Annotated in this window: 54 protein-coding genes (1 of these 54 cut by a window edge); 38 read left to right on the forward strand and 16 right to left on the reverse strand. The window is 65.4% G+C overall.

Going from position 1 to position 56350, the window contains the following annotated elements; translation table 11 throughout:
- The coding region (locus tag E8F06_RS07350) for a malate synthase G (protein ID WP_280365667.1) at positions 1-1874 on the reverse strand (1874 nt) is incomplete at its 3' end.
- A 308-nt stretch (positions 1875-2182) separates the two neighbouring features.
- Between E8F06_RS07350 and E8F06_RS07355 the strand changes: the two genes are divergently transcribed.
- Both E8F06_RS07355 and E8F06_RS07360 read left to right on the forward strand, forming a co-directional pair.
- Positions 2183-2629 carry a GNAT family N-acetyltransferase gene (locus E8F06_RS07355; RefSeq protein ID WP_280365670.1) on the forward strand — a complete coding sequence of 149 codons (447 nt, stop codon included), beginning with the start codon at positions 2183-2185 and terminating at the stop codon, positions 2627-2629.
- Positions 2630-2666: 37 nt separating this feature from the next.
- Complete coding sequence (locus E8F06_RS07360) at positions 2667-3185, forward strand: glycine cleavage system protein R (protein ID WP_280365671.1); 519 nt, start codon at positions 2667-2669, stop codon at positions 3183-3185.
- Positions 3186-3255: 70 nt separating this feature from the next.
- On the opposite strand, the gene rarD is transcribed toward E8F06_RS07360, so the two are convergent.
- The 6 genes from rarD to E8F06_RS07390 all read right to left on the reverse strand — a co-directional run bounded on the left by rarD (position 3256) and on the right by E8F06_RS07390 (position 8282).
- Entirely contained in the window at positions 3256-4143 is an 888-nt protein-coding gene (gene rarD, locus E8F06_RS07365) for an EamA family transporter RarD (RefSeq protein ID WP_280365674.1), read from the reverse strand.
- A gap of 242 nt (positions 4144-4385) precedes the next feature.
- The gene (locus tag E8F06_RS07370; RefSeq protein ID WP_280365677.1) at positions 4386-5360 is read right to left on the reverse strand and encodes a serine/threonine protein kinase; all 975 of its coding nucleotides are present in this window, start codon (positions 5358-5360) and stop codon (positions 4386-4388) included.
- A 69-nt stretch (positions 5361-5429) separates the two neighbouring features.
- Positions 5430-6194, reverse strand: coding sequence for a TOBE domain-containing protein (locus E8F06_RS07375; protein ID WP_280365679.1), 765 nt, complete (start codon positions 6192-6194; stop codon positions 5430-5432).
- A 65-nt stretch (positions 6195-6259) separates the two neighbouring features.
- The gene (locus tag E8F06_RS07380) at positions 6260-6988 is read right to left on the reverse strand and encodes a ComF family protein (RefSeq protein WP_280365682.1); all 729 of its coding nucleotides are present in this window, start codon (positions 6986-6988) and stop codon (positions 6260-6262) included.
- 24 nt (positions 6989-7012) lie between these two features.
- The gene (locus E8F06_RS07385) at positions 7013-7306 is read right to left on the reverse strand and encodes a hypothetical protein (RefSeq protein WP_190834269.1); all 294 of its coding nucleotides are present in this window, start codon (positions 7304-7306) and stop codon (positions 7013-7015) included.
- Positions 7307-7364: 58 nt separating this feature from the next.
- Positions 7365-8282, reverse strand: coding sequence for a LysR family transcriptional regulator (locus tag E8F06_RS07390; RefSeq protein WP_280365685.1), 918 nt, complete (start codon positions 8280-8282; stop codon positions 7365-7367).
- A 126-nt stretch (positions 8283-8408) separates the two neighbouring features.
- On the opposite strand from E8F06_RS07390, the gene E8F06_RS07395 reads away from it, so the two are divergent.
- The 18 genes from E8F06_RS07395 (at position 8409) to E8F06_RS07480 (ending at position 28545) form a co-directional block, all read left to right on the forward strand.
- A complete protein-coding gene (locus tag E8F06_RS07395; RefSeq protein ID WP_280365687.1) occupies positions 8409-9167 on the forward strand; it encodes a 5-oxoprolinase subunit PxpA in 759 nt (252 codons plus the stop codon).
- 76 nt (positions 9168-9243) lie between these two features.
- Positions 9244-9492, forward strand: a complete 249-nt coding sequence (locus E8F06_RS07400; RefSeq protein ID WP_280365689.1) for an acetyl-CoA carboxylase — start codon at positions 9244-9246, stop codon at positions 9490-9492.
- Positions 9493-9503: 11 nt separating this feature from the next.
- On the forward strand, positions 9504-10898 hold the full coding sequence (locus E8F06_RS07405) for an acetyl-CoA carboxylase biotin carboxylase subunit (RefSeq protein WP_280365691.1): 1395 nt from the start codon (positions 9504-9506) through the stop codon (positions 10896-10898).
- 1 nt (position 10899) lies between these two features.
- On the forward strand, positions 10900-11781 hold the full coding sequence (locus E8F06_RS07410) for an allophanate hydrolase subunit 1 (protein ID WP_280365694.1): 882 nt from the start codon (positions 10900-10902) through the stop codon (positions 11779-11781).
- A complete protein-coding gene (locus tag E8F06_RS07415; RefSeq protein ID WP_280365696.1) occupies positions 11771-12748 on the forward strand; it encodes a biotin-dependent carboxyltransferase family protein in 978 nt (325 codons plus the stop codon). Before E8F06_RS07410 ends, E8F06_RS07415 begins: the two co-directional genes overlap by 11 nt.
- 98 nt (positions 12749-12846) lie before the next feature.
- Positions 12847-14181 (forward strand): allantoin permease, encoded by a 1335-nt coding sequence (locus tag E8F06_RS07420; RefSeq protein WP_280365698.1) that lies wholly within the window; start codon positions 12847-12849, stop codon positions 14179-14181.
- A gap of 254 nt (positions 14182-14435) precedes the next feature.
- Entirely contained in the window at positions 14436-15494 is a 1059-nt protein-coding gene (bioB, locus tag E8F06_RS07425; protein WP_271470954.1) for a biotin synthase BioB, read from the forward strand.
- A 98-nt stretch (positions 15495-15592) separates the two neighbouring features.
- A complete protein-coding gene (gene bioF / locus E8F06_RS07430) occupies positions 15593-16774 on the forward strand; it encodes an 8-amino-7-oxononanoate synthase (RefSeq protein ID WP_280365705.1) in 1182 nt (393 codons plus the stop codon).
- Positions 16767-17492: an alpha/beta fold hydrolase gene (locus E8F06_RS07435; RefSeq protein WP_280365707.1), complete on the forward strand. Its 726-nt coding sequence runs from the start codon at positions 16767-16769 to the stop codon at positions 17490-17492. Before bioF ends, E8F06_RS07435 begins: the two co-directional genes overlap by 8 nt.
- Positions 17485-18300 (forward strand): malonyl-ACP O-methyltransferase BioC, encoded by an 816-nt coding sequence (gene bioC / locus E8F06_RS07440; protein WP_280365710.1) that lies wholly within the window; start codon positions 17485-17487, stop codon positions 18298-18300. The genes E8F06_RS07435 and bioC overlap by 8 nt, the downstream gene beginning before the upstream one ends.
- A gap of 1 nt (position 18301) precedes the next feature.
- On the forward strand, positions 18302-19006 hold the full coding sequence (gene bioD / locus E8F06_RS07445; protein WP_280365712.1) for a dethiobiotin synthase: 705 nt from the start codon (positions 18302-18304) through the stop codon (positions 19004-19006).
- Positions 19007-19069: 63 nt separating this feature from the next.
- Positions 19070-19315, forward strand: a complete 246-nt coding sequence (locus tag E8F06_RS07450) for a hypothetical protein (protein ID WP_280365713.1) — start codon at positions 19070-19072, stop codon at positions 19313-19315.
- Between the two features lie 280 nt (positions 19316-19595).
- Positions 19596-21401 (forward strand): phenylacyl-CoA dehydrogenase, encoded by a 1806-nt coding sequence (locus E8F06_RS07455; RefSeq protein WP_280365717.1) that lies wholly within the window; start codon positions 19596-19598, stop codon positions 21399-21401.
- Between the two features lie 164 nt (positions 21402-21565).
- Positions 21566-22861 (forward strand): GGDEF domain-containing protein, encoded by a 1296-nt coding sequence (locus E8F06_RS07460; protein ID WP_280365719.1) that lies wholly within the window; start codon positions 21566-21568, stop codon positions 22859-22861.
- Positions 22862-22969: 108 nt separating this feature from the next.
- Complete coding sequence (locus E8F06_RS07465; RefSeq protein WP_280365722.1) at positions 22970-24763, forward strand: acyl-CoA dehydrogenase C-terminal domain-containing protein; 1794 nt, start codon at positions 22970-22972, stop codon at positions 24761-24763.
- A gap of 185 nt (positions 24764-24948) precedes the next feature.
- Complete coding sequence (locus E8F06_RS07470; protein WP_280365724.1) at positions 24949-26727, forward strand: acyl-CoA dehydrogenase C-terminal domain-containing protein; 1779 nt, start codon at positions 24949-24951, stop codon at positions 26725-26727.
- 226 nt (positions 26728-26953) lie between these two features.
- On the forward strand, positions 26954-28078 hold the full coding sequence (locus E8F06_RS07475) for a saccharopine dehydrogenase NADP-binding domain-containing protein (RefSeq protein WP_280365726.1): 1125 nt from the start codon (positions 26954-26956) through the stop codon (positions 28076-28078).
- The gene (locus tag E8F06_RS07480) at positions 28075-28545 is read left to right on the forward strand and encodes a DUF2269 domain-containing protein (RefSeq protein WP_280365729.1); all 471 of its coding nucleotides are present in this window, start codon (positions 28075-28077) and stop codon (positions 28543-28545) included. Before E8F06_RS07475 ends, E8F06_RS07480 begins: the two co-directional genes overlap by 4 nt.
- A 409-nt stretch (positions 28546-28954) precedes the next feature.
- Here E8F06_RS07480 and E8F06_RS07485 read toward each other — a convergent pair whose 3' ends face one another.
- Positions 28955-29605, reverse strand: a complete 651-nt coding sequence (locus E8F06_RS07485; RefSeq protein ID WP_280365731.1) for an endonuclease — start codon at positions 29603-29605, stop codon at positions 28955-28957.
- Between the two features lie 369 nt (positions 29606-29974).
- Entirely contained in the window at positions 29975-30874 is a 900-nt protein-coding gene (locus tag E8F06_RS07490; RefSeq protein ID WP_280365734.1) for a LysR substrate-binding domain-containing protein, read from the reverse strand.
- 103 nt (positions 30875-30977) lie between these two features.
- Between E8F06_RS07490 and E8F06_RS07495 the strand changes: the two genes are divergently transcribed.
- Genes E8F06_RS07495 through E8F06_RS07510 form a run of 4 tightly spaced genes read left to right on the forward strand, consistent with a single transcriptional unit; the run spans position 30978 to position 33807 of the window.
- Positions 30978-31676: an MOSC domain-containing protein gene (locus tag E8F06_RS07495; protein ID WP_280365736.1), complete on the forward strand. Its 699-nt coding sequence runs from the start codon at positions 30978-30980 to the stop codon at positions 31674-31676.
- A complete protein-coding gene (locus tag E8F06_RS07500; protein WP_280365738.1) occupies positions 31673-31912 on the forward strand; it encodes a hypothetical protein in 240 nt (79 codons plus the stop codon). The genes E8F06_RS07495 and E8F06_RS07500 overlap by 4 nt, the downstream gene beginning before the upstream one ends.
- A complete protein-coding gene (locus E8F06_RS07505) occupies positions 31905-33101 on the forward strand; it encodes an aminotransferase class III-fold pyridoxal phosphate-dependent enzyme (RefSeq protein ID WP_280365739.1) in 1197 nt (398 codons plus the stop codon). The genes E8F06_RS07500 and E8F06_RS07505 overlap by 8 nt, the downstream gene beginning before the upstream one ends.
- A gap of 1 nt (position 33102) precedes the next feature.
- Complete coding sequence (locus E8F06_RS07510; RefSeq protein ID WP_280365742.1) at positions 33103-33807, forward strand: type 1 glutamine amidotransferase; 705 nt, start codon at positions 33103-33105, stop codon at positions 33805-33807.
- Positions 33808-33981: 174 nt separating this feature from the next.
- On the opposite strand, the gene E8F06_RS07515 is transcribed toward E8F06_RS07510, so the two are convergent.
- The 3 genes from E8F06_RS07515 to E8F06_RS07525 all read right to left on the reverse strand — a co-directional run bounded on the left by E8F06_RS07515 (position 33982) and on the right by E8F06_RS07525 (position 37486).
- Positions 33982-34776 (reverse strand): carbon-nitrogen hydrolase family protein, encoded by a 795-nt coding sequence (locus tag E8F06_RS07515; protein ID WP_280365745.1) that lies wholly within the window; start codon positions 34774-34776, stop codon positions 33982-33984.
- A gap of 14 nt (positions 34777-34790) precedes the next feature.
- A complete protein-coding gene (locus tag E8F06_RS07520; RefSeq protein WP_280365748.1) occupies positions 34791-36473 on the reverse strand; it encodes an NAD(P)/FAD-dependent oxidoreductase in 1683 nt (560 codons plus the stop codon).
- A gap of 242 nt (positions 36474-36715) precedes the next feature.
- The gene (locus E8F06_RS07525) at positions 36716-37486 is read right to left on the reverse strand and encodes an AraC family transcriptional regulator (protein WP_280365750.1); all 771 of its coding nucleotides are present in this window, start codon (positions 37484-37486) and stop codon (positions 36716-36718) included.
- 301 nt (positions 37487-37787) lie between these two features.
- On the opposite strand from E8F06_RS07525, the gene E8F06_RS07530 reads away from it, so the two are divergent.
- From E8F06_RS07530 to E8F06_RS07555, 6 genes are all read left to right on the forward strand, one after another.
- On the forward strand, positions 37788-39416 hold the full coding sequence (locus tag E8F06_RS07530) for an APC family permease (RefSeq protein ID WP_280365752.1): 1629 nt from the start codon (positions 37788-37790) through the stop codon (positions 39414-39416).
- 23 nt (positions 39417-39439) lie between these two features.
- Positions 39440-40453, forward strand: coding sequence for an Ldh family oxidoreductase (locus E8F06_RS07535; protein ID WP_280365754.1), 1014 nt, complete (start codon positions 39440-39442; stop codon positions 40451-40453).
- A 41-nt stretch (positions 40454-40494) separates the two neighbouring features.
- Positions 40495-41421, forward strand: coding sequence for a 4-hydroxyproline epimerase (locus E8F06_RS07540; protein WP_280365756.1), 927 nt, complete (start codon positions 40495-40497; stop codon positions 41419-41421).
- 43 nt (positions 41422-41464) lie between these two features.
- Positions 41465-42412 (forward strand): dihydrodipicolinate synthase family protein, encoded by a 948-nt coding sequence (locus E8F06_RS07545; RefSeq protein ID WP_179058067.1) that lies wholly within the window; start codon positions 41465-41467, stop codon positions 42410-42412.
- A 63-nt stretch (positions 42413-42475) separates the two neighbouring features.
- Positions 42476-44053 (forward strand): aldehyde dehydrogenase (NADP(+)), encoded by a 1578-nt coding sequence (locus E8F06_RS07550; protein WP_280365760.1) that lies wholly within the window; start codon positions 42476-42478, stop codon positions 44051-44053.
- 4 nt (positions 44054-44057) lie between these two features.
- Positions 44058-45341, forward strand: a complete 1284-nt coding sequence (locus tag E8F06_RS07555; protein WP_280365768.1) for an FAD-dependent oxidoreductase — start codon at positions 44058-44060, stop codon at positions 45339-45341.
- Positions 45342-45362: 21 nt separating this feature from the next.
- Here E8F06_RS07555 and E8F06_RS07560 read toward each other — a convergent pair whose 3' ends face one another.
- Positions 45363-45830: an Lrp/AsnC family transcriptional regulator gene (locus E8F06_RS07560; RefSeq protein WP_280365769.1), complete on the reverse strand. Its 468-nt coding sequence runs from the start codon at positions 45828-45830 to the stop codon at positions 45363-45365.
- A gap of 179 nt (positions 45831-46009) precedes the next feature.
- On the opposite strand from E8F06_RS07560, the gene E8F06_RS07565 reads away from it, so the two are divergent.
- Complete coding sequence (locus E8F06_RS07565) at positions 46010-46462, forward strand: YMGG-like glycine zipper-containing protein (RefSeq protein WP_280365906.1); 453 nt, start codon at positions 46010-46012, stop codon at positions 46460-46462.
- Here the strand turns inward: E8F06_RS07565 and E8F06_RS07570 are convergent.
- Positions 46459-47187: a tellurite resistance TerB family protein gene (locus E8F06_RS07570; protein ID WP_280365770.1), complete on the reverse strand. Its 729-nt coding sequence runs from the start codon at positions 47185-47187 to the stop codon at positions 46459-46461. The genes E8F06_RS07565 and E8F06_RS07570 overlap by 4 nt on opposite strands.
- Positions 47188-47411: 224 nt before the next feature.
- Between E8F06_RS07570 and E8F06_RS07575 the strand changes: the two genes are divergently transcribed.
- The gene (locus E8F06_RS07575) at positions 47412-47669 is read left to right on the forward strand and encodes a DUF2790 domain-containing protein (protein ID WP_280365771.1); all 258 of its coding nucleotides are present in this window, start codon (positions 47412-47414) and stop codon (positions 47667-47669) included.
- A 225-nt stretch (positions 47670-47894) separates the two neighbouring features.
- On the opposite strand, the gene E8F06_RS07580 is transcribed toward E8F06_RS07575, so the two are convergent.
- Positions 47895-48767, reverse strand: coding sequence for an NmrA family NAD(P)-binding protein (locus tag E8F06_RS07580; protein WP_280365772.1), 873 nt, complete (start codon positions 48765-48767; stop codon positions 47895-47897).
- A gap of 103 nt (positions 48768-48870) precedes the next feature.
- Here E8F06_RS07580 and E8F06_RS07585 point away from each other — a divergent pair, with 103 nt between their 5' ends.
- A complete protein-coding gene (locus tag E8F06_RS07585; RefSeq protein ID WP_280365773.1) occupies positions 48871-49896 on the forward strand; it encodes an AraC family transcriptional regulator in 1026 nt (341 codons plus the stop codon).
- Between the two features lie 81 nt (positions 49897-49977).
- Positions 49978-52149, forward strand: coding sequence for a TonB-dependent siderophore receptor (locus E8F06_RS07590; RefSeq protein ID WP_280365774.1), 2172 nt, complete (start codon positions 49978-49980; stop codon positions 52147-52149).
- A 294-nt stretch (positions 52150-52443) separates the two neighbouring features.
- Here the strand turns inward: E8F06_RS07590 and E8F06_RS07595 are convergent, their stop codons facing one another.
- The gene (locus E8F06_RS07595; protein ID WP_280365775.1) at positions 52444-53013 is read right to left on the reverse strand and encodes a sel1 repeat family protein; all 570 of its coding nucleotides are present in this window, start codon (positions 53011-53013) and stop codon (positions 52444-52446) included.
- A 206-nt stretch (positions 53014-53219) separates the two neighbouring features.
- Between E8F06_RS07595 and E8F06_RS07600 the strand changes: the two genes are divergently transcribed.
- The 4 genes from E8F06_RS07600 to E8F06_RS07615 all read left to right on the forward strand — a co-directional run.
- Entirely contained in the window at positions 53220-54128 is a 909-nt protein-coding gene (locus tag E8F06_RS07600) for a LysR family transcriptional regulator (RefSeq protein WP_280365776.1), read from the forward strand.
- 252 nt (positions 54129-54380) lie between these two features.
- Positions 54381-55670 (forward strand): FAD-binding oxidoreductase, encoded by a 1290-nt coding sequence (locus E8F06_RS07605; protein WP_280365778.1) that lies wholly within the window; start codon positions 54381-54383, stop codon positions 55668-55670.
- Between the two features lie 37 nt (positions 55671-55707).
- Positions 55708-56265, forward strand: coding sequence for an XRE family transcriptional regulator (locus tag E8F06_RS07610; RefSeq protein ID WP_280365780.1), 558 nt, complete (start codon positions 55708-55710; stop codon positions 56263-56265).
- Positions 56266-56290: 25 nt separating this feature from the next.
- Positions 56291-56350 carry the 5' portion of a glutamine synthetase family protein gene (locus E8F06_RS07615; protein WP_280365781.1) on the forward strand. It continues 1293 nt past the right edge of the window, so only the first 60 of its 1353 coding nucleotides appear in the window; its start codon is at positions 56291-56293; its stop codon lies beyond the right edge, outside the window.

The following is a 56350-nucleotide window of genomic DNA, read 5'->3' on the forward strand; positions in this document are numbered from 1 at the left end:
TCGTTGATGTCCGGCACCTTGGAGCAGCCGACGCCCTGGTCGATCCAGCGCACGACATAACCGAGGATGCCCTGGGCGTTGTTGTCCAGTTCGTTCTGGATCTCGTCCGCGCTCCAGTTGGTGTTCGGCGCCAGCGGAATGGTCAGGATGTCGTCCACCGACGCCGGGGCACGCTTGGCCAGTTCGGCCTGGCGGGCGAACACGTCGACCTTGTGGTAGTGCAGCGCGTGCAGGGTGGCGGCGGTCGGCGACGGCACCCAGGCGGTGTTGGCGCCGGCCAGCGGGTGGCCGATCTTCTGCTCGAGCATGGCGGCCATCAGGTCCGGCATGGCCCACATGCCTTTGCCGATCTGCGCTTTGCCTTGCAGGCCGGTAGCCAGGCCGATGTCCACGTTGCTGTTCTCGTAGGCGCCGATCCACTTCTCGTTCTTCATGGCGCCCTTGCGCACCACGGCGCCGGCTTCCATCGAGGTGTGGATTTCGTCACCGGTGCGGTCGAGGAAGCCGGTGTTGATGAACACCACGCGCTCGGCAGCGGCCTTGATGCAGGCCTTCAGGTTGACGGTGGTGCGGCGCTCCTCATCCATGATGCCGACCTTCAGGGTGTTGCGCGGCAGGCCCAGCACGTCTTCTACGCGGCCGAAGATTTCGGTGGCGAAGGCCACCTCGATCGGGCCGTGCATCTTCGGCTTCACGATGTACATGGAGCCGGTGCGGGTGTTCTTGCGGCTGGTGTTGCCCTTCAGGTTGTGCAGCGCGATCAGGCCGGTGAACAGGCCGTCCTGGATGCCTTCCGGTACTTCGTTGCCCGCGGCGTCGAGGATGGCCGGGTTGGTCATCAGGTGACCGACGTTGCGCACGAACAGCAGGGAACGGCCGTGCAGAGTCAGCTCGGAGCCATCGGCCTTGCTGTAGACGCGGTCCGGATTCATGGTGCGGGTGAAGGTCTGGCCGCCCTTGCTGACGGATTCAGCCAGGTCGCCCTTCATCAGGCCGAGCCAGTTGCGGTAGACCACGACCTTGTCGTCGGCATCGACGGCGGCGACGGAGTCTTCGCAGTCCATGATGGTGGTCAGCGCGGATTCCATCAGCACGTCTTTCACGCCGGCGGCGTCGGTCTGGCCGATCGGGCTGGTCGGGTCGATCTGGATTTCGAAGTGCAGGCCGTTGTGCTTCAGCAGCACGGCGGCCGGCTTGGCGGCCTCGCCCTGCAAGGCGATGAACTGGTCGGCGTTTTTCAGGCCGACTTCGCTACCGTTCTTCAGGGTCACGGCCAACTGGCCGTTCTTCACGGCGTAGGCGGTGGCGTCGACGTGGGAAGCACCCTCCAGCGGCGCGGCTTCGTCGAGGAAGGCGCGGGCGAAGGCGATCACCTTGTCACCGCGAACCTTGTTGTAGCCCTTGCCCTTCTCGGCGCCACCGTCTTCGCTGATGGCGTCGGTGCCGTAGAGCGCATCGTAGAGCGAACCCCAGCGCGCGTTGGCGGCGTTCAGGGCGAAACGTGCGTTCATCACCGGCACGACCAGCTGCGGGCCGGCCATGGTGGCGATTTCTTCGTCGACATTCTGGGTCGTGGCCTGGAAGTCGGCCGGTTCCGGCAGCAGGTAGCCGATCTCCTGGAGGAACGCCTTGTAGGCCACGGCGTCGTGGGCCTGGCCGGCACGGGCCTGGTGCCAGGCGTCGATCTTGGCCTGCAGTTCATCGCGTTTGGCGAGGAGGGCTTTGTTCTTCGGAGCCAGGTCATTGATGACGGCTTCCACACCGGCCCAGAACTGCTCGGCCGCAATGCCGGTTCCGGGGATGGCTTCGTTGTTCACGAAGTCGAACAGGACTCTGGCGACCTGAAGGCCACCGACTTGAACGCGCTCAGTCATTGCTTGCCTCACTCTGCTCAATATCCGCTCGGACCGGGGGTTTCCCTTCTTGTAGTCCGAAGCGCGGCATACTACATGAAGCCGTCGTGAAAATCAGTGGGGTCGCGTCGCTATGCGACTAAAAGCTGCTTTACGGTCACAACGGCGGGCAGAATGTTCTCAAAAAACTGGCGCTTTGTTCCAGTTAAATCTGAAAAATGTACACGATTTGTTTTTCAGAGAAACTGCGACAGGCCGTCGCACGCGATTCTGCGCGGGTTCTCGGGGGCTTTCCTATACTCCTGCGAATTCGTCCCTGGAGTCGTCTCATGCCTGTAAATGCCGTCACGTTCAGCGATCTTGATGATCTGTCCGCACTTTTCGCCGGCTACCTGGAGTTCTATCAGGTCCCCCGGCCCCTGGCGGAAATCCGTTCCTTCCTCGAACAGCGCCTGGATCGCGGCGACTCGACCCTGTTCATCGCCCGTGACAGTGACGGAACGCCCCTGGGCTTCACCCAGCTCTATCCCTTTCTCTCATCGCTGGCGCTGGCACCGGCCTGGTTGTTGAGCGATCTTTATGTAGTGCCTGCCGCCCGGCGCCAGGGCGTCGGTGAGGACCTGATGAACGCCGCCCGCGCTCACGCCGAACGCACCGGCGCCTGCGGCATCCAGTTGGAAACCGCGAAGACCAACCTTGCCGGTCAGGCGTTGTACGAGCGACTGGGTTATGTGCGGGATGAGGTTTTCTTCACCTACTGGCTGAGCCTGGCCTGACGCCCGGCGCCGGTTGCCTACAGAGAAGGAGTCGAGCGTGGATCATCTGGTACTTACGGTCATAGCGGCGGACCAGCCGGGTCTGGTGGAACGCGTCGCGCAGTGCATCGCCGCCCACGGCGGCAACTGGCTGGAAAGCCGCATGTCGCGCATGGCCGGGCAATTCGCCGGGATATTGCGCGTAGCGGTCCCGGCCGAAGGCTACGACGAGCTGGTAGAGGGATTGCAGGGCCTCAGCGCCCACGGCATCCGGGTGATGCTGGCGCAGAGCGGCATCGAACCGGCCTGCACCTGGAAGCCAATCCTGCTGGATCTGGTGGGTAACGATCGACCGGGCATCGTCCGGGACATCACGCGCCTACTGGCGGAACTGGGGGTGAACCTGGAAAGCCTGATCACCGAGGTGATGCCGGCACCCATGAGCAGCGAGCCGCTGTTCCATGCCGAAGCCGTGCTGGCGGTTCCGCTGACCCTGTCGCTGGACGTGTTGCAGGCCAAGCTGGAGGGGTTGGCGGACGAGCTGATGGTGGAGCTGAACCTGCATCAGGAGAAGTGAGCGCGCGGGTGGAAATTCACTTGGCGGATTTCCACCCCACGCCCGAAGCCGGCCTTGCCACCGGCGAGGTTCAGAAATTACGCCGCAGGGTGAGCCAGGCGTCGACGCTGTAGATGGCCAGGCCCGCCCAGATGAAGAAGAAGGCCAGCAGCTTGCTCGGGTCGAAATGCTCGTCGAAGAGGAAGATCGCCTGAAGCATCACCAGGGTCGGCGCCAGGTACTGGAGGAAGCCGAGGGTGGTGTAAGGCAGGTTGCGAGCGGCGGCGTTGAAGCACACCAGTGGCACCAGCGTGATCGGGCCGGCCGCCATGAGCCAGAGGGCTTCGGGGCTGCCCCAGAAACTGGCCTGCGCCGAGGCGGCAGTCGGATTCAGCAGCAGCCAGCCAACCGCCAGCGGCAAGAGCAACCAGGTTTCCACCACCAGGCCGGGCAGGGCCGCCACCGGTGCCTGCTTGCGGATCAGCCCGTAGAATCCGAAGGTCAGCGCCAGGGTGAGGGAAACCCAGGGCAGCGCGCCCACCTGCCAGATCTGCTGGGCAACGCCCGCCGCTGCCAATAGCACCGCCAGCCACTGCAACCGACGCAGGCGCTCGCCGAGAATCAGCATCCCCAGCAGCACATTCACCAGCGGGTTGATGTAGTAGCCCAGGCTGGCTTCCAGCATCCGACCGTTGTTTACCGCCCAGACATACACCAGCCAGTTGGCGGCGATGAGCATGCCGCTGGCGGCCAGCACGCCGAAGCGTTTGGGATTCTCCCGCAGTTCGCGGAACCAGCCGGGGTGCTTCCACACCAGCAGTAGCGCTGCGCCGAACAGGGCGGACCAGATGGCCCGGTGAACGATGATTTCCAGTGCAGGAACGCTCTGGATGGCTTTGAAGTAGAGCGGAAAGAGTCCCCAGATGATGTAGGCGGAGAGCCCCAGGATGTACCCGCGGCGCGGGTCGGCGGTGGCCATGAAGGTTCCTTGCTTAGGCAGCTAACGAGTGGTGCGACATTCTAGTTGGCGCCGTCGGGGCTTGTCTGTGTGCTCAGGTTTTTTCCGTGGGGATGGGCAAGCGGAAAGCGTAAGGGGTTCTTTACGGCGGGAGCAGCTTGCCCTGTGGGTGGTGGGGGCAGTCAGTAGGGTGGGCTTCAGCCCACCATCGGAGGTCAGCGTGGGCTGAAGCCCACCCTACCGGCTCCGGAGCTGGAATTTGCTCAGAACAGCTTCAACGGCTCTTCGTCCAGCGCCGCCAGTTGTTCGCGCAGGGTGAGGATCTGGTCGCCCCAGTAGCGCTCGCTGCCGAACCAGGAGAAATGCATGGGGAAGGCCGGGTCGTCCCAGCGGCGGGCGATCCAGGCGCTGTGGTGCATGAGGCGCAGGGTGCGCAGGCCTTCGATCAGCGGGAGCTCGCGCGGGTCGAAGTCGTGGAACTCCTGGTAGCCGTCCACCAGCTCGGCGAGTTGGCCGAGGCGTTCGTGGCGCTCGCCGGCGAGCATCATCCACAGGTCCTGAACCGCCGGGCCCATGCGGCAGTCGTCCAGGTCCACCATATGGAAGATTTCGTCGCGGCACAGCAGGTTGCCGGGGTGGCAGTCGCCGTGCAGGCGGATGGGCTGGTAACGCACGTGCGCGAACACGGCATCCAGGCGCTTGAGCAGGTCGCGGGCGACCGACTCATAGGCCGGCAACAGGCTGCGAGGAATGAAGCCGCCTTCCAGCAGCGTGGCCAGGGACTGATGGCCGAAGTTATCCACCGCCAGGGTTTCCCGATGCTCGAAGGGACGGGTCGCGCCCACCGCATGAAGGCGGCCGAGGAGCTGACCGAGGCGGAAAAGCTGGTCCAGGTTGCCGGGCTCGGGCGCACGCCCGCCACGGCGAGGGAAGAGGGCGAAGCGGAATCCGGCGTGTTCGAACAGACTTTCACCATCGCGCAGCAGTGGTGCCACGACGGGCACTTCGCATTCCGCCAATTCGGCGCTGAAGCTGTGCTCCTCGCGGATCGCGGCGTCGCTCCAGCGCTGCGGTCGATAGAACTTGGCGATCAGCGGCTCAGCGTCTTCGATGCCCACTTGGTACACGCGGTTCTCGTAGCTGTTCAGCGCGAGGATGCGTGCGTCGCTGAGGAAGCCGAGGCTTTCAACGGCATCCAGTACCAGGTCGGGGGTGAGGTCATCGAAGGGGTGGGACATGAGTGGCTCCGGCAGTCAGGCGCCCAGTCTATCCCTGCCGGCGATTTGCTGCGCGTTGGAATAAGGGCCTCAGAGCGCGGTGCCGAGCAGTACCTGGCCAGGGGCGAACTGTGCGCGGACTTCGTCGCCGGGCTTGAGGCCGGGCTGTGCCAGGCGCTCGGGTTCGACCAGGGCACAGAGGGTCTGGCCGCTGGCCAGGGCGATGCGGACTTCGCTGGGGCCGTCGGCGGCGTCGAGGATTTCCTCGATCCGGCCCTGCAACTGGTTCAGTGATTCGTCGCCCGGTTCGGAAAGCGGCTGCAGGCGCAGCCAGCCGGCCTTGATCAGCGCCACCACGCCGCGGCCCGGGGCCAGTTCCAGCTTTTCGGTGCTGTCGCGGGTGATCTGTGCCAGCAGGCGGGCGCCTCCGGCCAGTTCGATCTTCACCAGGTCATTGCGGCCCTTGGGCTGGATGTCGAGCACTCGGCCGCTCAGTTGATTGCGAGCGCTGGTGCGCAGCATGAGGCGGCCCAGCAGCTCAAGGTCCTGTTCGCTTTCGGCACTTTCCAGCAGGCGCGCTTGCAGGCTTTCCAGGCGCTTGTAGAGCGCCAGCAGGCGCTCGCCCTCGGCGGACAGTCGTGCACCGCCACCACCCTTGCCCCCCACCGAGCGTTCCACCAGGGGCCGCTCGGCGAGGTTGTTCAGCTCGTCGATGGCGTCCCACGCGGCCTTGTAGCTCAGCCCGGCGGCCTTGGCAGCGCGGGTGATCGAACCTTGCACGGCGATCTGCTCCAGCAGCGCCAGACGCTGCGGGCGGCGGGTGAGTTGCTGGGTGAGGGCGCTGGTCAGGCTCATGGGCAGGCCGATCGTCAGGGGTTCTGGCGCGCAGGCTGCGCCCGCGGGCCCATCGCGTCAAGCCTTCAACGGTCGCCAGGGCGGGGCGTGCGCGCCAGGCAGTAGACGTCCACCCGCGTCGCGCCGGCCCGCTTGAGCAAGCGGGCGAGGAAATGCGCGGTGGTGCCTGTTGTCAGCGCATCGTCCACCAGCGCGACATGCAGGCCCTTCACATCTGCTCGCGGCGCCAGGGCGAAGGCGTGGCGCAGGTTACGGCGCCGTGCGGCGGCGTCCAGTCCCTGCTGGGGCGGCCCGTCCTCGACTCGCCGCAACCAGTCATCCTGCAACCTGATGTCCAACCCTTTGCCCAGCCAGCGCGCCAGCATCTGTGCCTGGTTGAAGCCGCGCTTGCGCAGGCGTGGTGGGGCCAGCGGAACCGGCAGAAGCGCTGATGGGCGCGGCAAACCGTCGTTGAAGGCATGTTCCAGATGGCGCGCGAGCAGCTCTCCGAGGAGACGACCTTGGGGCCAGTTGCCCTGATGCTTGAAGCGGGTGATCAGGCTGTCCACCGGAAAGCCGTAGCGCCAGACGGCCTCCACCCGGCTGAAGGGCGGCGGCCGTTTCAGGCATTCGCCGCACGGCAGTCCATGGGTGGGCAAGGGCAGGGCGCACACCGAGCAATGCCCGGCGAGCCAGGGGAGTTCGGCCTCACAACCGCTGCAGATGGGCAGGCTACCGCCCGGCGCGCGGCAGAGCAGGCAGGTGGGCGTGTGACGAAGCCAGTCCGGCCGCAGCCGGGCGAGCAGAGCGAACATGGTCCCCTCCGTGGGACATGGGATTCAGACGATCAGCCAGCTCATCACCACCAGGCCAAGGAAGGTGAGCACCAGGCCGCCAATGATGGACTTGCGAATGAAGGCGCGGATGCCGCTGTAGAGCAGGAGCAGACCGATAACCAGCAGGAACAGGCTGAAGAAAGACACGTCCATGCCGATGGCCCGCGCCAGCCCGTTGAAAAAGTCGTCGATGGCCTGGCCAATGCCGCCCAGCACGCCTGAGAGCAGGTCGACGAAGAAGCGGATGACGGTGCCGATCATCCGGCCGAGCCATTCGAAAAATCCTTCGGTGCGCATCGCGGTGGGGCTCCTTGGGGTTGTTATGCGCGATTTGAGCGCCGTGGTGGTTCAGGGTTCAGCGGCGTGAGCTGCTCAATTGCGGGGCGAGGAAAGAGTGCCGGAAGTACTCGCGGAAGGCTTTCATCGGCTCGCTGAACTCGCGGTCGCGACGCCAGGCCAGGCCGACGCTCATCGGCGGTACCGGGTCAGTCAGCGAGAGGGTCTCGATGCGACGGCCCTCCAGCGACCAGGGTCGGTACACCAGGTCAGAGAGGATGGCGACGCCCGAACCGTTGGCAACCATGCTGCGCACTGCCTCCACCGAGCTGGTGCGGAGTATCACATTGGGCCTGAAGTCGGTCGACTCCCAGTAGCGCAGGGCAGTCTGGTCCGCTTCGTCCACGGTCAGGAGGATGAAGGGTTCCCGGGCGACGTCAGCCAGGCCGACAGCGGGGCGCTCGCTCAGCGGATGTCGATTCGGCAGCCAGAGCCGGCGCTCCGAACTGAACAGCGATTCGGCAGCAATGTCCGGGTGGCGAAGATTGGCCGTGAGCACCACGGCCATGTCTAGCGAGCCATCGACGAGGCCGGCTTCGATGGCTTCGCGCTCCTGTTCGAACAGGTTCAGCTGGATACCTGGATACCACTGAGCCATGCGTTGCAGGTGATAGGGCAGGAAGTAGCCCATCACCGTGTAGCTGGCCGCCACCTTCAGGCTGCCCTCGATGCTGGTATCCGGCAGCGGGCTCTTCAGGGCGTCCTCGACACTGCGCAGGATCGAGTAAGCGTGGTTGAGGAAGTGCCGACCGCTGTCGGTCAGGGTCATGCCCTGAGGCGAGCGGATGAACAGGCTCACCCCCAGCAGACCTTCCAGTTCCTGGATGGCGCTGGTGACCGCCGACTGCGAGATGTTCAGGTGGATGGCGGCCTGGGAGATCTGCCCGACCTCGGCGGTGGCGACGAAATAGCGGACCTGGCGAAGGGTGAATGCCATGGGAAACCTGTCGGTGGGGGTATCGATTTTTCAGAAACCAGTCTATCGAATAATAAATCTTCCCAATACCTCGGGCCGCTTTTAACGTTTTGTCATCGACATCCAACAACACGAGGCAAGCAGGCGATGACCGAGGTCGACCTCAATTCCGACATGGGCGAAGGGTTCGGTCCATGGACCATTGGCGATGGCGTCGACGCCCAGATCATGCCCCTGATCAGCAGCGCCAACATCGCCACCGGTTTCCATGCCGGTGACCCCAACATCATGTTGCGCACCATCGAGATGGCGCAGCAGCACGGCGTCGGCATCGGCGCTCACCCGGGCTTTCGCGACCTGGTCGGCTTTGGCCGCCGGCACATCAATGCGCCGGCCCAGGAGCTGGTCAACGACATGCTCTACCAGCTCGGCGCGCTGCGTGAGTTCGCCCGCCTGCAGGGTGTGCCGATGCAGCACATCAAGCCCCACGGCGCGCTTTACATGCACCTGGCCCGTGACGAGGAGGCTGCTCGCCTGTTCGTCTCCACCCTGCGCCGCCTCGACCCCGAGCTGCTGTTGTTCTGCATGGACGGCTCGGCCACCTGCCGTGTCGCCGAGGAACTGGGCCAGCCGGTGGTGCGCGAGTTTTACGCCGATCGCGAATACGACGCCTCCGGCTCCATCGTGTTCATCCGCCGGGTGACCGCCTGGGACCCGGACCAGGTCGCCGACAAGGTCCTGCGGGCCTGCCAGGAAGGCGTGGTTCGCACAGTGGACGGCCAGGACATCCCGATCCGCTTCGATTCCGTGTGCATCCACAGCGACACCCCCGGTGCGCTTGCCCTGGTCCAGCGTACCCGTTCGCGGTTGGAGGCATCCGGTATCGCCATCAGAGCGCCACGTTGAACCGATGACGCCTGGACTACATCGGCAGTAACCCATTCCAACGCCTGCCCAGACAACGACTACAAGAGGAACAGACATGGCTGAACATCAGGTGCTTTCGCCGCTCCCGGGGACTTTCTATCGCAAGCCCAGCCCGGACGCCGCCAACTACGCCAGCGAGGGTGACCTGGTCGCCCCTGGCGCGGCGATCGGGTTGGTCGAAGTGATGAAGCAATTCTCCGAGCTGACCACCGACCTGGGCGGTCGGATCCTGGCCTTCCATGCAGAAGATGGTGACCCGGTGGAGCCGGGGCAGTTGCTGGCCGTTATCCAGACAGACGCGTGAGGAGACGGGCAATGAGCGGGTCCATCTACAAATTGCTGGTGGCCAACCGGGGCGAGATCGCCGTGCGTATCATCCGCGCGGCTCAGGCCCTGGGCATTCCAACCGTGGCGGCGTGCAGCGAGGCGGACGTCGATTCGCTGCCGGCGCGACTGGCGGACGAAGTGCGGGTCATCGGTCCTGCCCGTGCCGACAAGAGCTACCTGAATGGCGAAGCGCTGCTTCAGGCGGCACTCGACTGCGGCGCCAATGCGATTCATCCGGGCTACGGCTTCCTGTCCGAGAACGCCGCCTTCGCCGAAGCGGTCGCCAATGCCGGGCTTATTTTCGTCGGCCCCGACGCCGACACCATCCGCCGCATGGGCGACAAGGCCGAAGCGCGGCGCACCGCCCAGGCCGCTGGTGTGCCGGTGGTGCCGGGTTCGCCCGGTGAGCTGGAAGACCTCGATGCAGCCCTGACCTGTGCCGAACAGGTCGGCTATCCGTTGCTGATCAAAGCCTCGGCGGGTGGTGGTGGCCGCGGTATCCGCATCGCCCGGGATGCCGAAGAGCTCGCCCGCGAGTTTCCCCTGGCGCAACGTGAGGCCCAGGCTGCCTTCGGCTCCGGCGCGGTGTATCTGGAACGCTTCATCCGTCAGGCACGGCACATCGAAGTGCAGGTGCTGGGCGATGGCCAGCACGCAGTGCACCTGTTCGAGCGCGAATGCTCGCTGCAGCGCCGACGCCAGAAGGTATTCGAGGAAGCGCCATCGCCCGTGCTCAGTGCGGAGCAACGCGCCACCCTGTGCGACAGCGCGGTGCGCCTTGCTCGTGATATCGGCTATCGCGGTGCAGGAACCCTGGAGTACCTCTTCGACGCCGTGAGTGGTGAGTTCTTCTTCATTGAAATGAATACCCGCATCCAGGTGGAGCATCCGGTGACCGAGATGGTGACCGGGATCGATCTCGTGCAATGGATGCTGCGCATCGCCGGTGGTGAGCCGCTGTCGCTGGCACAGGAGGACATCCGCCTGCAGGGCGCAGCTCTGGAAATGCGCATCAATGCAGAGGATCCGGCGCGCAATTTCTTCCCCAGCCCGGGCCTGGTGGAGTCGCTGGCATGGCCGAGCGGGGAGGGCATCCGCGTGGAGAGTCACCTGTTCGAGGGCTATCGCGTACCGGCCTACTACGACTCGCTGCTGGCCAAGCTGGTGGTGCATGGGCGTGATCGCGCCGAGGCCTTCGCCCGTGCCGAGGCAGCCCTGCAGGACACGCGTCTCACCGGCATGGCCACGACCCTGCCGCTGCATCGCCTGTTGCTGACCGACCCGGCGGTACGCGATGGCCAGTTCGACACTGGAACCCTGGAACCCTGGCTTGCCGAGCGGGCCGAGCGGGCCGAGCTGCTGGCTGTCGCCCCGGAGGCCTGACATGAACCCTGAATCCGTGCGTTACAGCTTCGGCGGCGACGAGCACCTGTTCGCCGAAGTCTCCGAGTCCATGTCGCTGGAAGCCTTTTTCCGGGGCATGGCCATCACTCGCGCCCTGGAGGAGGCGGCGCTGCCCGGCGTCCTCGACATCTGCCTGGCCAATGCGTCCTTCCAGGTCCGCTTCAACCCGGACCTGATCGCCCCAGAGACGCTGCTGGAGACCGTGCGCCAACTGGAAGATCGTGCGACCGCTGAGCGTCGTCTGGAGACCCGGATCATCGAGATCCCGGTGCTCTACAACGACCCCTGGACCCATGAAACGCTGATGCGCTTCCGCGACCGCCACCAGGACCCGGAGTCCACCGACCTGGAGTACGCCGCACGCATCAACGGCCATGCCGACGTGCAGGCGTTCATCGATGCACACAGTGGGTCGCCCTGGTTCGTTTCCATGGTGGGCTTCGTTGCCGGCCTGCCGTTCATGTACCAGATGGTCGAGCGCGAGCGGCAGATCCAGGTGCCCAAGTACCTGCGGCCACGCACCGACACGCCAAAGCTCACCCTGGGCCATGGCGGCTGCTTCGGCTGCATCTATTCAGTACGCGGTGCGGGGGGATACCAGATGTTTGGCGTCACCCCGGCACCGATCTACGACCCCGAGCAGCGCCTGGCCTACCTCGCGGACTCCATGGTGTTCTTCCGTTCCGGCGACATCGTGCAGTTCAAACCCATCGACCGTGCTGCCTACGACCAGGCCGTCGCCGAGGTCGAGGCGGGGACCTTCCAGTTGCGCATCCGCCCGGTCACCTTCGACCTCGATGCGTTCATCCAGGATTCTCAAGGCTGCAAGCAGCGCCTGCAGGAGGTGCTCAATGACGATTAAGGTGCTGAAACCGGGCCTGTCGACTTCGGTCCAGGATGCCGGGCGCGAAGGCTACTACCACTTGGGCATCCCGCCCTCCGGTGCCCTCGACCAGTTCGCCCTGCGCGCGGCCAACCTGCTGGTGGGCAACGCACCCACCGCCGCGGTGCTGGAGTGCACCCTGCTGGGACCGCAGCTGGAGTTCCGGCGCGATGCTCTGGTAGCGGTCTGTGGCGCGCGCATGACGCCACGCCTGGATGGTGCGGAGATGCCTCAGGACGCCGCCTTCCGCGTGCGTGCCGGGCAGGTGCTGGGCTTCGACTACATCAAGGCCGGTGCTCGCGGCTATGTCGCCATCGACGGCGGCCTGGACGTGCCTGAGGTACTCGACAGCCGCTCCACCTACGGCCTTGGTGCCATCGGTGGCTTCCAGGGCAGGCGCCTGGCCGCCGGCGACGAGCTGCCGCTCGGCACGCCCTCCGGCCAGGGCCGCGAAGGGTTGGCGCTGCCGCGTTCGTTGCAGATCGAGGTGGGCGGCGAAGTCACCCTGCGCGTCGTGCCGGGACTCTACGTACATCGCCTGACCCCGCGCGCTGTGGAGCAGTTTTTCGCTGACACCTGGACCGTGGGCTCGGAGGCGGATCGCACTGGCTACCGCTTCAAGGGCGGCACGCCGCTGGAGTTCGAGCCGCGCGAGCAACCTTTCGGCGCGGGTTCCGACCCGTCCAACATCGTGGATGCCTGCTACCCCATCGGCTCGATCCAGGTTCCCGGCGGTCTGGAGCCGATCATCCTGCATCGCGACGCAGTATCCGGCGGCGGCTACGCCACCATCGGCACGGTGATCAGCCCCGACCTCGACCGCATGGCGCAGATGCAGCCGAACCAGAAGGCGCGATTCGTCGCCATCAGCCTGGAGGAAGGGCTGGCTGCGCGGCGCCAGTACAACCAGCAACTGGAGCGCTTGCAGCGCTTCTTCCTCGCCTGATCCAACCACGCGGCCGACACGTCTTCCGGCGGCCCCTGTACGGGGCCGTCGCGGCCCCGTGCGGCTGAAATACCTGCCTCCCTTGCCGGAGAACCCTCATGGCTAGCCTGTCGAAACAAGAACAAGATATCGACCTGTCCACCCACCCCGTTCCACCCGATGCCCGCATGGGCAAGCTGTCGCTGACCATGGCCTGGTGGGCCGTGTGCAGCGCCATGTTCTACATCGTTGTCGGTGCTTCCCTGGCACTGGCATACGGCGCGCGCAACGCGATCATCGGCATGCTGCTGTCGGTGGTCTGCTACGGCGTGATCAACGCGGTAATCAGCCGCTTCGCGGTGCGCAGCGGACTGTCCGTGGCGCTGTTCTCGCGGCTGCTGTTCGGCCGCCTCGGAGCATCCCTGGCGACCCTGATCTTCTTTTCCACTGCTATCTACTACGCGGTGTTCGAAGGTTCGGTGATCGCGGTCGCCTTGAACCACCTTTACCCGTCGCTGTCCTACCCACTGGCCGCGCTACTGGTGGTGCTCTACAGCGTGCCGCTGATCTTCGGCAGCGTGCAGAACTGGCTGGACAAGTTCAACGGCGTGCTCCTGCCGTTCTACCTGTTCGGCCTGCTCGCCGCCGTGGCGCTGTCCATCAGCGAATACGGCTACCAGCCGCAGTGGCTCGACTTCGGCCCGGTGGAGCCTTCCGCCACTGGCTGGTGGGACTGCTTCACTGCCTACATGGGCGTTTGGGTGCTGATGATGTTCACCTTCGACTATGCCCGCTTCGGCAAGCCGGAAGACGCCCGCTACCACGGCCGCTGGAACTTCGGCATGCCGTTCTACCTGGTGACCTTCCTGCTCAATGGCGTGGCCGGCATCTACCTGGCCGCCAGCATGCCGCGCGAGGGCGAGCTGAGCGAAGTCACCGTGGTGATGGCCATCCTCCAACTGATGGGCATCTGGGGTCTGCTGTTCGTCTGGGTGACCCAGACCCGCATCAACACCGCCAACTACTACCTGGCCACGGTAAACATGCAGGCCTTCTTCGGCGACTTGTGCCAACTGCGCCAGTCGCGCGTGGTCTGGGCGCTGGTGGTCGGGGCGCTGGTTTATGGGCTGATGCTGGCGGACGTGTTCAGTTGGCTGCTCAAGGCGTTGGCCTGGCAGGGCATCTTCGTCGTCGCCTGGGTGGCTGTGGCGTTGGCACACATCCTCTCGCACGCCGCCGCGAACCCTGACGCCGGGCACGAACTACCGGCCTTCAGTGCCCGTGGCCTGGTGGCATGGTGCGGCGCTTCGATGCTCGGCCTCGGCCTGCTGCAGGTGGGCGAACCGACGGTGGCCAGCTTCTCGGCGCCGCTCAGCTTCCTGGTGGCATTCGGCACCTACTGGTTTATGGCGGTCGGCAAGCACCAGGCGGCGCTCAAGTCCGGGGCTGTCTGAATCCTGGGCACGCGGCCTCGCAGAGAGTTTCGGCATCAAGCCGCGCTCTCTGCGGGACTGTCGTTCCGGAAATCAGCAGGGAATGCCACTTCGAGATTGATCGAATAGATCAAAAAACAATCAGATGTAAACCATAAGTAAAAACATGGTTGACAGCGCTTTGGCTCCACATATGATGCCCTAAGCCTGAATTCCCGGACTCCCGGTCCGGGTATCCCCGACAAAGGCGCCCTACAGCGTCGAAGGAAACCTCCATGAGTGCAACCGCATCCATCGCTACCCGTCACGACTGGTCCCTCGCCGAGGTGAAGGCGCTGTTCGAACAGCCGTTCAATGACCTGCTGTTCCACGCCCAGACCGTCCACCGCGCGAACTTCGACCCGAACCGGGTACAGGTTTCCACCCTGCTGTCGATCAAGACCGGCGCCTGCCCGGAAGACTGCAAGTATTGCCCCCAGTCCGGCCACTACAACACCGGCCTGGACAAGGAAAAGCTGATGGAAGTGCAGAAGGTGCTCGAAGCCGCTGCCGAAGCCAAGGCCATCGGTTCCACCCGCTTCTGCATGGGCGCCGCCTGGAAGCACCCGTCCGCCAAGGACATGCCCTACGTGCTGGAAATGGTGAAGGGCGTGAAGAAACTCGGCCTGGAAACCTGCATGACCCTTGGTCGCCTGGATCAGGAGCAGACCAAGGCCCTCGCCGATGCCGGCCTGGACTACTACAACCACAACCTGGATACCTCGCCGGAGTTCTACGGCAACATCATCACCACCCGCACCTACAGCGAGCGTCTGCAGACCCTGGCCTACGTGCGCGAGGCGGGGATGAAGATCTGCTCCGGCGGCATCCTCGGCATGGGCGAGTCGGTGGAAGACCGCGCCGGCCTGCTGATCCAGCTGGCCAACCTGCCCGAGCACCCGGAATCGGTGCCGATCAACATGCTGGTGAAAGTGAAGGGCACTCCGCTGGCTGAAGAGAAAGACGTCGATCCGTTCGACTTCATCCGCACCCTGGCGGTCGCCCGGATCATGATGCCGAAGTCCCACGTGCGCCTGTCCGCCGGCCGCGAGCAGATGAACGAGCAGATGCAGGCCCTGGCCTTCATGGCGGGCGCCAACTCGATCTTCTACGGCGAGAAGCTGCTGACCACCAAGAACCCGCAGGCTGAGAAAGACATGCAGCTGTTCGCCCGTCTCGGTATCAAGCCGGAAGAGCGCGAAGAGCACGCCGACGAAGTGCACCAGGCCGCCATCGAGCAGGCCCTGGTCGAACAGCGCGACTCGCAGCTGTTCTACGACGCCGCTTCCGCCTGATATCGCACTATCGAACCCTGTAGGAGCGAGCTTGCTCGCGAAGGGCGGCTCCTGCAGGTTCGCCAGCAAGCTGGCTCCTACGAAAAACCGAACCGCCCATGCCTTTTGATCTCGCCTCGCGCCTTGCCGCCCGCCATGCGGAAAACCTCTATCGCCAGCGCCCGTTGCTGGAAAGCCCTCAAGGGCCCGAGGTGGTGGTGGATGGCCGACCCATGCTGGCTTTCTGCTCCAACGATTACCTGGGCCTGGCCGATCACCCCGAGGTGAAGGCCGCCCTGCAACGTGGCGTAGAGCGCTGGGGCGCCGGTGGTGGCGCTTCGCACCTGGTGATCGGTCATAGCGGCCCGCACCATGATCTGGAACTGGCCCTCGCCGAATTCACCGGGCGCCCCCGCGCACTGCTGTTTTCCACCGGCTACATGGCCAACCTGGGCGCTGTCACCGCGCTGCTGGGCAAGGGCGACACCGTGCTGGAAGACCGCCTCAATCACGCGTCCTTGCTGGACGCCGGGCTGCTCTCCGGCGCGCGTTTCTCACGCTACCTGCATAACGATGCCGATAGCCTCGCCAGCCGCCTGGAAAAGGCGGAAGGCAACACCCTGGTGGTCACCGACGGCGTATTCAGCATGGACGGCGACCTCGCCGAACTGCCCGCCGTCTGCGCTGCTGCAAAGGCCCGTGGCGCCTGGGTGATGGTGGATGATGCCCACGGTTTCGGTCCGCTGGGCGCCACTGGCGGCGGCATCGTCGAACACTTCGGCCTGAGCCAGGACGATGTGCCCGTGCTGGTGGGCACCCTGGGCAAGGCCTTTGGCACCGCCGGCGCCTTCGTCGCCGGTAGCGAAGAGCTGATCGAGACGCTGATCCAGTTCGCCCGCCCCTACATCTACACCACCAGCCAGCCTCCGGCCGTAGCCTGCGCCACCCTGAAGAGCCTGGAGCTGCTGCAGCGCGAAAGCTGGCGCCGTGAGCACCTGAACAAGCTGATCCAGCGCTTCCGCGAGGGGGCAGCCGAAATCGGCCTGACCCTGATGGACAGCCCGACGCCGATCCAGCCGATCCTGATCGGCGACAGCGCCCGCGCCCTGAAGCTGTCCGCCCTCTTGCGAGATCGCGGCATCCTGGTCGGCGCGATCCGCCCGCCGACCGTGCCGGCCGGCAGTGCGCGACTGCGCGTCACTTTCTCCGCCGCTCACAGCGAAGAGCAGCTTGAATCCTTGCTGAATGCCCTGGCCGAGTGCTGGGCAACCCTGGCGAAGGAGGAAGCCCCCGATGCGTGAGCGCCTGATTCTGCTACCGGGCTGGGCCATTGGCCCGGCTGCCCTCGAACCCCTGCGTGAAGCCCTGCTGGAGCGTGCGCCGCACCTGGCGGTGGAGATCGAACCCTTACCCGCCCTGGACCAGGCCGGCGCCTGGCTCGACGAACTGGACGCCCGCTTGCCCCAGGACAGCTGGCTGGCCGGTTGGTCCCTCGGTGGCATGCTCGCTGCGCAACTGGCCGCGCGCCGGGGCGACGCCTGCCGCGGCCTGATCGGGTTGTGCAGCAACATGAGTTTCCGCGACCGCGATGACTGGCCCTGCGCCATGTCCCAGGAAATCTTCGGGGCCTTCTACGAGGCCTGCCGCCTCGACCCCGCGCAGACCTTGAAGCGCTTCACCATGCTGGTGGCCCAGGGCGCGCGGGATGCCCGTACCCTGGCGCGGCAACTCCAGGTCACCCAGGTGCCCGCCGAGCCCAAGGTGCTGGAGGCCGGCCTGCGCCTGCTCGACGTGCTGGACATCCGCGCGGCGATTCAGGGCTTCGGCGGCCCGCAGCTGCACCTGTTCGCCGGACGCGATGCACTGGTACCGATCACCGCCGCCGATGCGCTGCTGGAATGGTTGCCGGATGTGGAAGTGCAGGTTTTCGCCGATGCCAGCCACGGCCTGCCACTGGAGCGGCCGGAGGAGGTCGCGGCGACCATCCTCGACTTCATGCGCGAGGGTCACGATGTCTGATCCACGGATCGCTGCCGAGGCCGAAGGCCATCTGCCGGACAAGCGCCAGGTGGCGGCGTCCTTTTCCCGCGCGGCGGACAGCTACGACAGCGTCGCCGCCCTGCAACGGGCGGTCGGCCGCGAGCTGCTGAGCCGGCTGCCGCAAGGCTTCGAGCCGCAGCGCTGGCTCGACCTGGGCTGCGGCACCGGTTACTTCTCCCGAGCCTTGGCCGAGCGCTTTCCCGCAGGCGACGGCCTGGCCGTGGACATCGCCGAAGGCATGCTGCGCCACGCCCGTCCGCTGGGTGGTGCGCGGCGCTTCATCGCCGGGGATGCCGAGCACCTGCCGTTGGCCAGCGGTACCCAGCAACTGATTTTCTCCAGCCTTGCCGTGCAGTGGTGCGCCGACTTCGCCGCCGTGCTCGCCGAGGCCCGTCGCGTCCTGCAGCCCGGAGGCGTATTCGCCTTCAGCAGCCTCTGCGTCGGCACCCTGCAGGAGTTGCGTGACAGCTGGCAGGCAGTGGACGGATTCGTCCACGTCAACCGCTTCCGTCGCCTGGAGGATTACCAGGACCTCTGTGCCGCCAGTGGCCTGCTGCCGCTCGACCTGGGCAGCGAGCCCCAGGTGCTGCACTACGCCGATCTGCGAACCTTGACCCACGAACTCAAGGCCCTTGGCGCCCACAACCTCAACCCCGGCCGCCCCGGCGGGCTGACCGGACGGGCGCGCATCCTGGCGCTGGTGGACGCCTATGAGCGCTTCCGCCAGCCACAGGGTCTGCCGGCCACCTACCAGGTGGTCTACGGCGTACTGAAGAAGGAAGACTGAAATGGCGGCCGCCTACTTCGTGACCGGTACCGACACCGAGATCGGCAAGACCACCATCGCCGCTGGGCTGCTGCACGCTGCCCGGACGCTGGGGTTGTCCACCGCAGCAGCCAAGCCGGTGGCGTCCGGCTGCGAGGAGACCGCCGACGGCCTGCGCAACAGCGATGCCCTGGCGCTGCTGGGCGAGTGCACGCTGCCGCTGGCCTATGAGGAGGTCAATCCGCTGGCTTTCGCACCGGCCATCGCGCCGCACCTCGCCGCACGTGAGGCCGGCATCCGCCTGGATGTGGACGCCCTTGCCGATCCGGTACGCCGGGTCCTGGCCATGGGTGCCGATTTCAGCCTGGTGGAAGGGGCGGGCGGCTGGCGCGTGCCCCTGGCCGGCTCCGCCACCCTGTCCGACCTGCCTATCGCCCTTGGCCTGCCGGTGATCCTGGTAGTCGGCGTGCGGCTGGGCTGCATCAACCATGCGCTGCTGACTGCCGAGGCGATCCAGCGTGATGGCCTGACCCTCGCTGGCTGGGTCGCCAACGTGGTTGACCCGCAGACATCGCGCCTGGAGGAGAACCTCGCCACACTGGCCGAGCGTCTGTCGGCACCTTGCCTGGGGCGCGTGCCGCACCTGGCCGAGGCGACTCCGGCGGCGGTAGCCGGCTATCTCGACCTCTCTCCATTGCTGCGGATTGCCGGGAACGTCCGGGCCTGATTGCGCGACGCGCGTTCGGCTGCTTCAATTGCCGGCATCGTCAAACGAGCTTCGGTATCCGCCATGGAAATCCAGGGAAGTGGCTTCAGCGCAGGACTCGGCGCCATCCAGTCCGGCCAGCGCATGGTCGAGAAGGCCGCTGGCGAAATCGCCAGCAGCACGGTCGCAGGCGCCGACTCGCAGCAACCCGCCGACCTCACCACCATCCTGCTCGCCCTCGAGGCCGGCAAGGTCCAGGCCGAAGCCGGCAGCATGGTCGCCAAGGCCACTGACCAGATGATCGGCAGCCTCATCGACACCTTCGCCTGATCCCCCCAAGGGCCGCTTCTCGCGGCCCTTTTCGCATCCTCGCCTTCCTGCCTCGTTCCGGCGCTGTCGCGCTGATTCTTGATCTTTACTGTCTTCAGGCAGGGCCTTCGGCTGTCTGCCAGGGAGATGACCGGTCGGTCGGGCACAGCGCTTGACAGGGAATTGGCGTAAACGTATGTTTCAAACGCCTGTTTGATTGCTCCCGCAATCACCATAAATGCCGTTAGCGACCGGCGCTCCGGTCAGCTGAACCAGGAACCCACTGCAGAGGTTTACCGCTATGCCTGATTACAAGGCCCCCTTGCGTGATATTCGCTTCGTTCGTGACGAACTGCTCGGCTACGAAGCGCACTATCAGAGCCTGCCTGGCTGCCAGGACGCTACCCCGGACATGGTCGACGCCATCCTCGAAGAGGGTGCCAAGTTCTGTGAGCAGGTAATCGCTCCGCTGAACCGTGTGGGTGACACCGAGGGCTGCACCTGGAGCGAGTCCGGCGTGAAGACCCCGACCGGCTTCAAGGAAGCCTACAAGCAGTTCGTCGAAGGCGGCTGGCCGAGCCTGGCCCACGACGTCGATCACGGCGGCCAAGGCCTGCCGGAATCCCTGGGCCTGGCCATCAGCGAGATGGTTGGCGAGGCCAACTGGTCCTGGGGCATGTACCCCGGCCTGTCCCATGGCGCGATGAACACCCTGTCCGCCCATGGCACTGACGAGCAGAAGCACACCTACCTGACCAAGCTGGTATCCGGCGAGTGGACCGGCACCATGTGCCTGACCGAACCGCACTGCGGTACCGACCTGGGCATGCTGCGCACCAAGGCCGAGCCCCAGGCTGATGGTTCCTACAAGGTTTCCGGCACCAAGATCTTCATCTCCGCCGGTGAGCACGACATGGCCGACAACATCGTCCATATCGTCCTGGCCCGCCTGCCCGACGCTCCGGCTGGCACCAAGGGTATTTCCCTGTTCATCGTTCCGAAGTTCATGCCGAACGCCGATGGTTCGGCCGGCGAGCGCAACGCCGTTTCCTGCGGTTCCATCGAGCACAAGATGGGCATCCACGGCAACGCCACCTGCGTGATGAACTTCGACGGCGCCACCGGCTTCCTGATCGGCCCGGCGAACAAAGGCCTGAACTGCATGTTCACCTTCATGAACACCGCTCGCCTGGGTACCGCGCTGCAAGGCCTGGCCCACGCCGAAATCGGTTTCCAGGGTGGCATCAAGTACGCTCGCGAGCGTCTGCAGATGCGTTCCCTGACGGGCCCGAAAGCGCCGGACAAGGCTGCCGACCCGATCATCGTCCACCCGGACGTGCGTCGCATGCTGCTGACCATGAAGGCCTTCGCCGAAGGCAACCGCGCCATGGTCTACTTCACCGCCAAGCAAGTGGACATCGTCAAGTACAGCCAGGACGAAGAGCAGAAGAAAGCTGCTGACGGCCTGCTGGCTTTCCTGACCCCCATCGCCAAGGCCTTCATGACCGAAGTGGGCTTCGAGTCCGCTTCCCACGGCATGCAGATCTACGGCGGCCACGGCTTCATCAGCGAGTGGGGCATGGAGCAGAACCTGCGTGACTGCCGCATCTCCATGATGTACGAAGGCACCACCGGCGTTCAGGCCCTCGACCTGCTGGGCCGCAAGATCCTGATGACCCAGGGCGAAGCGCTCAAGGGCTTCACCAAGATCGTGCACAAGTTCTGCCAGGCCAACGAAGGCAACGAAGCCGTCAAGGAATTCGTCGAGCCGCTGGCCAAGCTGAACAAGGAGTGGGGCGAGCTGACCATGAAGATCGGCATGGCCGCCATGAAGGACCGCGAGGAAGTGGGTGCCGCTTCGGTGGACTACCTGATGTACTCCGGTTACGCCTGCCTGGCCTACTTCTGGGCCGACATGGCTCGCCTGGCTGCCGAGAAGCTGGCCGCTGGCGAAGGCGACGCCGCCTTCTACAAGGCCAAGCTGCAGACCGCGCGCTTCTACTTCAAGCGCATCCTGCCGCGTACCCGCACCCACGCTGAAACCATGCTGTCCGGTGCGAGCAACCTGATGGACCTGGCCGAAGAAGATTTCGACCTGGGTTACTAAGGTTCAGCGCTACACGAAGAGCCCGCCTTTTGGCGGGCTTTTTCGTTCCGGGCATTGAGTTGTGCGGAAGTTCGCAGCGCCGCCCTGTGCGCGTGTCTCGCGCCTGTGCAATCATATCGCCACCTCGATATTTCCCCGTCTTTCGAATCCCAGGATCAGACCCCGTGCGGCCTCGTGTGTCTTATCGCGTCAGTCATTTCCTGCCTCCCTTGCTGCTGGTGGTCGGGGGCGGGGTGGTGGGCTCGCTGTCGGGGATGAACGAGTTCTTCACCTCCCTCTTCAACGTGCTGCCTACCTTGCTCCTGCTGCTGGGCGGCGCCTTCTGCTCAGCCTACGGCCGGGTGCGCCAGGTGGCGCTGCTGCTGGTTGTCTACCTGGCCTACTACCAGCTTGATACCCAGGTCGATTACTACCAGGCCGAGCGGGTGGTGAGAGAGGACGCCGGGCTGGTCTTCCATCTCGCCAGCCTGCTGCTGCCCACGCTCTACGGCCTGTATGGCTGCTGGGAGGAACGCACGCACCTGCTGCAGGATTTTGTCGCCCGTGGTGCGGTGCTGGCGGCCGTGCTCGGCGTGACAGTGGCACTGGGCAGCAACTACCCGGACGCGCTGCTGGGCTTCATCGGGCAGATCCACTGGCCCCTGCTCCACGGAAGCTGGATGACCCTGGTGCAACTGGCCTACCTGGCGTTCGTCGTCTCCCTGGTGGCGTTGTTGGTCACCTATCTGCGCCAACCGCGGCCGCAGCATGCGGCTCAATTGCTCGGACTGGTCGGCCTGCTGTGGATGTTGCCCAAGACCTTCCTGCTGCCCCACGCGCTCCACGTAATGAGCAGCCTGGTGATGCTCGCGCTTACCGCGTCCGTGGCCCAAGAGGCCTACCAGATGGCTTTCCGCGACGAACTCACCGGCCTGCCCGGCCGCCGTGCGTTGAACGAGCGTCTGCGGCGCCTCGGGCGCAACTACGTGCTGGCGATGACCGACGTCGACCACTTCAAGAAATTCAACGACACCTACGGCCACGATGTGGGCGACCAGGTGCTGCGCCTGGTGGCCAGTCGTCTGCGCAAGGTGGGCGGCGGTGGCAAGGCCTACCGCTACGGTGGCGAGGAATTCACCATCCTCTTCCCCGGCAAGTCGGTGGAAGAGTGCATGCCTCACCTGGAAGACGTGCGCCAGACCATCGAGCAGTACCAGATGCACCTGCGCGACCAGGACAGCCGGCCGAAGAGTGACGACACCGGTCGTGCCAAGCGTGGAGCGGCCAGCGGGCAGACCGTGTCGGTGACCATCAGCATCGGTGTGGCCGAACGGGATGCCGAACAGCGCACCCCGGAAGAAGTCATCAAGGCTGCCGACCAGGCGCTCTACAGTGCCAAGAGCGCCGGGCGTAACCGGGTCTTCCGTCATGGCGAGAATCGCCGGGGGGCGGTGCGGGTGAAGAAGGCCGTCAGAAGCTGAGGCGGCTGGTTATGACGCTCCATTCAGCAGCGGTAGCGTCGTTGTAGGGGAGGTGGGTGCAAAGTAGGGTCGGACGATCAAGTGCTGCCCTCACAAGGAGAACCTGCCATGCCCGAATACAAGGCCCCGCTTCGCGACATCCGTTTCCTCATCGACGAAGTCTTCGACTACCCGGCCAGCTACGCGGCACTGGGCGCCAGCGATGCCACCCCGGACATGGTCGCCGCCATCCTCGAAGAAGGCGCCAGGTTCTGCGAACAGGTGCTTTCGCCCATCAACCGCTCTGGCGATGAAGAAGAGTGCCAGTGGCGCGACGGCGTGGTGACCACGCCCAAGGGCTTCAAGGAAGCTTTCGCCCAGTACGTCGAAGGCGGTTGGAACGGCCTGGCGGCGGACCCAGCCTATGGTGGCCAGGGCCTGCCCCATTCCCTCGGGCTGATCATCAGTGAGATGGTCGCCTCGGCCAACCAGTCCTGGGCTATGTACCCGGGTCTGACCCACGGCGCCATGTCGGCCATCCACGCCCACGGCACCGAAGAGCAGAAGCAGACCTACCTGACCCGTCTCACCGAAGGTCGCTGGACCGGCACCATGTGCCTCACCGAGCCCCATTGCGGCACCGACCTCGGCATCATCAAGACCCGCGCCGTGCCCCAGGCCGACGGTAGCTACGCGATCTCCGGCACCAAGATCTTCATCTCCGCCGGCGAACACGACATGAGCGAGAACATCATCCACCTCGTGCTGGCCAAGCTCCCTGACGCACCGGCGGGCACCAAGGGCATTTCGCTGTTCATCGTGCCCAAGTTCCTCCCGGCCGGTGAGGGCATTGGCGAGCGCAACGCCGTGTCCTGTGGCTCCATCGAACACAAGATGGGCATCAAGGCCTCGGCCACTTGCGTGATGAACTTCGATGGCGCCACGGGCTTCCTAATCGGTGAAGCCAACAAGGGCCTGAACTGCATGTTCACCATGATGAACCACGCCCGCCTGGGCACCGGCATGCAAGGCCTCTGCCTCGGCGAAGCCAGCTACCAGGGCGCCGTGCGTTATGCCAATGACCGCCTGCAGATGCGCGCCCTCACCGGGCCCAAGGCACCGGACAAGCCGGCCGACCCGATCATCGTGCACCCCGACGTGCGTCGCATGCTGCTGACCATGAAGGCCTTCAACGAGGGCAACCGCGCCCTGGCCTACTTCACCGCCCAGCAACTGGACATCGCCCATCGCAGCGACAGCGCCGAGCAGCGCGAAGAAGCCGAGAACCTGCTCGCCTTCCTCACCCCGATCTGCAAGGCCTTCATGACCGATTCCGGCCTCGAAGCCACCAACCTCGGTATGCAGGTATTCGGCGGTCACGGCTACATCCGCGAATGGGGCATGGAACAGCTGGTGCGCGATTGCCGCATCGCCCCCATCTACGAGGGCACCAACGGCATCCAGGCGCTCGACCTGCTGGGTCGCAAGGTGCTCGGCAGCCAGGGCAAGCTGCTGCGTGGCTTCACCAAACTGATCCACAAGTTCTGCCAGGCCCAGACCGAGCATCCGCGCTTCAAGGCGCAGGTGGCCGAGCTGGCGCGTCTCAATCAGCAGTGGGGCGAACTGACCCAGAAGGTCGGCATGGCCGCGATGAAGGACCCGGACGAAGTCGGCGCCGCCGCCCTCGACTACCTCATGTACTCCGGCTACATCACCCTGGCGTGGCTCTGGCTGCGCATGGCCCTGGTGGCGGAAGCCAAGCTGCAGGCGGGCGAGGGCGACAGCGCCTACTATCAGACCAAGCTGGCGACCTGTGATTTCTACTTCAAGCGCCTGCTGCCGCGCACCGAGGCCCACCGGGCGGCGGTGGAGGCGGGCAGTGATTGCCTGATGCAGTTGCCGGCAGAGAACTTCTCGCTCTGACCCGCCGATGGACGGTCGAAGGCCCGCCTGGAGCGGGCCTTTTCCTTTCTATTGGGGTGCGTGACTGACTGAGACTATATGGTCACTAAGTGACACTATGTCTCTAAAAAGTTGTTCATGTACACTCCGGGTCTATCCGTGAAACCGGCCCCACTGGCCACCTGTGAGTGATTACGAGGTTTGCAATGGCTGACTACAAAGCGCCCCTGCGCGATATGCGCTTCGTCCTCAATGAAGTCTTCGAGGTCGCCAAGCTCTGGGCTGAACTGCCTGCCCTGGCCGAAGTGGTCGACGCCGACACCGCCTCCGCCATCCTGGAAGAAGCCGGCAAGGTCACCGGTGGCGTGATCGCCCCGCTGAACCGCAGCGGCGACGAGGAAGGCTGCCAGTGGAAAGACGGTTCCGTGAGCACCCCGGCCGGCTTCCCCGCGGCTTACAAAACCTACGCCGAAGGTGGCTGGGTCGGCGTGGGCGGTGACCCCGTCTTCGGCGGCATGGGCATGCCCAAGGTCATCTCCGCCCAGGTGGAAGAAATGGTCAACGCGGCCAACCTGTCCTTCGGCCTGTACCCGATGCTGACCGCCGGCGCCTGCCTGTCGATCAACGCCCACGCCAGCGAAGAGCTGAAGGAACAGTACCTGCCGAACATGTACGCGGGTGTCTGGGCCGGCTCCATGTGCCTGACCGAACCGCACGCCGGTACCGACCTCGGCATCATCCGCACCAAGGCCGAACCCCAGGCCGACGGCAGCTACAAGATCACCGGCACCAAGATCTTCATCACCGGTGGCGAGCACGACCTGACCGAGAACATCATCCACCTGGTACTGGCCAAGCTGCCGGACGCCCCGGCCGGTCCGAAGGGCATCTCGCTGTTCCTGGTACCGAAGGTGATGGTCAACGCCGATGGCTCCCTGGGCGAGCAGAACGCCGTGTCCTGCGGCTCCATCGAACACAAGATGGGCATCAAGGGTTCGGCCACCTGCGTGATGAACTTCGACGGCGCCACCGGCTACATCGTCGATGCCCCGAACAAGGGCCTGGCCGCCATGTTCACCATGATGAACTACGAGCGTCTGGGCGTTGGCATCCAGGGCCTGGCCTCCGGCGAGCGTTCCTACCAGAGCGCCGTGGAATACGCCCGCGAGCGCATCCAGAGCCGCGCGCCGACTGGCCCGGTTGCCAAGGAAAAGGCCGCTGACCCGATCATCGTCCACCCGGACGTGCGCCGCATGCTGCTGACCATGAAAGCGGCCAACGAAGGCGGCCGTGCCTTCTCCAGCTACGTCGCCATGCAGCTCGACACCGCCAAGTTCAGCGAAGACCCCGTCGTGCGCAAGCGCGCGGAAGACATGGTCGCCCTGCTGACCCCGGTGGCCAAGGCGTTCCTCACCGACCTCGGTCTGGAAACCACTGTGCACGGCCAGCAGGTCTTCGGCGGCCACGGCTTCATCCGTGAGTGGGGCCAGGAGCAACTGGTGCGTGACGTGCGCATCACCCAGATCTACGAAGGCACCAACGGCATCCAGGCCCTCGACCTGGTGGGCCGCAAGGTCGTGGCCAGCGGTGGCGCGTTCTACAAGCACTTCGCCGACGAGATCAAAGCCTTCGCCAACGGCGCTTCCGCCGAGCTGGCCGAGTTCACCGAGCCGCTGAAAGCTGCCGTCGCCAACCTCGACGAGCTGACCGCCTGGGTCCTGGACAGCGCGAAGAACAACCCGAACGAGATCGGTGCCGCCTCGGTGGAATACCTCCACGTGTTTGGCTACACCGCCTATGCCTACATGTGGGCATTGATGGCCCGCGCTGCCCTGGGCAAGGAAGGTCAGGACGACTTCTACGCCAGCAAGCTCGGCACCGCGCGCTTCTACTTCGCCCGCCTGCTGCCGCGCATCCACTCCCTGACCGCCTCGGTGAAGGCCGGCAGCGAGTCGCTCTACCTGCTGGACGCCGAGCAGTTCTGATCGGCACCTCGCAATGACAAGGCCCCGCACTCGCGGGGCTTTGTTTTTTCTGGTCAGCGCGAGGCATTGCTTCTCGTAGGGTGGATGACGCTCTTTTCATCCACCATCGTCGCCAAGCCGAAGTTTCAGGGGGATCGTTGAAGCGTGACCCACCCTGCAGGCGCAGCGCGTGCCTGGGGCATGACGGCTGAATTACCATGTGCCACCACACAAGGAGGTTGGGTTCATGGCGCGGGTGCTGATTCTGGGTGGGTACGGCAATTTCGGTAAGCGGATCGCCGAGAGCCTGGGCAAGGCCCATGCGGGGCTGGAGATCGTCATTGCCGGACGCAGCCTGGAGCAGGCGACAAGGCTGTGCGCCGACCTGGCGCCCGGGGCGGCTCCGCAAGCCTGTTTCGAACCAGCGCGGCTGGATATCGATTCCCCCGGCTTTCCCTCGGAACTGGCCGCTCTTGCACCCAACATCGTCATCCACACCAGCGGCCCCTTCCAAGGCCAGGACTACCGCGTTCCACGCGCATGCATCCAGACCGGCGCCCACTACATCGACCTGGCCGATGGCCGTCGCTACGTCTGCGACATCCGCGCGCTGGACGACGAGGCCAAGGAGCGGAATGTGCTAATTGTCAGCGGCGCCAGCTCGGTACCCGGCTTGTCCTCGACCGTGATCGATCACTTCCGGGGCGGATTCTCCCGCCTCGACGCCATCGATTTCGCCATCGCGCCCGGCAACAAGGCCGAAGTGGGCGAAGCCACCCTCAAGGGCATCCTCAGCTACACGGGCCACCCGTTCCCGGCGCTGGACGATGGCCGCTGGCGCGATCGCCATGGCTGGATGGATGCGCGCCGAATCGACTTCGGCGGGTCGGTGGGACGGCGCTGGCTGGCCAATGTCGATATCCCCGACCTGGAGCTTTTCCCCGAGCGTTACGCCGGCGTGCGCACGGTGCACTTCCAGGCCGGCCTGGAGTTGCCGCTGCTTCATCACTGCATGGTGGCGATGGCGGGCCTGGCCAAGGCGGGTGTGGTGGCCGACTGGTCTCCCTGGGCGGCGGCGATGCTCAAGGCCCGGCAGCCGCTGATGGCCTTCGGCACTGACATCGGTGGTATGCGCATCGAACTCAGCGGCCTTGGGCCGGACGGCCGGTCGAAGCGCCTGACCTGGACCCTCTACGCCGAGAACGGCATCGGTCCCTATATCCCAACGCTGTCGGCCATCATCCTCACGAACAAACTACTGCGTGGCGAACAGGCGGAGCGCGGCGCGATGCCCTGCCTCGGGCTGTTCAGCCTGGCGGACTTCGATGCCGAAGCCGCGCCCCTGGGCATCTACCATCGAGTCAGCCAATGAGTGCCTACCTGCTGCTGAAGTTCTTCCATGTGTTGGGTGCCACCGTGCTGATCGGCACGGGCGCCGGCATCGCCTTCTTCATGCTGCTGGCCTCGCGCAGCGGCGACCCGCGCCTGTTGGCCGGCACCGCGCGGCTGGTGGTCATCGCCGACTGGGTATTCACGGCGCCGGCGGTGCTGCTGCAGTTCGCCACCGGCATCGCGCTGATGGAGGTCACCGGCTACAGCTATGCGTCACCCTGGTTCCTGGCGGCGCTGGCGCTGTTCCTCTTCATCGGCGCCTGCTGGCTGCCGGTGGTGGTGATCCAGTACCGCCTTCGCCGTGTGGCCGATGCAATGGTCGTCGGGGCTCCGGCAGTGGAGTTTCAGCAGTGGATGCGTCGCTGGATCTCCCTGGGTATTCCGGCTTTCAGCGCCATCCTGTTGTTGCTCTGGTTGATGGTGGCCAAGCCATTGCCCGTGATCTGACGCCATGAAGGCCTCTGGTTGGCGCCGAGGAACGAGGCCCAATGGCGCGGGGAGGTTCGCCGCGTTGGGTTTCGCAAGCTCTACCCAACCTACGAAAAGCGGGTACTGCTTGCCTGTGGGGGCGAATTCATTCGCGAAGGGCCGCACCGCGGCCCCGTAGGTTGGTGCCGAGGAACGAGGCCCAACGGCGCGGGGGAGTCCGCAACGTTGGGTTTCGCAAGCTCTACCCAACCTACGAAAGCGAGTACCGCTTACTGTGGGGGCGAATTCATTCGCGATGGGCCGCACCGCGGCCCCGTAGGTTGGCGCCGAGGAACGAGGCCCAACGGCGCGGGGTGAGTCCGCCACGTTGGGTTTCGCAAGCTCTACCCAACCTACGAAAAGCGGGTACTGCTCCCACAAGGGAGCATCACGGCTGCAGCGAATCTGCCAGCGAAGGATCGTCGATGTAGCGATTGCGGTTGCCCTGGAGGGCTTCGATACGGCTGTTGCGAGCGCGTTCCTCGTCATCCACCGGGTCCAGGCGGTTCCACTGCTGGAACATCTGCAGCTGCCCGACGATGGGCAGACCGTATTCGGTACGCATGTAGAAGATCGCCCGTGCCACGTTGCCCTTGGCGGCGTCGCGGGGTTCTACCAGTTGGTACGCGGATTTGAAGTCGCAATCGGCCAATGTGCTCTGACCGCCATCGCCCACATCGCCGAACAGGGCATTGCGCCGCGCCAGTTCAATGCGTGACTGGTCCGGGTAGAGGTTGTGCAGGTCGGAAAGCATGTAGGGATATTGCGGGTTGGCCGTCTGGCACTGGCTGTCGGTGATGCAGCGCAAGGCGCTCTTGATCTGCTTGGTGCTGTACACCGGGCTGGCGCTCAGCAGGCCACCGGGGCTGCTGAAGGCCTTGCCGCAATAGAGGGTGGTGCCGCCGTCGGCATAGAGCTGTTGCCAGAAGGCCTGCTCGACCGCGGCCTTGGGATCGGCCAGGCGATCCTGGCCACCGGCAAATGCGAAACCGGCGGCAACGGCCGCCAGACAGGAGAGGGCAGTAACGACTTGGCGCATGGTTGACCCTGGGACCGCCTTGTCGGGGTCTGTTGTTCTTGTAGGACAAAACGAGTCTAACAAGAGCGCCGTGCCCAAACCAAGACCAACCGATCGCTTGCTTGGTTGCACCTTCGGTTGCAATAAGACTCCCAGGATTAATCGCTAAATCGTGTAAGCATTGGCTTACACGCGTTGGTGGTTATAGCTCCTTTCGGGCCCAAGCGACCGGGATTAATCTTCACTCCATTGGACGTCGCGCAGGAAGCGCACTGAAAAACAGGGATACGCCGGATTTCCGCCAGGATGGCGGTCAGATCAGGGATGTCGGGACACAGTCTGCAAAACCTCGCTTCGGCGGGGTTTTTCTTTTTCTGCCTCCCGGAAATCCTAGAGCAGCGGTTCCTTCGGGCCGATCACGCCTTCCAGCAACGAGCGCAGCAATTCCAGGGTCGCCTGTTGACGCTGCGCATCGCGAAACACCAATCCCACCTTCAATGGCACCCGTGGCTCACTCAGGGGCTTCCACAGCAGGCCCTGGTTGGCGTGCATCTGCCGTGCACGGCCGGGCAGGACGGTAGCCAGCATGGTGTGCGGCAGGCTGTCGAGGATGCCGGCCATATGGTTCAGCTCCGCCTGCACGTGGGGGCGCCGACCGAGCAGGGCGAGCTGCTCCTGCCAGATCTGCCGCACGCGGAATTCCTCACCCAGTAGCAGCATCGGTAGCTCGGCCGCCTGGCTCAGCGACACCTTCTTGAACTCCTTCAGCGGGTGTTCATTGGGAATCACCAACTGCAGTTCGTCCTCGTACAGCAACAGGCTGTGCAGCCCCGGCTGGCGCGGCGGCAGGAAGCCGATGCCGATGTCCAGGTTGCCGGTAAGCAGCCGCCGCTCGATATCCAGGCCCGACAGTTCGTAGATCTGCACCACCAGTTGAGGCTGCGCCTCGCGCAGGCGCTCCAGCAGCATCGGTACCAGCGACGCATTGACTGTCTGCAGCACGCCGATGGCCAGGCTGCGCGGCGACTGGCCACGGAAGCTGCGCAGGGCCTCGCGGGCGCGTTCCAGGCCGTCCAGCAGGGGCAGGGCGTGGTTGTACAGGGTGTGAGCGGCGAGCGTTGGCAGCAGGCGCTTGCCGCTGCGCTGGAACAGGCTGACGTCCAGGCCCTGTTCCAACTGGCGGATCTGCTGCGAAAGCGCCGGTTGCGACAGGCTCAGGCGCTCGGCGGCGCGGCCCACATGACCTTCCTCGTAGAGCGCGACGAAGTAGCGAAGCTGGCGAAAATTCATAAGCGTTACTTATCGATAAAGCTGGAAAATCGAAATGGCCCGGAGTGCCACAAGCCCATAGCCTATGCCGCGTAGAGACTGTTTCTCGCGCTGGAGAGGGCGAATGTCTGCGTTAGTCGTCAATGGGGTTTTCATAGGTAAAGCCGAAGATATAGGGGGCGGCTTGTCCAGTGCAATCGACAAGCTGCCGATCGACCACCGCCTCTGGCTTTGGCCCCAGGGCCTGGGCAGCGACGAACAGGGTGACCCGCGATTCCATGGCGGCCCTGAGCGCGCCCTGCATCACTACCCCGCTGAACACTACCGCTACTGGCGCAAGCATTACCGTCACCTCGACTGGAAGGCGCCGAGCTTCGGCGAAAACCTGTCCACCTACGGCCTGACCGAAGACCAGGTGTGCATCGGCGATATCTTCCGTTGGGGTCAGGCGTTCATCCAGGTCAGTCAACCGCGTTCGCCCTGCTACCGCCTGAGCCGCCGCTGGGGCATTCCCAGCCTGCCCGAGCAGGTGCAGGAGAGCGGTCGCTGTGGCTGGTTCTACCGCGTCCTGCGGCCGGGCTTCGTCAGCCGTGAAGACGCCCTGGAACTGATCCAGCGCAGCTACCCCGGCCTGACCGTCGCCCACGCCATCCAGAGCTTCTTCCACTACCCGCTGGAGCACGCCGGCCTGCAGCAGTTGCAGCAGTGCGAAGCGCTGTCCACACGCTGGCGCGACACCGCTGCACGCCGCCTCAGTACAGGCACCGTGGAAGACTGGAGCGCCCGCCTGCAGGGGCTGCCGCTGGAGGGGATGCGCGCATGAGCGACTACCGTATCAGCCTGCACCGCGAGGACGTATTGCTGGCGGAACTCAGTGTCAGCCAGGCGCGCTACGTCGAGTTGACCCGCGAGCTCCGCGCGCGTTTCCCCCGTGAGGACGGCTTCAGCCTGCACATCGAACGACGTCGCGAAGTGCGCCGAATCCTCGAACAGAGCCCGGACGGCCTGCGCCTGCTGGGCGTCGAATACCGCCATGAAAAGGTCCCCGAGCATGCGTGACCCCCTCGCCAGCCTGCGCCTGATGAAGACCGTGGAACGCCCGGCGCAGCTCTTCGTGCGTGGCCAGGGCTCCTGGCTCTGGGACTCCGAAAGCCGCGCCTACCTGGACTTCACCCAGGGCTGGGCGGTCAACAGCCTGGGCCACAGCCCCAGCGTGGTGGTGGACGCCCTCAAGCGCCAGGCGGAAAGCCTGATCAACCCCGGCCCGGCCTATTACAACCGCGGCATGCTGAATCTGGCATCGCGTCTGTGCCAGGCCAGCGGCAGCGACCAGGTCTACTTCCTCAACAGCGGTGCCGAGGCCAACGAAGGCGCCATCAAGCTGGCGCGCAAATGGGGCCAGCTGCATCGTGGCGGCGCCCATCGCATCGTCACCGCCTGCAACAGCTTCCACGGCCGCACCCTGGCGGCCATGTCCGCGTCCGGCAAGCCGGCCTTCGAAGCGCTGTTCGAACCCAAGGTGCCCGGCTTCACCAAGGTCCCCTACAACGATCTCGAAGCCCTGGCCGCCGCGGTGGATGAGCAAACCGTGGCCGTGATGCTGGAGCCGGTGCAGGGCGAGGCCGGCGTCGTGCCCGCCACATTGGATTATCTGCAGGGCGCCGAGCGCCTGTGTCGCGAACGGAGTGTGTTGCTGATCCTCGACGAAGTGCAGACCGGCATTGGCCGTTGCGGCACCTTGCTGGCCGAAGAGCTGTACGGCATCCGCGCCGACATCATCACCCTCGGCAAGGGCCTGGGCGGCGGCGTGCCCCTGGCGGCGCTGCTGGCCCGTGGCAACGCCTGCTGCTTCGAGCCGGGCGAGCAGGGCGGCACCTACCACGGCAACGCCCTGATGACCGCCGCCGGCCTGGCGGTGCTGGATACCGTGCTGGAGCCTGGCTTCCTGGAACAGGTTCGCGACGTGGCCCAGCACCTGCGTGAAGGCCTGGCGCGGGTGTCCCGCCGTCACGGCCATGGTCCCCTGCGTGGCCACGGCTTGATGGTCGGCCTGCCGCTGATCCACCAGTCCGCACCGCTGGTGGCCCGCCATGCCCTCGATGAAGGGTTGCTGATCAACGCACCGCAGCCGGGATGCCTGCGCTTCACTCCGGCGCTGACCGTAAGCCGCGCCAATGTCGATGAAATGCTCAAACGTCTGAATCGCGCCTTCGCCCTGGCCAAGAGCAAACCCCTGGAGATCGCCTGACATGCGCGTCGCCATCCTGCAGCACGCTCCTTTCGAAGGCCCCGGCCGTATCAGCCAATGGCTCGACCTGCGCGCTGCCAAGGTGCAGGTGTTCAATCTTTACGCCGATGCGCGCCTGCCCAAGCCTGATGACTTCGACCTGTTGATCGTCATGGGCGGTCCTATGAGCGTGCATGACGAGGAAGCACTGCCCTGGCTCAAGGCTGAGAAGAAACTGATCCGCAAATCGCTGGGTGCCGGCAAGCGGATACTCGGCATCTGCCTGGGCGGCCAGCTCCTGGCCCAGGCCCTGGGGGCTGAGGTGCGCAAGGGCGAGGCGGAGATCGGCTGGTGGTCCATGGAAAAACGCCCCGAAGCGGACCGCTCCCCGTTGGGCCGCATGTTGCCCCAGCGCCTGCTGGCGATGCATTGGCACGGCGAGACCTTCGACCTGCCGGCGGGCGCCATCCCGCTCTATGGCTCGGCGGCCTGCGCCAACCAGGGCTTCGTCTGGAAAGAGCGCGCCATCGGCCTGCAATGCCATCTGGAAGGTACGCCGGAGAGCATCGAGGCGATGCTGGACGCCTACGCGGCGGACCTGGAACTGTCCGGCTCGGTGGAGGATGCGGCCGCCATCCGCGATGGCTTCCCCCACTGCAGCGCCCTGGCGCCGACCCTGTTCCGACTGCTGGATTACCTCACCGGGCCGCATGCCGCGCTGACTTGATCCTTCGCGGGTTTGATTCGCTTTTCCTGTGGGGGCGAATTCATTCGCCAAGGGCAGTCCGTAGGATGTGGTGGAGCGAAGCGATACCCATCGGCTCTCACCAACAGCATGGGTATCGCAGGCTCAACCCATCCTACGTTGCTGCCCAACACATTGCGCGGCGGTTCAGCCCAACTACAGCAATGGGCGATACAACTCCGCCCGCCGATCCCGGAGGTAGGTGAGCCCTGCCCGCGAGGCTTCCAGCTTGTCCCGCTTGAGGTCGGCGAAGGCCAGGGTTTCCTCGCGGCCGCAGATAGCGGCCTGGCTGCCGTCCGGTGCGGAAACGCTGGAGAGGCCGCAGTAGCGGATCTCCCCTTCAGCGCCGCAGTAGTTGGCGTAGGCCAGGTAGCACTGGCTCTCGAAGGCACGGGCGCGCACCAGCACGTCGCAGACGAAGTCGTACGGCTCCATGTTGGCGGTCGGCACCAGAATCGCGTCAGCGCCGGCCAGGGCCAGGCGGCGCACGTTCTCCGGGAACTCCACGTCGTAGCAGATCAGCATCCCCAGCTTCCAGCCGTTCAGTTCCAGCAGCGGATAGTCGTCACCGCCGGCACTGAACATGCTCCTGTCCAGCTCACCGAAGAGGTGGGTCTTGCGGTAATTGCCAAGGCGCTGGCCCTGCGCATCGATCAGTTGCACCGAGTTGTAGATGCGTCCCTCGGCGCTACGCTCCGGGTAGCCGTAGAGCAGGGCAACGCCATGCTCGCGGGCGATGCCGGCCACCTGCTCGGCCCAGTCGCCGTCGGCGGTCTGCGCCAGGTGGCTGACCGCTTCCAGGCCGATGTTGTAGCCGCTGAGGTACATCTCCGGTGTGACCAGCAGCGCCGCGCCACGCCGGGCCGCCTCGGCCGCCCGCTGGCGCAGGCGGTCGAGGTTGGCCGCAGGCTCCAGCGGCAGGGGTGGGCACTGATAGAGGGCGATGCGCATGGACGTCTCCTGAGTCAGTCCGGCAGGGCGATGGGGCCGAGTTCGGCGAAGCAGTCGCCCGGGCCGGGATTCTCGGCCGGGGTGCTGCCGCCGAAGTGCTTCATGATGCCCCATACCGAGTTGAGCGAGGTCTGCACCGCGCCTTCCACCCAGGCCGGGGTCCAGGACACGTCGTCACCGGCGATGAAAATGCCGCGCTGCTCGGCGGGCATGTCGTCCTGCATGAAGTGCGCGTACATGCGCTGGTTGTAGCGGTAGTGGCCCGGCAGCGCGCCCTTGAAGGCGCCGAGGAAGTGCGGGTCGGACTCCCAGGAAATGGTGATGGGGTCGCCGATGATGTGGCTGGCGATGTCCACGTCGGGGTAGATCTTCTTCAGCGCGTCCAGGGCCAGCTTCACACGCTTCTCCACCGGGTGCGGCAGCATCTTCAGCGCGTCGCTCATCCAGGAGTAGGACAGGCAGATCACGCCCGGCTTGTCGTCGCCGTTGTCGAACAGGTAGGTGCCGCGGGTGAGGCGGTCGGTGAGGGTCATGCTCAGGGTGTCGCGGCCGGTTTCCGGATTCTTGTCCTTCCAGAACGGGCGATCGACCATCACGAAGGTCTTGGACGACTGCATGTAGCGGGTGCGGTCCAGGGCCATCCACATCTTCTGCGAGAACAGCGATTCCTCGCACTCGATCTGGGTGGTCAGCAGCCAGCTCTGGCAGGTGGCGAGCACCGCTGCGTAATGGCGGGTGTCACCCCAGTTGTCGGTCACGGCGAGACGGCCATCTGCGGCGCGGGCGATGCGCTTCACGCCGGGGCGGGCCGCGCCGTTGTGCAGGGACGCCAGGCTGGTGCCTGCCGGCCAGTGCACGCATTTCTCGGGGACGTGACGCCAGATGCCCATGGGCACTTGCTGCACGCCGCCGACGATCAGGTGCTGGTTGTCGTCGCAGGCGGTCATCACCACGCGGAAGATTTCCAGCATCGAGTTCGGGAAGTCCGAGTCCCAGCCGCCGGTGCCGAAGCCCACCTGGCCGAACACTTCGCGGTGGTGGAAGGACAACTTGGCGAAGGCCTTGGAGCTGGCCACGAAGTCGTAGAAGGTGCGGTCATCCCACAGCGGTACGAGGGTGTCCCACAGCTCCTTCAGGCGCTTCACGTCGCGGTCGCGGATGGCCTGCTGGATGTCGCCGAAGCGGGCGCCGTCTTCCAGCGCATCGGCCCAGGCGTCGGCCACTTCCTGGAACAGCGCCGGCAGGTCGGCCATCTTCTCGGCGTAGTAGGTCTTGCCCTCGAGATCGATGACCGTGCTGCCCGAGGCTGGCGTCAGCGGGTTGGGGAAGGGCTGGGTCTTGAGGCCCAGCATGTCCACGTAGTGGTAGAAGGCGGTGGAGGAGGCCGGGAAGCGCATGCCGCCCAGCTCGGCGATGATGCCGTCGGTGCCTTCGAAGGTCTGCGAACGCAGGCGGCCGCCCATCTTGGAGGCTTCGTACACCACGGGTTTCAGGCCCAGCTTCATCAGCTCGTAGGCCGCTACCAGGCCGGCGATACCGGCACCGACGATGGCCACCTCGGCACCATGATGCTCGGCGGGAATGCTGCCCAGGCCAGCCGGATGCTGAATCCAGTCATCGAAGGCGAAGGGGAAGTCCGGGCCGAAAATGGTGATGGGTTTCTTGCCGTCGGCGGGGTGACGATTGTTGTTGTTCATGCTGGACCTTGAAGGCTTGTGGGAGAGCGGCCCGTTGGGCGCGGTGGGGCCATTCTAGGGAGCGTCGTTTTCGTCCATAAGACGCAAAGTGTCGTCATTTGGAGCGCTGGTAATACAAAGTGACGACAGAAAAGTTAGTAGTGACAAATCTGCTTCGCGCGCCTCGTCATCAGGCTAGTCGGCGAGAGAAGAAGCCGTAGGCTGAGCTTGCTCGCGAAGGGCTGCCCCCGCCCATGGCTGCGCTATCTGCTGGCCGCGGTCGCTTGCCGGTACTGTCGGGGTGTGAACCCGGTCAGCAGCTTGAACTGCCGGCTGAATGCGCTGTGGTCGGTGTAGCCGCACTGCAGGGCGACTTCCGTGATCGGCAGATCGGTCTGCAACAAACGATGGGCGTGCTCGAGCCGCACCTTGTTGATCATCTGTCGTGGAGTCAGGTGGAACACACGCTTGCAGTAGCGTTCCAGTTGGGCGACGGAGATACCGGCGATCCGCGTCAGCGTGTCCAGCGTGATGGGCTCGTGGAAGTGCGTGCGGATGTGCTCGTCCACTGCGGCGAGACGCTCATAGGCTGGGTGCGTATGACTGGCGGACTGCAGGTCCATCGAGATGCCCGCCAGGCCGATGATCTCGCCTGCGCGACTAAGCAGAGGGCGCTTGTGCGTCAGGCACCAGCCCGGTTCCCGACTGCCATACAGGTGCAACTCCAATTGGTCTTCCAGCACCTGGCCCTGTTCCAGCACCCGCCGGTCCTGCTCGGTGTAGCCAGGGCCGAACTGTGCGGGGAACACCTCGGCGCTGGTCTTGCCCAGAAGGGGCTTCACGCCACAGCGCTGGACCAGCGTGCGATTGGCCATGACGTAACGGGCCTGGGCGTCCTTGATGAAGATCGCCGCGCTGGAAATTGCATCCAGCATCGGCAGCAGCATCTGCACGCTCGCCAGCAGTTCATCCATGGTTTCGGGGCGCTTCAGGTCGCTCTCTGAGCAGAGTGCCGCAAGTGCGCTACGCGACATCATTTCCATCCTCCCCAAGGTTGGCCGGCGATGCCCACGCCGGCAGCTTGCCCCAGGGCCAGCGGCCTGTCGAGCGCGAACCGGAACGGGCTGCGTCGCTGTCCGGACTGTGCTGATTTCGTCATCCGAAGCGGGGAAAGGCATCAAGCGCGAAGGCGCGTCGCCCGTCCACTCTATGGCCATCGCCCAGGTCGGCGAACCCAGGGAATACGCACTCACCAAGGGGCAGCATTCACGCGCCGATCCAAGCCCCGAATGGCAATCCACCAGCCCATCCAATAACTCAAAAGAAGGCGACGCGATGTCCGGAAAATTCAAGAAGCAACTCTCGTTGATGGACCTGACATTCATCGGTCTAGGGGCCATCTTCGGCTCCGGTTGGCTATTCGCGGCCAGCCACGTCTCGGCGATCGCCGGACCGGCGGGGATCATCTCCTGGTTCCTCGGCGGGTTCGCCGTACTGCTGCTCGGCATCATCTATTGCGAACTGGGTGCAGCGCTGCCGCGTGCCGGTGGTGTGGTGCGGTACCCGGTGTTCTCCCATGGCCCGCTGCTGGGCTACCTGATGGGGTTCATCACCCTGATTGCCTTCTCCAGCCTGGTGGCGATCGAAGTGGTCGCCTCACGTCAGTACGCGGCGGCCTGGTTCCCGTCGCTGACCGAGCCGGGCTCCAGCGCCCCGACCATCCTCGGCTGGCTCGTGCAATTCGGCCTGCTGTGCCTGTTCTTCTGGCTCAACTACCGCAGCGTGAAGACATTCGCCAGGGCCAACAACCTGGTCAGCGTGTTCAAGTTCATCGTGCCGCTGCTGGTCATCGGCGTGCTGTTCGCCTTCTTCAAACCGGAGAACTTCGCGGTCCAGGGCTTCGCGCCCTTCGGCCTTTCGGGCATCGAGATGGCGGTCTCCGCGGGCGGCATCATCTTCGCCTACCTGGGGCTCACGCCGATCATCTCGGTGGCCAGCGAGGTGAAGAACCCTCAGCGCACTATCCCCATCGCGCTGATCCTCTCGGTCCTGCTCTCCACCGCCATCTATGTACTGTTGCAACTGGCCTTCCTCGGCGCCGTGCCCACGGAAATGCTGGCCAACGGCTGGGCCGGTATCTCCAAAGAGTTCGCCCTGCCGTATAGGGACATCGCCCTGGTTCTCGGCGTGGGCTGGCTGGCCTACCTGGTGGTCGCTGATGCGGTGATCTCACCCAGCGGTTGCGGCAACATCTACATGAATGCCACGCCTCGGGTTGTGTATGGCTGGGCGCAGACCGGCACCTTCTTCAAGATCTTCACCCGCATCGACGAACAGTCCGGCATCCCGCGCCCGGCGCTCTGGCTGACCTTCGCCCTGTCGGTGTTCTGGACCCTGCCGTTTCCCTCCTGGGAGGCCCTGATCAACGTGGTGTCGGCCGCGCTGGTGCTGAGCTACGCCGTGGCTCCGGTGACCGTCGCCGCCCTGCGCCGCAACGCCCCCGATATGCCGCGCCCATTCCGGGTAAGGGGCCTGGGCGTGATGGGGCCGCTGTCCTTCGTCATCGCTGCACTGATCGTCTACTGGTCAGGCTGGAGCACCGTGTCCTGGCTGCTGGGCCTGCAGATCCTGATGTTCGTGATCTACCTGCTGTGCCGGCGCTTCGTACCCACCGAGCACCTGAGCATCGCCCAGCAGGTGCGCTCGTCTGCCTGGCTGATCGGCTTCTACGCCACCACCCTGCTGCTCTCCTGGCTCGGCAGTTTCGGCGGCCTGGGCGTGCTCGGCCATCCGTTCGACACCCTCGTCGTGGCCGCCTGTGCCACCGCCATCTACTACTGGGGCGCAGCCACCGGCGTGCCGGCTCACCTGATCGTTCTCAGTGGCGAGGATGAAAGCGAAGAGGGTGCCGACACCGAGACGGGCCTGCATCCGGCCACGGCTCGCACCCAGGCCTCGTCCTGATGTCCAGCGAAAGGAGTACGGATATGAGTGACCTCATCAACCTCAGCCTCGACCAGGTTCATGCCCTGGCGACGCGTGCACTGACACACAACGGTATGGGCGAGGACCATGCCCGCGCCATTGCCGACACCATCACCCGGGGGCAGCGCGACGAGTGCCACTCCCATGGCCTCTACCGCGTCCTGGTGTGCGTGCATTCGCTGCGCTCCGGCAAGATCGACCCGCTGGCACGCCCGACACTGAGCCGGCCCGCGCCCGCCGTCGTCAGCGTCGACGCCCACCGAGGCTATTCGCTGCTGGCGTTTCAGAGCGGCCTGCCGCTGCTGGTGGAGCAGGCCCGTGAACTGGGCGTCGCCGCCCTGGTGATCCGCAACTGCTTCCACTTTTCCGCGCTCTGGCCGGAGGTGGAAGCCATTGCCGCCGAAGGGCTGGTAGGGCTGGCCATGACCCCCAGCCACGCCTGGGTGGCGCCGGAGGGTGGCAGCAGGGGCGTGTTCGGCACCAACCCCTTGGCGTTCGCCTGGCCACGGAGGGGCCGCGAGCCCTTCGTCTTCGATTTCGCCACCAGCGCCATCGCACGGGGCGATATCGAGTTGCACGCCCGCCAGGGCAAGCCCATACCCCTGGGCTGGGGCCTGGATGCCGAGGGGCTGCCCACCACCGATGCGCGGGCCGCGCTGGAGGGGGCCATGCAGACTTTCGGCGGACACAAGGGTTCGGCACTCGCCGCCATGATCGAGCTCATGGCCGGCGCGCTGATCGGCGACATGACCAGCGCCGAATCCCTGGCCTTTGATGCGGGTGCCGGCGCTACGCCCTGCCACGGTGAGCTACTGCTGGCCTTCGACCCCGCCCGCTTCCTCGGCGGTGCAATGGAAGACGGCCAGCGGCGTGCCGAGCAGTTGTTCGCCGCCATCACCGACCAGGGTGCACGCCTGCCGTCTCAGCGCCGTTTCGCGGCCCGCCAACGCAGCGAGCGTGATGGCGTCTGGGTGGGGCGAGCCCTGCTGGACGACATCGAGCGGCTGATGGCCTAGCAAGTTCCCCGAACCTTTCCGGCCACTGAATGGACCAGCTCATGAAGCGCGTACACGTCATCGACTCCCACACCGGCGGTGAACCCACCCGCCTGGTGATGAAAGGCTTTCCCGAACCGGCCGGCTATACCCTGGCCGAGCAGCGCGATGCACTGCGCGAGCAGCATGACCACTGGCGTCGAGCCTGCCTGCTCGAACCACGGGGCAACGACGTACTGGTGGGCGCCCTGTACCGCCCGCCGGTATCACCCGGCGCCACGTGCGGGGTGATCTTCTTCAACAACGCCGGCTACCTCGGCATGTGCGGCCACGGCACCATCGGCCTGGTCGCCTCCCTGCATCACCTGGGGCTGATCGGTCCGGGCGAGCACCGGATCGACACGCCAGTGGGCACGGTCAGCGCCACCCTGCATGAAGACGGTGCCGTGACCATCGGCAACGTGCCGGCCTACCGGTACCGCCGGCAAGTGTCGGTCGAGGTTCCCGGCCACGGCCTTGTCCATGGCGACATCGCCTGGGGCGGCAACTGGTTCTTCCTGGTGTCCGAACACGGCCAGCGGCTGCAACTCGACAACGTCGAAGCCCTGACCGCGTTCACCTGGGCGATGCTCAGGGCACTGGAAGCGCAAGGCATCCACGGTGAAGGCGGCGCGTTGATCGACCACGTCGAGCTCTTCGCCGATGACGACGAAGCCGACAGCCGCAACTTCGTCATGTGCCCGGGCAAGGCCTACGACCGCTCGCCTTGCGGCACCGGCACCAGCGCCAAGCTGGCGTGCCTGGCGGCCGATGAAAAACTCGCGCCCGGCCAGACCTGGGTCCAGGCCGGCATCACTGGCAGCCGCTTCGAGGGCCGCTACGAAACGGACGGAGAGCGCATCCGTCCCTTCATCACCGGCCGCGCTTACCTGACGGCCGACAGCACCCTGCTCATCGATGAACAGGACCCCTTTGCGTGGGGCATCTGAGTCTCCACGCCTTCTTCATCCCCCTGCACCAAGGAGCAGAACAATGAACGACAGCATCTTCACCGGTTGCATTCCCGCCCTGATGACACCCTGCACCGCCGAGCGCACGCCGGACTTCGACGCCCTGGTGGCCAAGGGCCGCGAGCTGATCGATATCGGCATGAGCGCGGTGGTCTACTGCGGTTCCATGGGCGACTGGCCGTTGCTCAGCGAAGCCCAGCGCCAGGAAGGCGTGGCGCGCCTGGTGAAGGCCGGCGTGCCCACCATCGTCGGCACTGGTGCGGTCAGCACCCGCGAGGCGGTTGCCCATGCCGCGCACGCCGCCAAGGTGGGTGCCCACGGACTCATGGTGATCCCGCGCCTGCTCTCCCGCGCCGCTTCGCCGGCCGCGCAGAAGGCCCACTTCTCCGCCGTGCTCGGCGCCGCCCCCGCGCTGCCGGCGGTGATCTACAACAGCCCCTACTACAGCTTCTCCACCCGCGCCGACCTGTTCTTCGAACTGCGCGGCCAGTTCTCCAACCTGATCGGCTTCAAGGAGTTCGGCGGCGCCGCCGACATGCGCTACGCCGCCGAGCACATCACCTCCCGTGACGACGACGTGATCCTCATGGCCGGCGTGGATACCCAGGTGTTCCACGGCTACGTCAACTGCAACGCCACCGGCACCATCACCGGCATCGGCAACGTGCTGCCACGCGAGGTGCTGCAGCTGGTGGCGCTGAGCCGGCAGGCCGCCAAGGGTGATACCCGCGCGCGTCGCCTCGCCCTGGAGCTGAGCGCGGCGCTGGACGTGTTGTCGTCCTTCGACGAGGGCTGCGACCTGGTGCTGTTCTACAAGTACCTGATGGTGCTCAACGGCGACCGCGAATACAGCCTGCACTTCAACGAGAGCGACGCGCTCAGCGACTCCCAGCGCCGCTACGCCGAGCAGCAGTACGCGCTCTTCCGCCAGTGGTACGCCAACTGGTCGGTGGAACAGAACCTCGTCTGACACAGGCCCGCCGCGGAGCACCCGCTCCGCGGCGGAGCGCACCTCGCACACCCAGGAAGCACCATGAAACTGACAGGCAACATGCTGATCGGCCGTCAGGCCGTAACTGGCAGCCGTGAAGCGATCCGCGCCATCGATCCCTCCACCGGCACCCCGCTCGAACCCGCCTATCCGGGCGGCGGCCAGACTGAGGTGGAGCAGGCCTGCGCCCTGGCCTGGGCCGCCTTTGGCGGCTACCGGGAAACCTCGCTGGAGGCACGCGCCGGATTCCTCGAAGCCATCGCCGAGGAGATCGAAGCGCTGGGGGACGAACTGATCCAGCGCGCTGTGGCCGAAACCGGGCTGCCCCAGGCGCGCATCCAGGGCGAGCGGGGCCGCACCTGCCAGCAGCTACGCACTTTCGCCCGTACCGTGCGTGCGGGCGAATGGCTGGATGTGCGGGTCGACACGGCCCAACCGGATCGCCAGCCCCTGCCAAGGCCAGACCTGCGCCAGCGCCAAGTGCCCCTGGGACCGGTGGCGGTGTTCGGCGCCAGTAACTTTCCCTTGGCCTTCTCCGTGGCCGGCGGCGACACCGCCTCGGCGCTGGCGGCCGGCTGCCCGGTGGTGGTCAAGGCCCACGGCGCACACCCTGGCACCAGCGAACTGGTGGGGCGTGCCGTGGCCAGCGCCGCGGAGCGTTGCGCCATGCCCGAGGGCGTGTTCTCGCTGCTGTTCGGCGCCGGGCGCGAGGTGGGCATCGCCCTGGTCAGCGACCCGCGCATCAAGGCCGTGGGCTTTACCGGCTCGCGCAGCGGCGGCCTGGCCCTGTGCCGGGCAGCGCAGGCCCGGCCGGAGCCGATCCCGGTGTATGCGGAGATGAGTTCGATCAACCCGGTGTTCCTGCTTCCCGCCGCCTTGCAGGCCCGTGGAGCAGGCCTTGCCCAGGGCTTCGTCGCCTCGCTGACCCAGGGTGCCGGCCAGTTCTGCACCAACCCTGGCCTGGTGATCGCCCGCCGGGGCGCGGCACTGGATGCCTTCATCGCGGCGGCTGCCGAGCAACTGCAGAGCAGTCCGGCACAGACCATGCTCACGCCGGGCATCTTCGACGCCTTCGAATCCGGCGCCGCCGCCCTGGCCGGGCACGCTGAGGTGCGGAGTGTGGCCGTCGGGCTGCCGGGCGATGGTCCCAACCGCTGCCAGGCGCAACTGTTCGTCGCCTGCGCCGAAACCTTCCTGGCCGACCCGGCATTGCAGGCCGAAGTCTTCGGTGCGGCCGCGCTGATCGTGCAGTGCCGCGACGAGGAGCAGATACGCGAGATCGCCGAGCACCTCGAAGGCCAGCTCACAGCGACCCTGCACCTGGACGAGGCGGACTTCGACGCCGCCCGGGCCTTGCTGCCGACCCTGGAGCTCAAGGCTGGCCGCGTGCTGGTCAACGGCTGGCCGACAGGCGTCGAGGTGTGCGACGCCATGGTCCACGGCGGCCCGTTCCCGGCCACCTCGGACACGCGCAGCACCTCGGTAGGCACCGCCGCGATCCGCCGCTTCCTGCGGCCGGTCTGCTATCAGGGCTTCCCGGATGGCCTGCTGCCCAACGAGCTCAGGCACGACAATCCCCTGCGGTTGCGGCGCCTGCTCGATGGCAAGAGGGAGGCCTAGCACCATGGCAAACGCTTCCGTTCCCGCTCAGGCCGAGATCGATATCGCGGTGGTGGGCGCCGGCATCATCGGCGTCGCCTGCGCCCTGCAACTGGCCCGAAAGGGCAGGCGTGTCCTGGTCATCGATCCGCAAGGGCCGGGGCAGGGCGCCTCGTTCGGCAATGCCGGGCACCTGGCCACCGAGCAGGTCTTTCCCATCGCCGACCTGTCGATCCTCAAACGACTGCCGGCGATGCTCATGGACCCCATGGGCCCGCTGCGTCTGGACTGGAAGTACCTGCCGTTCGCCTTGCCCTGGTTCACGCGCCTGCTGCTCAACCTGCGGCCGGCACCCTTCCAGCGCACAGTCGCCGGCCTGCGCGGGCTTAACGAAGCCAGCCTGGGTGCCTGGCAACGGCTGCTGGCGGCCATCGACTGCCCGGGTCTGCTGAAGGAGGACGGGTCCCTGCTGATGTACGAGCGCCCCGAATCCCGCCAGGCGCTCGAAGCGCTACAGGCCCGCATGGCCGGGCAGGGCGTGCCGGTGGATTTCTGGGAGTCTGGCGCCGTGCGGGACGCCGCGCCCCATTTGAATGAGCGGATACGCGGCGGGTTGTTCTTCCCCCGTACCGGGCACTTCATCGACCCGTTCCGTGTGGTCTGCGAACTGGCCACTGCCGCCGAGAGGGCGGGGGTTCGTTTCCTCCGTCAGCGCATGCTCGGTGGGCGGTTGACCGACGATGGCGTCGCGCTGAGCACGGGGGAGGGCAGCGTACGGGCCCGTCAGGTCTTGATTGCCTGCGGCGCCCATTCGGCCGGTCTTACCTCCGGGTTGACCGGCAGGCGGGTACCGCTGGATACCGAGCGGGGCTATCACCTGATGTTGCCCCAGGAGCACGGGCGACTGCCGTTCGCCGTCACCTCGTTCGAGCGCAAGTTCATCATGTCGCCCATGGCCGACGGCCTGCGTCTGGCCGGCACCGTTGAGTTCGCCGGCTTGGCGCGATCACCGAACATGGAACGCGCCTGGCAGTTGCTCCGCCTCGGCAAAGGTCTGTTCAGCCGTGAACTGAATGCCGAAGGGGCAACCCCCTGGATGGGATTCCGGCCATCCCTGCCGGACTCGCTGCCCATCATCGACCGGGTGTGCGAGGGGCGGGTGCTGCTCGCTTTCGGCCACCAGCACCTGGGGCTGACTCAGGCAGCGATCACCGCCGAGCACATCGCCGGGCTGGCGGGGCTGCCGGCAACGGCGGGCGCGTCGCACGGTGTGCCGGACCTGGCTCCTTTCCGGCTGGATCGATTCTGAGCGGAGGTCGCCGTGGCGGCGTCAGCTGGCTGGCGGCGCCAGCGGCTGGCCGCGGTCGATCTTGCAGCTGAGGATGATCGAGGTGGTGGTCTTCTCCACCCCGTCCACGCTGCCGATCAGGTCCAGCAACTCGTCGAGGCGCTCGGGGGAGTCGGCGCGCAGCCAGGCGACGTAGTCGAACTCGCCGCTCACCGCGCAGAGCACCTGTACTTCCGCCATGCCGGTCAGGCGCCGCAGCACGTCCTTGCCGCTGCGCGGTTTCACCGTGATCCCCACGTAGGCCTGCAGGCCGCCATCGGCGACGCGCCGGCCCAGGCGCACGCCATAGCCAGTGATGACCTGTGCCTTCTCCAGCCGTGCCAGGCGTGAGGTCACCGTGGTGCGCGCGATGCCCAGGCGCCGGGCCAGCGTGGCCACGCTCTCGCGGGCGTTGATCTGCAGGGCGGCGATCAGCTGGCGGTCGATTTCATCGAGTGGCAGGTCGGACATGGATTGGCTCGGTGCGATTGGCTGCGTAGAGGTTAGCGGGTGCGCAAGGCTACCTGAAGCCGATGGACCGCGCCCATTGGTCGGCGTCGCTGTCGCGCTGGCCGGAGCCGAACCAGACTGAACTCCACATGGTCGGAGACACGTCGGCCCCATCCACTTCCTTCGAGAGCCTCACCTCCATGATCTCCTTCGCCCCTTGCCGCTGGACCCTGCTCGCCTCGCTCATCTGCGCGCCCGCCTTCGCCGAAACCGTGGTGCCGCTGCAGGGCCAGACCCAGCAACAGATCCAACAGGACATCGCCAACTGCCAGGCCCAGGCCGGCAGCACCACGAGTACCACCACCTCCAACCCGAGCGGCGGCCGTGTCCGCGGAGCCGCCACCGGCGCCATAGCGGGTGCCGCCGTCGGGCAGGCGCGCAGCAACGACTACGACCGGATCGATGACGACCTGCAGCAGGAGTACCGGCAGGAAAAGGCCAAGGACGCCGCAGTAGCCGGGATGGTGGTCGGCGGCTCGCGTCAGCGCCAGGAGCGCCGGCAAGACCGTCGCACCAACCAGCAGGCCAGCAGCACAGCCTCATCGGCCTACATGAGTTGCCTGCAGCAGCGTGGTTACCAGGTCAATCCCTAGGCAGTTCCCGCAGCCTGCTGCTCCAGATGCGCCTGCAGCTCAGGGTCGAGCCTGAGCTGATAGGCCAGTTCGTCCAGGTAGGTGCGTTCGGCGGCTTGCTGGTCGTCCACCAGCATCACGCTCGCCAGATACATCTCGGCAGCCATGCCCGGATCGCGGGCTGACTGCGCCACGTCGGCAGCGTCCAGCGGCCGGCGTACCTCTTCGTCCAGCCATTCCTGCAATTGCGGGTCGTCGGTGTGCCGGGAGATCTCGGTGTAGATGGCCTGCTTTTCCTGTTCGTCGATACGTCCGTCCGCCTTGGCGGCGGCTATCAGCGCGCGGAGGATGGCCAGGCTGTGGTCATCGGCCTCGGCGCCAGACAGCTGGTCCACAGTGCGCAGGGCCTGTTGCGGCGCGGACGCCTGCTGGCTCTGCCAGGCCTGGTACGCCTGGAAGGCCATCATGCCGAGGGAGGCGAGGGCGGCGTAGTTCATCCCGCCGGAGCGACCGCCACTGCCCATCGAGCTGCGATCGGTGGAGCCGCCCCACGGGCCTCCGCCGAGGACTTCGCCGAATAGGCCGCCCAGCCCGGCATTGGGGCCGCCACCGCCACCCATGAGCCCACCCAGCAGACCGCCGAGCCCACCCAGCGGATCTTGCGACGCCACGCCGGCGCCACCGCGTTGCGCCGTCGAAGCCTGTCCGGCCCGCAGCAATTGTTCGAGCAGATCACTGGTGTTCATGGCCGCATCCTCGCCTGGTGGCCGTTTCCGGTCAGGGAACGATAGACCTGGCCAGCTAGGCGGGTATGACCGTCGGGCGGCGTGGATTGTTACGCGCCACGGAAAAGCGCTTTCAGCAAAGCCGTCTTTTTCACGCGCCGTGAGTGGAGTCGAATTGGCACATCGGCCGAGAACGCATCGCCAGGCGATGCCAGGGCCTTCCAAGGCAAACCAGGAGTTCCATCATGAACCGCGCAATCTCTACCAGTACCAGCCTGCTGCTCGCCCTTCTGGCCAGCGGCAGCGTCTTCGCCGCCGAGTCCGCCGACGCCGTGCCCTACAGCTACGGCATGCCGCTGGACGTCGCCCGCGTCATCTCCATCGACGAACCGAACTCGCTGACCTGCGAAACCATCCAGGCGAAGATGACCTACGTCGATTCCCAGGGTGAAGAGAAGTCCGTGACCTACCTGAAAGAGTCCAGCGCCTGCGCCAATAGCTGATGCCAGGTCCTGAATTGGCAGCACTGCGTCCTGCATAGCGATTGAAATCGCCCCTACAGAGAAGCGAGCAGAACTGCGCTGTGGGTGAGCCGAGAGTCACCCCTCTCCATTTCAGGGAGAGGGGCTGGGGGTGAGGGGGGCCGGCCAGCTCCGAGCTACCCCCTTGGCGAATGAATTCGCCCCTACAGAGATGTGAGCAGGATTGCGCTGTAGGTGAGTCGGAAGTCACCCCACCATCTCCGCCACGAACGCCTCGAACGACGTCGCCGTGGTGTTCTCCGGTCGCCGGCCCTCCAGGGACTTCACCGCCCGTTCATTGATGCCGCGAGCCAGCTCGGCATAGAGCCCGGCCAGGTTGGTGGAGAAGCCGGCCTCCTGCAGCATTCCCGCCATCTCGTCATAGGGCACCTGCACATAGGGCAGGCCCGGCCGACCCAGCTGTTGGCCGAGGATGCGCGTGCATTCGCCGTAACTGATATCCCGCTGCCCCAGCAGCTCGCGCACTTGCACGCCATGCCAGTCGCGGGCGAGCAGGGCGTCGATGGCGGCGTCGGCGATGTCCTTGGCGGCGATCATCGGCACCGGCACGTCCGCTTCCATGCCATCGGCCACCAGACCGTGTTGCTCAATCACGTAGAGCATCGGCAGCAGGTTCTCCATGAATGCACCGGCCCGCAGGATCAGCACGTCCACACCCGTCAGCTCGCGCAGCCGCAGTTCCTGCTCGTGCATGCTGGCGATGGGGCCGTTGCCCGAGGCCAGATCGGCGCCGACGCTGGAGAGTGCCACCACCTTGCGCACATCGCTGGCGCGGACGGCCTGGACTATGGCCTCGCCCACCGCCGCCTGCTGTGCCAGGTAGTCGCTTACCGTCGGGTCGTAGGGCAGCAGCGTGTAAATCGCCTTCGCGCCGCGAAAGGCTTCGGTCAAGTAGGCGGCATCGCTGGGTTCTCCCGCCATCACCTCGGCGCCGGCCTTCTGCAGATCGGCCAGGCGTTCAGCGGAACGTCCCAGCGCGCGTACAGATTCACCAGCCTTCAACAGTTGCTCGACGATTCGTTTACCGGTGTGCCCGGTGGCGCCCATTACTGTGATCATCTCGTCCTCCTGGTCGCGCTTGTCTGTCCGGCACATGCCTGCGCGCTTGGGTCCAGTTTTGTCTGGAAGCTATGGACGAACAATGATTGGAAGTCGACAGTTCATGATCAATCGTCCAGGCTTTCTGGACGATCAGTGCTCATGCCGCGAGGTGCGCAACGTGGACCCGAACAACGCCTGGCTTTCCCGCGACCCACTTGGCGAAGCGCTGCACCTGCTGCGCATGAGCGGCACCCTCTATTGCGCCTCGGAATTCACCGCGCCCTGGGGCCTGGGCCTGCCGCCGATGGAAGACTGCCTGATGTTCCATGTGGTGACCGCCGGCGAGTGCTGGCTGGAGGTGGGCGGGCACGAACCCCTGTTGCTGCGCGGCGGCGACCTCGCGCTGGTGCCCCATGGTCACGGACACAACCTGCTGAGTGCCAAGGAGGTAACGGCAGTGCCGCTGTTCGATCTGCCGCGGGAATGCCTCAGCGAGCGCTACGAGATCATCCGCCATGGCGGCGGAGGCGCGCCGGTGAGCCTGGTGTGCGGCGCGGTGCGCTTCGACCACCCGGTGGCGCGGCAATTGGTGCGCCTATTGCCGCCGGTGCTGCACGTGGAAGCGGCCAGCGCCGAGCATGCCGACTGGCTGCAGGGCACCCTGCGCTTCATGCGCGACGAAGCGCGCGCCATGCGCCCTGGCGGCGAAACGGTGGTGACGCGCCTGGCGGACATCCTGGTGATCCAGGCCATCCGCGCCTGGATCGAACGCGACCCGGCTGCCCAGACCGGCTGGCTCGGCGCCCTGCAGGACCGCCAGATCGGCCGCGCCATCGGCCTGATCCACCGCGACCCTGCGCAGGACTGGAGCCTGGTGTCCCTGGCCAAGGCCGCCGCGATGTCCCGCTCGGCCTTCGCGGCGCGCTTTACCGCGCTGGTGGGGGAGCCGGCCATGCAGTACCTGACCCGCTGGCGCATGAACCTGGCGCTGGGCTGGCTACAGGAAGGGGAGGTGGCCATCGCGACCCTGGCAGAGCGCCTCGGTTATCAGTCCGAAGCCGCCTTCAGCCGGGCCTTCAAGCGATGCCACGGCGTGGCGCCGGGGGCTGTCCGCCGCGAGGCACGATCCCCGGCTGGAAATTTTTAATAGCAAACAGAATTATTTACATTTGATTTACAAATGCTAATTGCTACCATTTGTTCTTTTCATGAGAACAAGGAACTCGTGGTGGCGAAGAAGCGTATTGCCCCGGCATCTCTGCCGATGTTGGGCCTGCTGGCAATTCCCGTTGTTCAGGCTGAAACCAAGGAAGCACTGGCCATTCCGGCCACTTCGGTAACCAGTGCCTACGAGCAACAGAGCTACAAGGCCACCGAGAGCCGTAGCGCCCTGAAGATCGACGCGCCGCTGCGCGATATCCCCCAGACCGTCAACGTCGTGCCCGAGAGCGTGATCAAGGACAAGGGTGCCCAGTCCCTGGAAGACGTGCTGAAGAACGTCCCCGGCGTCGGTCTCTCCAACGGCGACGGCCAGCGCGACCAGGTCACCATTCGCGGCTTCAGCGCCATCGGCGACATGTTCATCGATGGCATGCGTGACGACGCCCTCTACTTCCGCGACCTCTCCAACATCGAGCGCGTTGAAGTGATCAAGGGCCCGGCTGCCGTGCTCTATGGCCGTGGCTCTTCCGGCGGCCTGATCAACAGCGTGAGCAAGAAGCCGGGCTTCGATCCCAAGCAGGAAGTCGGTGTCACCTTCGACAGCGAAGGCAAGCGCCGCACCCAGTTCGACACCGGCTGGGCCGACCAGCAACAGCGCGACAAGGCTTTCCGCATCACCGGCGCCTATGAAGACAGCGACACCTTCCGCGACGACGGCTACATCGACCGCAAGGCCATCGCGCCTTCGGCCTACTTCAGGCTGTCCGACGATCTGGAGCTGAACCTCGGCGCCACCTACCTCTATGACAAGCGCCTGATCGATTTCGGTATCCCGGGGCAGCTCGCTGCCTACCAACCGGCGGCGGCCAGTCTGCCGGCATCGGCGGTTGGCAATCGCCCGGTGAACGTCGACCGCGACAAGCGCTTCGGCTCCGGCGACCCGGACCAGGACTATGCGCGCAGCGAGGTGTTCTCCTTCACCGCCAGCGTGGACTACCGGATCAACGACGACCTGACCCTGACCAACGCCACCCGCTACTACCACTACGACCTGGATCGCAATAACACGCTTGCCGACAGCAGCGCGAATCGCTTCGTCACCGCGCCCAACGGGGAGCTGCTGGTCAAGCTGAACCGCGGCAACGTCGCCCGCGACGAGTACGGTGTGTTCAACCAGACCGACCTGAAGCAGCAACTCCAACTGGCCGGCATGCAGCACAGCCTGCTCTATGGCGTGGAAGTGGGTTACCAGGACAAGTCCCAGCGGACGTTCAACCAGAACAACGTGGCCCAGGTGCCGGTATTCCGCGATGCCCTGGTGCCGGTACCGGAGCACGCCAACACCCTGTCCGCCAAGGGCACCAACTACCAGGAAACCGCCGGTTTCTACGTGCAGGACATGATCGAGCTGACTTCCCAGTGGAAGGCACTGCTCGGCGTGCGTTACGACATCTTCGGCCAGGAGTTCGACGACAAGCGCGTGCAGAACGTCGACCTCGACCGTACCGACAAGACCTGGAGCCCGCGCGCTGGCCTGGTGTATCAGCCGGACCAGATCCAGTCCTACTACGTCTCCGTGAGCCGCAGCTACCAACCCTCGGCCGAAGTCTTCCAGCTGAGTCCCGCGAACGAGAACCTGGAACCGGAAGAAACCACCAACTACGAGGTGGGCGCCAAGTGGGATCTGCTGGACAACCGCCTCTCGGTGACCGCGGCGGTGTTCCGTCTGGAACGCACCAACATGAAGACCACCGACCCGACGAATCCCGCTCTCACCATCCTCGCTGGCGAGCAGCGTACCGACGGTTTCGAGGCCACCTTCAGCGGCCAGATCACCGACAAGTGGAACGTGTACGGTGGCTACGCCTACCTGGACGCGGAAATCACCAAGTCCAACAGCAAGACCAACGGCGTAGCCAACGAAGGCCAGACCCCCACCCTGACACCGCGCAACAGCGCCAACCTCTGGGTGGTCCGTTCACTGACCCCGGAATGGCGTATCGGCGCGGGCGCCAACTATGTGGACGACCAGTTCACTTCCCTCGACAACAACGTCGTGATGCCCGGCTACACCACCTACGACGCGGCGCTTTTCTACAACGTGCCGCAATGGGACATGGCCCTGCGTCTGAAAAACGTCTTCGACAAGGACTACTACGCCTCGGCCCACGGCTCGGTTGACCTGATCACCCCCGGTGCCCCCCGCACCCTGGAGCTCAGCGCCAACTACCGGTTCTGATCGACGTGCAAGAAAAAGCCCGGCCAATGCCGGGCTTTTTCGTTTATCAGGCAGCGAACTGTTGGGCTTCGCTGCGCTCTGCCCAACCTACAAGAGCCGGTTCGGTGCCGTAGGTTGTGGCTGAGCTACGCGAAGCCCAACGCTCCCGCCTGGCTCTAGCCGGGCGTTTTTGTTTTTTAGGCAGCGAATTGTTGGGCTTCGCTGCGCTCTGCCCAACCTACAAGAACCGGTTCGGTGCCGTAGGTTGTGGCTGAGCTATGCGAAGCCCAACGTTCCCGGCAAGCGGGCAAGCGCTCAATTCGCCTGCAACTTCTTCAGCGCCTCGCAGCTCGGCGCGTACTGCTTGTCGCAGGCACTCTGAAACAGCGCGCGGGCCTGGTAGGGATCGCGCTTCAGGCCTTCAGCGCCCTGGGCGTACATGCTGCCGAGCACGTGCTGGGCCATGGCGTTGCCGGCGGCGGAAGCCTGGTTGAGGTACTTGTGCATGGCGCGCTGGTCGGCGAAGGCGGGGTCGGCACGGCCGGTGTAGAGAAAGGCCAGGCTGAAGGCCGATTGCGAATGCCCCTTGTCGGCGGCCTGCTTCCACCAGTACTCGGCCTGCTTGAGGTCTTTCTGCGGCTTGCCGACGAAGTAGAGGCTGCCGAGTTGGTACTGGCTGTCGAGGTCGCCACGCATGGCCTGCTGGCGAATGCGCTCGAACTCGGCGGCCTGCTGGTCTTGCGGTGCGGTAGCCGGAGCCTGGGGCTGGCCAGCGGGCGGTGTGGTGGGTTGCTGTTGCGGTTGCTGCGGTTGCTGAACGCAGGCCCCGAGCAGGGCCAGCGCGGCGATGCAAAAGAGGCGCGGCAGGGCGCGTTGGGTGGACATGGGCGGAGTTCTCCCTGGCAGATCAGGGAGGAGGGTAGTTGCATCCGCCAACCCCGTCACCCGGCAGGTGGATGGCGCACGGCCGTACGCAGTGGAGGTAGCCGGTAAGTAGGGTGGATGTCGCTTTTGACATCCACCATTTCCGTCACTCGACTCATGCAGCAATCCCGGCTATCAAGGTCGGGATATTTGCTGAGAGATCACGAATGAAAACCACCCTGGACGAACTCCAAGCCTTCACCGCCGTGGTCGATACCGGCTCCATTACCGCCGCCGCCGAGCAGCTGGCGCAGACTGCATCCGGCGTCAGCCGCGCGCTCAGCCGCCTGGAAGACAAGCTCGATGTCACCCTGCTGCGGCGCACCACCCGCCGACTGGAACTGACCGAGGAGGGCGAGGTGTTCCTGGGCCAGGCGCGACGCATCCTCGCCCAGGTCGAAGAAGCGGAAGAGCAGATGACCCTGCGTCGACAGAAACCAGCCGGCCGCCTGCGGGTCAATGCCGCTTCGCCCTTCATGCTGCATGTGCTGGTGCCATTGGTGGCGGGCTTTCGTGAGCGCTTTCCGGAAATCGAACTGGAACTGCACAGCAGCGACCAGATCATTGACCTGATCGAACACCGCACCGACGTTGCCATTCGCATTGGCAATCTGCGTGACTCCACATTGCACGCCCGCCCGCTGGGTAGCAGTCGAATCCGCGTGCTGGCGAGTCCGACCTACCTGAAGGCCCATGGCACGCCGAAGAAGGTTGAAGACTTGCAACGCCACGGTCTGATTGGCTTCACCCAGCCGGAAAGCCTGAACCTCTGGCCCCTGCGCCATACCTTGGGTGACAGCCTGCAGATCGAGCCGGTGATCAAGGCATCCAGCGGCGAAACCTTGCGCCAGCTGGCCCTGGCGGATGCCGGTATCGTCTGCCTGTCCGATTTCATGACCCAGGCTGACCGCGCTGCCGGAAACCTGGTGCAGGTACTCGCCGCCGACACCCTGGAAGTGCGTCAACCGATCCATGCCGTCTACTACCGCAACACGGCCTTGGCCTCGCGTATCAGCTGCTTTCTCGACTATGTGAGCGAATGGCTTGGCAGGGAGGCTTGGGTGAAGCGGAGTTGAGCTTGCGTCTTCGAAATTAACTAGGGCGTTCCTGGGCGCTGCGTGCTCACGGCCAGTGCGCTAAAGCTTCACCGTCTGTCCGTTATTTCATTCATGCTGCAAATCAAAACCCTCGTCTAGGCCTTGATTCTTCTTGGCTTAAGCGAGGGTTGATTTTTTTGTGTTTTTTATTTCGAACAAACATCTTGGCCTTGTGAATATCTTTGTGTAGATTTTCATGAAATTCTTAAAACAAAAATTCACGAGGCACCCATGTTCAAGCAGTCCGCCCAGCATGTCGGCACCTACTACGCCCAGACCTACCCCGGCAGCATTCCCCTGCGTCCGATCCAGTCCGGTAGCGAAGAAACCGATGTCCTGATCATCGGTGCCGGTTTCAGCGGCCTGCACACCGCTTTGCGTCTGGCTGAGGCCGGAAAGCGTGTGACCCTGCTGGAAGCCAGTCGCGTGGCCTGGGCCGCCTCCGGGCGCAATGGCGGGCAGGCGCTGCTGGGTTGGTCTTGCGATATGCCGCCGCTGGAGAAGGCGCTGGGGCTGGAACGCACCCGCCGGCTGTGGGACAGCATGCGCTGGGCCGCCGATGAGATGCGCGAGCTGCCCGGCCGCCACGGCTTCGATGTGGACTACCGCGTCGGCAGCCTGTGGACCGCCGTCATGGAGCGCCGGGTGAAGCTCCTCGAAGAAGCCCAGGAAGATGCGATCCACAAATGGGGCTACGACAGGATGCGCCTGATCCGCCGCGACGAACTCGCCGAGTGGATCGACAGCCCGCGTTACCAGGCAGCGCTGTACGACCCGGAAGCCGCCCACCTCAACCCGCTCAAGCTGGCCCAGGGCCTGGCTGCGGCCATCGAAGCCCGTGGCGGACGCATCTACGAACAGAGCCAGGTGCTCGAATACCGTGAAACGCCTTCCGGCTATGTGGCCCGCACCGCCCAGGGCGAAGTGCGCGGCAGCATCCTGGTGATGGCCTGCAACGCCTACGTCGACCGCCTCGACCAGCAGCTCTCCAGCCGCTTGCTGCCAGTGGGTTCCTACCAGGTGGCCACCGCGCCGCTGGACCCGGAGCTCGCGCAGTCGCTGCTGCCGAAGAACAGCTGCGTGATCGATAACCAGTTCGTGCCCGATTACTTCCGCCTCACCCCGGACCACCGTCTGCTGTTCGGCGGCGGCTGCACCTACCTCGGCGGCCTGCCCAAGGATGTACCAGCGGCCACGCGTCCGTATCTGGAACGCGTATTCCCGCAGCTCAAGGGCGTGGAGATCGAGTTCGGCTGGGGCGGCCATATCGACGTCAGCATGAAGCGCACCCCGGACATCGGCCGCGAAGGCTCGCGCTATTGGCTGCAGGGCTTCTCCGGTCACGGAATCCTGCCCACCCTGGCCGGCGCCAAGGCGGTGAGCGATGCGATCCTCGGCAATGACGACCTGCTCGACCTCTACCGGGCCATCGGCAACCCGCGTTTCCCGGGCGGCTCGCTGCTGGCGGCGCCACTGGAAGCGGCCGGCAAGGCCTATTACCGCTTGAGGGATGTGATTTAAGGTCGCGCCTTTCGAGTCCGGCAGCCGGAGTTCCCATATGGACAAGCAAGACGAAATCGAAGGCCTCGCGATCCTTATCCGCGACCTGCGCAAGCACAAGAACGTGACCCTGGGTGACCTCGCCACGCGCATCGACCGCTCGGTGGGCTTCCTCTCCCAGGTGGAGCGCGGGCTGTCCCGCCCGACCGTGGCCGACCTCACCGCCATCAGCGAAGCCCTCGGCGTGCCCACCACCTACTTCTACAGCCTGGAAAAGCCCCGCCAGCTGCCCTGGGTGACCCGCCCCGGCGACCGCCGCACCCTCTACTACGCCAGCGGCATCACCGACGTGCTGGTCTCGCCCAACATGTCGGCGGGTTTCTCCATGCTGGAGAGCCTTCTCGACCCTGGCGCCACCAGCGGCGAAGGGCACCTGGACGACAGCTCGGAGCAGGGCGGCTTCGTCCTCGAAGGCGAGTTGACGGTCTGGTACGGCGACGACGCCGCGCCGGTAACGCTTTACCCCAACGACAGCTTCCAGCTGCCGCCACACGCCCAGTTCCGCTACGCCAATCTTTCCGACAAACCGACGCGAGTCTTGTGGGTCTTCACCTGAAACCCCAGCTCGCAGGACCGCAGTGATGACAACAACAAACCAGTACCCCGACCTGCTCAGCGAAGTACGTGCCTTCCGTGGCAAG

The sequence above is a fragment of the Pseudomonas sp. BN411 genome (assembly GCF_029871235.1).
Taxonomy (GTDB): domain Bacteria; phylum Pseudomonadota; class Gammaproteobacteria; order Pseudomonadales; family Pseudomonadaceae; genus Metapseudomonas.

Coding starts and splice junctions, on each gene's coding strand:
- E8F06_RS07355 (WP_280365670.1), top strand. CDS start 2,183: ATGCCTGTAAATGCCGTCACGTTCAGCGATCTTGATGATCTGTCCGCA.
- rarD (WP_280365674.1), bottom strand. CDS start 4,143: ATGGCCACCGCCGACCCGCGCCGCGGGTACATCCTGGGGCTCTCCGCC.
- E8F06_RS07370 (WP_280365677.1), bottom strand. CDS start 5,360: ATGTCCCACCCCTTCGATGACCTCACCCCCGACCTGGTACTGGATGCC.
- E8F06_RS07375 (WP_280365679.1), bottom strand. CDS start 6,194: ATGAGCCTGACCAGCGCCCTCACCCAGCAACTCACCCGCCGCCCGCAG.
- E8F06_RS07380 (WP_280365682.1), bottom strand. CDS start 6,988: ATGTTCGCTCTGCTCGCCCGGCTGCGGCCGGACTGGCTTCGTCACACG.
- E8F06_RS07385 (WP_190834269.1), bottom strand. CDS start 7,306: ATGCGCACCGAAGGATTTTTCGAATGGCTCGGCCGGATGATCGGCACC.
- E8F06_RS07390 (WP_280365685.1), bottom strand. CDS start 8,282: ATGGCATTCACCCTTCGCCAGGTCCGCTATTTCGTCGCCACCGCCGAG.
- E8F06_RS07395 (WP_280365687.1), top strand. CDS start 8,409: ATGACCGAGGTCGACCTCAATTCCGACATGGGCGAAGGGTTCGGTCCA.
- E8F06_RS07400 (WP_280365689.1), top strand. CDS start 9,244: ATGGCTGAACATCAGGTGCTTTCGCCGCTCCCGGGGACTTTCTATCGC.
- E8F06_RS07405 (WP_280365691.1), top strand. CDS start 9,504: ATGAGCGGGTCCATCTACAAATTGCTGGTGGCCAACCGGGGCGAGATC.
- E8F06_RS07410 (WP_280365694.1), top strand. CDS start 10,900: ATGAACCCTGAATCCGTGCGTTACAGCTTCGGCGGCGACGAGCACCTG.
- E8F06_RS07415 (WP_280365696.1), top strand. CDS start 11,771: ATGACGATTAAGGTGCTGAAACCGGGCCTGTCGACTTCGGTCCAGGAT.
- E8F06_RS07420 (WP_280365698.1), top strand. CDS start 12,847: ATGGCTAGCCTGTCGAAACAAGAACAAGATATCGACCTGTCCACCCAC.
- bioB (WP_271470954.1), top strand. CDS start 14,436: ATGAGTGCAACCGCATCCATCGCTACCCGTCACGACTGGTCCCTCGCC.
- bioF (WP_280365705.1), top strand. CDS start 15,593: ATGCCTTTTGATCTCGCCTCGCGCCTTGCCGCCCGCCATGCGGAAAAC.
- E8F06_RS07435 (WP_280365707.1), top strand. CDS start 16,767: ATGCGTGAGCGCCTGATTCTGCTACCGGGCTGGGCCATTGGCCCGGCT.
- bioC (WP_280365710.1), top strand. CDS start 17,485: ATGTCTGATCCACGGATCGCTGCCGAGGCCGAAGGCCATCTGCCGGAC.
- bioD (WP_280365712.1), top strand. CDS start 18,302: ATGGCGGCCGCCTACTTCGTGACCGGTACCGACACCGAGATCGGCAAG.
- E8F06_RS07450 (WP_280365713.1), top strand. CDS start 19,070: ATGGAAATCCAGGGAAGTGGCTTCAGCGCAGGACTCGGCGCCATCCAG.
- E8F06_RS07455 (WP_280365717.1), top strand. CDS start 19,596: ATGCCTGATTACAAGGCCCCCTTGCGTGATATTCGCTTCGTTCGTGAC.
- E8F06_RS07465 (WP_280365722.1), top strand. CDS start 22,970: ATGCCCGAATACAAGGCCCCGCTTCGCGACATCCGTTTCCTCATCGAC.
- E8F06_RS07470 (WP_280365724.1), top strand. CDS start 24,949: ATGGCTGACTACAAAGCGCCCCTGCGCGATATGCGCTTCGTCCTCAAT.
- E8F06_RS07475 (WP_280365726.1), top strand. CDS start 26,954: ATGGCGCGGGTGCTGATTCTGGGTGGGTACGGCAATTTCGGTAAGCGG.
- E8F06_RS07480 (WP_280365729.1), top strand. CDS start 28,075: ATGAGTGCCTACCTGCTGCTGAAGTTCTTCCATGTGTTGGGTGCCACC.
- E8F06_RS07485 (WP_280365731.1), bottom strand. CDS start 29,605: ATGCGCCAAGTCGTTACTGCCCTCTCCTGTCTGGCGGCCGTTGCCGCC.
- E8F06_RS07490 (WP_280365734.1), bottom strand. CDS start 30,874: ATGAATTTTCGCCAGCTTCGCTACTTCGTCGCGCTCTACGAGGAAGGT.
- E8F06_RS07495 (WP_280365736.1), top strand. CDS start 30,978: ATGTCTGCGTTAGTCGTCAATGGGGTTTTCATAGGTAAAGCCGAAGAT.
- E8F06_RS07500 (WP_280365738.1), top strand. CDS start 31,673: ATGAGCGACTACCGTATCAGCCTGCACCGCGAGGACGTATTGCTGGCG.
- E8F06_RS07505 (WP_280365739.1), top strand. CDS start 31,905: ATGCGTGACCCCCTCGCCAGCCTGCGCCTGATGAAGACCGTGGAACGC.
- E8F06_RS07510 (WP_280365742.1), top strand. CDS start 33,103: ATGCGCGTCGCCATCCTGCAGCACGCTCCTTTCGAAGGCCCCGGCCGT.
- E8F06_RS07515 (WP_280365745.1), bottom strand. CDS start 34,776: ATGCGCATCGCCCTCTATCAGTGCCCACCCCTGCCGCTGGAGCCTGCG.
- E8F06_RS07520 (WP_280365748.1), bottom strand. CDS start 36,473: ATGAACAACAACAATCGTCACCCCGCCGACGGCAAGAAACCCATCACC.
- E8F06_RS07525 (WP_280365750.1), bottom strand. CDS start 37,486: ATGTCGCGTAGCGCACTTGCGGCACTCTGCTCAGAGAGCGACCTGAAG.
- E8F06_RS07530 (WP_280365752.1), top strand. CDS start 37,788: ATGTCCGGAAAATTCAAGAAGCAACTCTCGTTGATGGACCTGACATTC.
- E8F06_RS07535 (WP_280365754.1), top strand. CDS start 39,440: ATGAGTGACCTCATCAACCTCAGCCTCGACCAGGTTCATGCCCTGGCG.
- E8F06_RS07540 (WP_280365756.1), top strand. CDS start 40,495: ATGAAGCGCGTACACGTCATCGACTCCCACACCGGCGGTGAACCCACC.
- E8F06_RS07545 (WP_179058067.1), top strand. CDS start 41,465: ATGAACGACAGCATCTTCACCGGTTGCATTCCCGCCCTGATGACACCC.
- E8F06_RS07550 (WP_280365760.1), top strand. CDS start 42,476: ATGAAACTGACAGGCAACATGCTGATCGGCCGTCAGGCCGTAACTGGC.
- E8F06_RS07555 (WP_280365768.1), top strand. CDS start 44,058: ATGGCAAACGCTTCCGTTCCCGCTCAGGCCGAGATCGATATCGCGGTG.
- E8F06_RS07560 (WP_280365769.1), bottom strand. CDS start 45,830: ATGTCCGACCTGCCACTCGATGAAATCGACCGCCAGCTGATCGCCGCC.
- E8F06_RS07565 (WP_280365906.1), top strand. CDS start 46,010: ATGATCTCCTTCGCCCCTTGCCGCTGGACCCTGCTCGCCTCGCTCATC.
- E8F06_RS07570 (WP_280365770.1), bottom strand. CDS start 47,187: ATGAACACCAGTGATCTGCTCGAACAATTGCTGCGGGCCGGACAGGCT.
- E8F06_RS07575 (WP_280365771.1), top strand. CDS start 47,412: ATGAACCGCGCAATCTCTACCAGTACCAGCCTGCTGCTCGCCCTTCTG.
- E8F06_RS07580 (WP_280365772.1), bottom strand. CDS start 48,767: ATGATCACAGTAATGGGCGCCACCGGGCACACCGGTAAACGAATCGTC.
- E8F06_RS07585 (WP_280365773.1), top strand. CDS start 48,871: ATGATCAATCGTCCAGGCTTTCTGGACGATCAGTGCTCATGCCGCGAG.
- E8F06_RS07595 (WP_280365775.1), bottom strand. CDS start 53,013: ATGTCCACCCAACGCGCCCTGCCGCGCCTCTTTTGCATCGCCGCGCTG.
- E8F06_RS07600 (WP_280365776.1), top strand. CDS start 53,220: ATGAAAACCACCCTGGACGAACTCCAAGCCTTCACCGCCGTGGTCGAT.
- E8F06_RS07605 (WP_280365778.1), top strand. CDS start 54,381: ATGTTCAAGCAGTCCGCCCAGCATGTCGGCACCTACTACGCCCAGACC.
- E8F06_RS07610 (WP_280365780.1), top strand. CDS start 55,708: ATGGACAAGCAAGACGAAATCGAAGGCCTCGCGATCCTTATCCGCGAC.